68 protein-coding genes, 1 tRNA gene and 2 pseudogenes (2 of these 71 only partly in view) are annotated in these 56,916 nt (G+C 47.4%); 15 read left to right on the top strand and 56 right to left on the bottom strand.

The features are described 5' to 3' along the window. From secY to OXN25_24510, 33 genes and pseudogenes are all read right to left on the bottom strand, one after another. Positions 1–670: the 5' portion of a preprotein translocase subunit SecY gene (gene secY, locus OXN25_24670; protein ID MDE0428061.1), read on the bottom strand. It extends 662 nt beyond the left edge of the window; only the first 670 of its 1,332 coding nucleotides appear in the window; it begins with the start codon at positions 668–670; its stop codon lies beyond the left edge, outside the window. A 30-nt stretch (positions 671–700) separates the two neighbouring features. Continuing rightward, on the bottom strand, positions 701–1,177 hold the full coding sequence (gene rplO / locus OXN25_24665) for a 50S ribosomal protein L15 (GenBank protein MDE0428060.1): 477 nt from the start codon (positions 1,175–1,177) through the stop codon (positions 701–703). 88 nt (positions 1,178–1,265) lie between these two features. Beyond that, positions 1,266–1,778, bottom strand: a complete 513-nt coding sequence (gene rpsE, locus OXN25_24660) for a 30S ribosomal protein S5 (protein MDE0428059.1) — start codon at positions 1,776–1,778, stop codon at positions 1,266–1,268. Positions 1,779–1,871: 93 nt separating this feature from the next. Continuing rightward, complete coding sequence (rplR, locus tag OXN25_24655) at positions 1,872–2,216, bottom strand: 50S ribosomal protein L18 (protein ID MDE0428058.1); 345 nt, start codon at positions 2,214–2,216, stop codon at positions 1,872–1,874. A gap of 106 nt (positions 2,217–2,322) precedes the next feature. After that, a complete protein-coding gene (rplF, locus tag OXN25_24650; protein MDE0428057.1) occupies positions 2,323–2,889 on the bottom strand; it encodes a 50S ribosomal protein L6 in 567 nt (188 codons plus the stop codon). A gap of 36 nt (positions 2,890–2,925) precedes the next feature. Then, on the bottom strand, positions 2,926–3,327 hold the full coding sequence (gene rpsH, locus OXN25_24645) for a 30S ribosomal protein S8 (protein MDE0428056.1): 402 nt from the start codon (positions 3,325–3,327) through the stop codon (positions 2,926–2,928). A gap of 173 nt (positions 3,328–3,500) precedes the next feature. Continuing rightward, positions 3,501–3,686, bottom strand: coding sequence for a type Z 30S ribosomal protein S14 (locus tag OXN25_24640; GenBank protein ID MDE0428055.1), 186 nt, complete (start codon positions 3,684–3,686; stop codon positions 3,501–3,503). Between the two features lie 129 nt (positions 3,687–3,815). Beyond that, a complete protein-coding gene (gene rplE / locus OXN25_24635; GenBank protein MDE0428054.1) occupies positions 3,816–4,352 on the bottom strand; it encodes a 50S ribosomal protein L5 in 537 nt (178 codons plus the stop codon). An 86-nt stretch (positions 4,353–4,438) separates the two neighbouring features. Beyond that, a complete protein-coding gene (locus OXN25_24630; protein ID MDE0428053.1) occupies positions 4,439–4,672 on the bottom strand; it encodes a 50S ribosomal protein L24 in 234 nt (77 codons plus the stop codon). A gap of 10 nt (positions 4,673–4,682) precedes the next feature. Beyond that, positions 4,683–5,051, bottom strand: a complete 369-nt coding sequence (gene rplN, locus OXN25_24625) for a 50S ribosomal protein L14 (GenBank protein ID MDE0428052.1) — start codon at positions 5,049–5,051, stop codon at positions 4,683–4,685. A 150-nt stretch (positions 5,052–5,201) separates the two neighbouring features. Beyond that, the gene (gene rpsQ, locus OXN25_24620; GenBank protein MDE0428051.1) at positions 5,202–5,477 is read right to left on the bottom strand and encodes a 30S ribosomal protein S17; all 276 of its coding nucleotides are present in this window, start codon (positions 5,475–5,477) and stop codon (positions 5,202–5,204) included. A 173-nt stretch (positions 5,478–5,650) separates the two neighbouring features. Continuing rightward, positions 5,651–5,839: a 50S ribosomal protein L29 gene (gene rpmC, locus OXN25_24615; GenBank protein ID MDE0428050.1), complete on the bottom strand. Its 189-nt coding sequence runs from the start codon at positions 5,837–5,839 to the stop codon at positions 5,651–5,653. A gap of 84 nt (positions 5,840–5,923) precedes the next feature. Next, positions 5,924–6,337: a 50S ribosomal protein L16 gene (gene rplP / locus OXN25_24610; protein ID MDE0428049.1), complete on the bottom strand. Its 414-nt coding sequence runs from the start codon at positions 6,335–6,337 to the stop codon at positions 5,924–5,926. 221 nt (positions 6,338–6,558) lie between these two features. Next, a pseudogene (rpsC, locus tag OXN25_24605) lies at positions 6,559–7,179 on the bottom strand (30S ribosomal protein S3). An 81-nt stretch (positions 7,180–7,260) separates the two neighbouring features. After that, positions 7,261–7,614 carry a 50S ribosomal protein L22 gene (rplV, locus tag OXN25_24600; GenBank protein ID MDE0428048.1) on the bottom strand — a complete coding sequence of 118 codons (354 nt, stop codon included), beginning with the start codon at positions 7,612–7,614 and terminating at the stop codon, positions 7,261–7,263. Between the two features lie 124 nt (positions 7,615–7,738). Beyond that, a complete protein-coding gene (rpsS, locus tag OXN25_24595) occupies positions 7,739–8,008 on the bottom strand; it encodes a 30S ribosomal protein S19 (protein ID MDE0428047.1) in 270 nt (89 codons plus the stop codon). Positions 8,009–8,071: 63 nt separating this feature from the next. Continuing rightward, the gene (rplB, locus tag OXN25_24590) at positions 8,072–8,887 is read right to left on the bottom strand and encodes a 50S ribosomal protein L2 (GenBank protein MDE0428046.1); all 816 of its coding nucleotides are present in this window, start codon (positions 8,885–8,887) and stop codon (positions 8,072–8,074) included. Positions 8,888–8,910: 23 nt separating this feature from the next. Continuing rightward, positions 8,911–9,210 carry a 50S ribosomal protein L23 gene (rplW, locus tag OXN25_24585; GenBank protein ID MDE0428045.1) on the bottom strand — a complete coding sequence of 100 codons (300 nt, stop codon included), beginning with the start codon at positions 9,208–9,210 and terminating at the stop codon, positions 8,911–8,913. A gap of 5 nt (positions 9,211–9,215) precedes the next feature. Beyond that, positions 9,216–9,863 (bottom strand): 50S ribosomal protein L4, encoded by a 648-nt coding sequence (rplD, locus tag OXN25_24580; protein ID MDE0428044.1) that lies wholly within the window; start codon positions 9,861–9,863, stop codon positions 9,216–9,218. A 48-nt stretch (positions 9,864–9,911) separates the two neighbouring features. After that, on the bottom strand, positions 9,912–10,553 hold the full coding sequence (rplC, locus tag OXN25_24575) for a 50S ribosomal protein L3 (GenBank protein MDE0428043.1): 642 nt from the start codon (positions 10,551–10,553) through the stop codon (positions 9,912–9,914). A gap of 212 nt (positions 10,554–10,765) precedes the next feature. Then, on the bottom strand, positions 10,766–11,077 hold the full coding sequence (gene rpsJ / locus OXN25_24570; protein ID MDE0428042.1) for a 30S ribosomal protein S10: 312 nt from the start codon (positions 11,075–11,077) through the stop codon (positions 10,766–10,768). 100 nt (positions 11,078–11,177) lie between these two features. Next, positions 11,178–12,386 (bottom strand): elongation factor Tu, encoded by a 1,209-nt coding sequence (gene tuf, locus OXN25_24565; GenBank protein MDE0428041.1) that lies wholly within the window; start codon positions 12,384–12,386, stop codon positions 11,178–11,180. Positions 12,387–12,607: 221 nt separating this feature from the next. Continuing rightward, positions 12,608–14,725 carry an elongation factor G gene (gene fusA, locus OXN25_24560; GenBank protein ID MDE0428040.1) on the bottom strand — a complete coding sequence of 706 codons (2,118 nt, stop codon included), beginning with the start codon at positions 14,723–14,725 and terminating at the stop codon, positions 12,608–12,610. A gap of 61 nt (positions 14,726–14,786) precedes the next feature. Beyond that, complete coding sequence (gene rpsG, locus OXN25_24555; GenBank protein ID MDE0428039.1) at positions 14,787–15,257, bottom strand: 30S ribosomal protein S7; 471 nt, start codon at positions 15,255–15,257, stop codon at positions 14,787–14,789. Between the two features lie 18 nt (positions 15,258–15,275). Next, positions 15,276–15,647 carry a 30S ribosomal protein S12 gene (gene rpsL, locus OXN25_24550; GenBank protein MDE0428038.1) on the bottom strand — a complete coding sequence of 124 codons (372 nt, stop codon included), beginning with the start codon at positions 15,645–15,647 and terminating at the stop codon, positions 15,276–15,278. 246 nt (positions 15,648–15,893) lie between these two features. Next, entirely contained in the window at positions 15,894–17,156 is a 1,263-nt protein-coding gene (locus OXN25_24545) for an amidohydrolase family protein (GenBank protein ID MDE0428037.1), read from the bottom strand. Positions 17,157–17,217: 61 nt separating this feature from the next. Next, a complete protein-coding gene (locus tag OXN25_24540) occupies positions 17,218–17,706 on the bottom strand; it encodes a dihydrofolate reductase (GenBank protein MDE0428036.1) in 489 nt (162 codons plus the stop codon). Continuing rightward, positions 17,707–18,204: a hypothetical protein gene (locus OXN25_24535; protein ID MDE0428035.1), complete on the bottom strand. Its 498-nt coding sequence runs from the start codon at positions 18,202–18,204 to the stop codon at positions 17,707–17,709. It abuts the gene before it with no gap. A 27-nt stretch (positions 18,205–18,231) separates the two neighbouring features. After that, positions 18,232–19,038, bottom strand: a complete 807-nt coding sequence (locus tag OXN25_24530) for a hypothetical protein (GenBank protein MDE0428034.1) — start codon at positions 19,036–19,038, stop codon at positions 18,232–18,234. A 193-nt stretch (positions 19,039–19,231) separates the two neighbouring features. Continuing rightward, complete coding sequence (locus OXN25_24525; GenBank protein MDE0428033.1) at positions 19,232–20,029, bottom strand: thymidylate synthase; 798 nt, start codon at positions 20,027–20,029, stop codon at positions 19,232–19,234. Between the two features lie 2 nt (positions 20,030–20,031). Further along, positions 20,032–20,469, bottom strand: a complete 438-nt coding sequence (gene dut / locus OXN25_24520) for a dUTP diphosphatase (GenBank protein MDE0428032.1) — start codon at positions 20,467–20,469, stop codon at positions 20,032–20,034. Continuing rightward, the gene (locus OXN25_24515) at positions 20,469–21,353 is read right to left on the bottom strand and encodes an SMP-30/gluconolactonase/LRE family protein (protein ID MDE0428031.1); all 885 of its coding nucleotides are present in this window, start codon (positions 21,351–21,353) and stop codon (positions 20,469–20,471) included. Before OXN25_24515 ends, dut begins: the two co-directional genes overlap by 1 nt. A gap of 215 nt (positions 21,354–21,568) precedes the next feature. Further along, positions 21,569–21,642 (bottom strand) — tRNA-Arg (locus OXN25_24510). 130 nt (positions 21,643–21,772) lie between these two features. Between OXN25_24510 and OXN25_24505 the strand changes: the two genes are divergently transcribed. From OXN25_24505 to OXN25_24490, 4 genes are read left to right on the top strand one after another with little or no spacing between them, the layout of a single operon-like run. After that, positions 21,773–22,906 (top strand): hypothetical protein, encoded by a 1,134-nt coding sequence (locus OXN25_24505; protein ID MDE0428030.1) that lies wholly within the window; start codon positions 21,773–21,775, stop codon positions 22,904–22,906. A gap of 8 nt (positions 22,907–22,914) precedes the next feature. Continuing rightward, positions 22,915–23,538, top strand: a complete 624-nt coding sequence (locus tag OXN25_24500) for a hypothetical protein (GenBank protein ID MDE0428029.1) — start codon at positions 22,915–22,917, stop codon at positions 23,536–23,538. Between the two features lie 24 nt (positions 23,539–23,562). Next, positions 23,563–23,901 carry a type II toxin-antitoxin system RelE/ParE family toxin gene (locus OXN25_24495; protein MDE0428028.1) on the top strand — a complete coding sequence of 113 codons (339 nt, stop codon included), beginning with the start codon at positions 23,563–23,565 and terminating at the stop codon, positions 23,899–23,901. Next, positions 23,898–24,269: a hypothetical protein gene (locus OXN25_24490; GenBank protein ID MDE0428027.1), complete on the top strand. Its 372-nt coding sequence runs from the start codon at positions 23,898–23,900 to the stop codon at positions 24,267–24,269. Before OXN25_24495 ends, OXN25_24490 begins: the two co-directional genes overlap by 4 nt. A gap of 45 nt (positions 24,270–24,314) precedes the next feature. Here OXN25_24490 and OXN25_24485 read toward each other — a convergent pair whose 3' ends face one another. The 7 genes and pseudogenes from OXN25_24485 to ffh form a co-directional block, all read right to left on the bottom strand. Beyond that, entirely contained in the window at positions 24,315–24,689 is a 375-nt protein-coding gene (locus OXN25_24485) for a YraN family protein (GenBank protein MDE0428026.1), read from the bottom strand. 102 nt (positions 24,690–24,791) lie between these two features. Further along, entirely contained in the window at positions 24,792–25,403 is a 612-nt protein-coding gene (locus tag OXN25_24480; protein ID MDE0428025.1) for a ribonuclease HII, read from the bottom strand. Positions 25,404–25,413: 10 nt separating this feature from the next. Beyond that, a complete protein-coding gene (gene rplS / locus OXN25_24475; GenBank protein MDE0428024.1) occupies positions 25,414–25,758 on the bottom strand; it encodes a 50S ribosomal protein L19 in 345 nt (114 codons plus the stop codon). A gap of 90 nt (positions 25,759–25,848) precedes the next feature. Then, on the bottom strand, positions 25,849–26,577 hold the full coding sequence (trmD, locus tag OXN25_24470; GenBank protein ID MDE0428023.1) for a tRNA (guanosine(37)-N1)-methyltransferase TrmD: 729 nt from the start codon (positions 26,575–26,577) through the stop codon (positions 25,849–25,851). A gap of 73 nt (positions 26,578–26,650) precedes the next feature. Further along, positions 26,651–26,905 (bottom strand): KH domain-containing protein, encoded by a 255-nt coding sequence (locus OXN25_24465; GenBank protein MDE0428022.1) that lies wholly within the window; start codon positions 26,903–26,905, stop codon positions 26,651–26,653. 252 nt (positions 26,906–27,157) lie between these two features. Further along, positions 27,158–27,406, bottom strand: a pseudogene (rpsP, locus tag OXN25_24460) (30S ribosomal protein S16). A gap of 67 nt (positions 27,407–27,473) precedes the next feature. Continuing rightward, entirely contained in the window at positions 27,474–28,886 is a 1,413-nt protein-coding gene (gene ffh / locus OXN25_24455) for a signal recognition particle protein (protein MDE0428021.1), read from the bottom strand. Positions 28,887–29,109: 223 nt separating this feature from the next. On the opposite strand from ffh, the gene OXN25_24450 reads away from it, so the two are divergent. From OXN25_24450 to OXN25_24440, 3 genes are read left to right on the top strand one after another with little or no spacing between them, the layout of a single operon-like run. Then, positions 29,110–30,231, top strand: coding sequence for a right-handed parallel beta-helix repeat-containing protein (locus OXN25_24450; GenBank protein MDE0428020.1), 1,122 nt, complete (start codon positions 29,110–29,112; stop codon positions 30,229–30,231). A gap of 15 nt (positions 30,232–30,246) precedes the next feature. Continuing rightward, positions 30,247–31,170: a UbiA family prenyltransferase gene (locus OXN25_24445; GenBank protein ID MDE0428019.1), complete on the top strand. Its 924-nt coding sequence runs from the start codon at positions 30,247–30,249 to the stop codon at positions 31,168–31,170. Positions 31,171–31,227: 57 nt separating this feature from the next. Further along, a complete protein-coding gene (locus OXN25_24440; protein ID MDE0428018.1) occupies positions 31,228–32,676 on the top strand; it encodes a sulfatase in 1,449 nt (482 codons plus the stop codon). Positions 32,677–33,428: 752 nt separating this feature from the next. Here OXN25_24440 and OXN25_24435 read toward each other — a convergent pair. The 9 genes from OXN25_24435 to OXN25_24395 form a co-directional block, all read right to left on the bottom strand. Then, positions 33,429–35,825, bottom strand: a complete 2,397-nt coding sequence (locus tag OXN25_24435) for a DEAD/DEAH box helicase family protein (protein MDE0428017.1) — start codon at positions 35,823–35,825, stop codon at positions 33,429–33,431. A 30-nt stretch (positions 35,826–35,855) separates the two neighbouring features. Next, the gene (locus OXN25_24430) at positions 35,856–36,566 is read right to left on the bottom strand and encodes a hypothetical protein (GenBank protein MDE0428016.1); all 711 of its coding nucleotides are present in this window, start codon (positions 36,564–36,566) and stop codon (positions 35,856–35,858) included. Positions 36,567–36,595: 29 nt separating this feature from the next. After that, on the bottom strand, positions 36,596–37,588 hold the full coding sequence (locus OXN25_24425; GenBank protein ID MDE0428015.1) for a hypothetical protein: 993 nt from the start codon (positions 37,586–37,588) through the stop codon (positions 36,596–36,598). 21 nt (positions 37,589–37,609) lie between these two features. Next, positions 37,610–39,199, bottom strand: a complete 1,590-nt coding sequence (locus OXN25_24420; protein ID MDE0428014.1) for a DUF3696 domain-containing protein — start codon at positions 39,197–39,199, stop codon at positions 37,610–37,612. 185 nt (positions 39,200–39,384) lie between these two features. Continuing rightward, complete coding sequence (locus tag OXN25_24415; protein ID MDE0428013.1) at positions 39,385–41,007, bottom strand: site-specific DNA-methyltransferase; 1,623 nt, start codon at positions 41,005–41,007, stop codon at positions 39,385–39,387. Positions 41,008–41,030: 23 nt separating this feature from the next. Next, positions 41,031–41,432: a hypothetical protein gene (locus OXN25_24410; GenBank protein MDE0428012.1), complete on the bottom strand. Its 402-nt coding sequence runs from the start codon at positions 41,430–41,432 to the stop codon at positions 41,031–41,033. Between the two features lie 104 nt (positions 41,433–41,536). Beyond that, positions 41,537–42,823, bottom strand: coding sequence for a DegT/DnrJ/EryC1/StrS family aminotransferase (locus OXN25_24405; protein MDE0428011.1), 1,287 nt, complete (start codon positions 42,821–42,823; stop codon positions 41,537–41,539). A 38-nt stretch (positions 42,824–42,861) separates the two neighbouring features. Further along, positions 42,862–44,340, bottom strand: coding sequence for a glutamate--tRNA ligase (gene gltX / locus OXN25_24400; GenBank protein ID MDE0428010.1), 1,479 nt, complete (start codon positions 44,338–44,340; stop codon positions 42,862–42,864). Next, on the bottom strand, positions 44,337–46,046 hold the full coding sequence (locus OXN25_24395; GenBank protein ID MDE0428009.1) for a glutamine--tRNA ligase/YqeY domain fusion protein: 1,710 nt from the start codon (positions 46,044–46,046) through the stop codon (positions 44,337–44,339). The genes gltX and OXN25_24395 overlap by 4 nt, the downstream gene beginning before the upstream one ends. A 722-nt stretch (positions 46,047–46,768) precedes the next feature. On the opposite strand from OXN25_24395, the gene OXN25_24390 reads away from it, so the two are divergent. Further along, positions 46,769–46,963, top strand: a complete 195-nt coding sequence (locus tag OXN25_24390) for a hypothetical protein (GenBank protein MDE0428008.1) — start codon at positions 46,769–46,771, stop codon at positions 46,961–46,963. A gap of 20 nt (positions 46,964–46,983) precedes the next feature. On the opposite strand, the gene OXN25_24385 is transcribed toward OXN25_24390, so the two are convergent. The 4 genes from OXN25_24385 to OXN25_24370 form a co-directional block, all read right to left on the bottom strand. Then, a complete protein-coding gene (locus OXN25_24385) occupies positions 46,984–48,228 on the bottom strand; it encodes a YvcK family protein (GenBank protein MDE0428007.1) in 1,245 nt (414 codons plus the stop codon). Positions 48,229–48,397: 169 nt separating this feature from the next. Then, complete coding sequence (glmM, locus tag OXN25_24380) at positions 48,398–49,798, bottom strand: phosphoglucosamine mutase (GenBank protein MDE0428006.1); 1,401 nt, start codon at positions 49,796–49,798, stop codon at positions 48,398–48,400. Between the two features lie 24 nt (positions 49,799–49,822). Then, positions 49,823–50,599 carry a hypothetical protein gene (locus OXN25_24375; protein MDE0428005.1) on the bottom strand — a complete coding sequence of 259 codons (777 nt, stop codon included), beginning with the start codon at positions 50,597–50,599 and terminating at the stop codon, positions 49,823–49,825. Between the two features lie 16 nt (positions 50,600–50,615). Further along, positions 50,616–51,269, bottom strand: a complete 654-nt coding sequence (locus OXN25_24370) for a tetratricopeptide repeat protein (GenBank protein ID MDE0428004.1) — start codon at positions 51,267–51,269, stop codon at positions 50,616–50,618. 181 nt (positions 51,270–51,450) lie between these two features. Between OXN25_24370 and OXN25_24365 the strand changes: the two genes are divergently transcribed. From OXN25_24365 to OXN25_24340, 6 genes are all read left to right on the top strand, one after another. Continuing rightward, entirely contained in the window at positions 51,451–52,560 is a 1,110-nt protein-coding gene (locus OXN25_24365) for an alkaline phosphatase family protein (GenBank protein MDE0428003.1), read from the top strand. A 13-nt stretch (positions 52,561–52,573) separates the two neighbouring features. After that, on the top strand, positions 52,574–52,918 hold the full coding sequence (locus OXN25_24360) for a hypothetical protein (protein MDE0428002.1): 345 nt from the start codon (positions 52,574–52,576) through the stop codon (positions 52,916–52,918). A 40-nt stretch (positions 52,919–52,958) separates the two neighbouring features. Beyond that, positions 52,959–53,096, top strand: a complete 138-nt coding sequence (locus OXN25_24355) for a hypothetical protein (protein MDE0428001.1) — start codon at positions 52,959–52,961, stop codon at positions 53,094–53,096. 85 nt (positions 53,097–53,181) lie between these two features. Next, the gene (locus OXN25_24350) at positions 53,182–53,454 is read left to right on the top strand and encodes a hypothetical protein (GenBank protein MDE0428000.1); all 273 of its coding nucleotides are present in this window, start codon (positions 53,182–53,184) and stop codon (positions 53,452–53,454) included. A 272-nt stretch (positions 53,455–53,726) separates the two neighbouring features. Beyond that, the gene (locus tag OXN25_24345) at positions 53,727–54,335 is read left to right on the top strand and encodes a DUF1080 domain-containing protein (GenBank protein ID MDE0427999.1); all 609 of its coding nucleotides are present in this window, start codon (positions 53,727–53,729) and stop codon (positions 54,333–54,335) included. Positions 54,336–54,493: 158 nt separating this feature from the next. After that, a complete protein-coding gene (locus OXN25_24340) occupies positions 54,494–55,036 on the top strand; it encodes a type I restriction enzyme HsdR N-terminal domain-containing protein (protein MDE0427998.1) in 543 nt (180 codons plus the stop codon). A 101-nt stretch (positions 55,037–55,137) separates the two neighbouring features. On the opposite strand, the gene OXN25_24335 is transcribed toward OXN25_24340, so the two are convergent. Genes OXN25_24335 through OXN25_24325 form a run of 3 tightly spaced genes read right to left on the bottom strand, consistent with a single transcriptional unit; the run spans position 55,138 to position 56,041 of the window. Beyond that, complete coding sequence (locus OXN25_24335) at positions 55,138–55,491, bottom strand: hypothetical protein (GenBank protein ID MDE0427997.1); 354 nt, start codon at positions 55,489–55,491, stop codon at positions 55,138–55,140. Beyond that, positions 55,488–55,829, bottom strand: coding sequence for a type II toxin-antitoxin system RelE/ParE family toxin (locus OXN25_24330; protein ID MDE0427996.1), 342 nt, complete (start codon positions 55,827–55,829; stop codon positions 55,488–55,490). The genes OXN25_24335 and OXN25_24330 overlap by 4 nt, the downstream gene beginning before the upstream one ends. An 11-nt stretch (positions 55,830–55,840) precedes the next feature. Next, positions 55,841–56,041 carry a hypothetical protein gene (locus OXN25_24325; GenBank protein MDE0427995.1) on the bottom strand — a complete coding sequence of 67 codons (201 nt, stop codon included), beginning with the start codon at positions 56,039–56,041 and terminating at the stop codon, positions 55,841–55,843. A 282-nt stretch (positions 56,042–56,323) separates the two neighbouring features. On the opposite strand from OXN25_24325, the gene lepA reads away from it, so the two are divergent. After that, positions 56,324–56,916, top strand: the 5' portion of a protein-coding gene (lepA, locus tag OXN25_24320) for a translation elongation factor 4 (protein ID MDE0427994.1). 1,213 nt of this gene lie beyond the right edge of the window; only the first 593 of its 1,806 coding nucleotides appear in the window; its start codon is at positions 56,324–56,326; its stop codon lies beyond the right edge, outside the window.

Raw genomic sequence — 56,916 nt, 5'->3', positions numbered from 1 at the left:
GTGCGAGTTGCAGAATTCCAAACTCTGGTCTTGTCACGAGATTGTTGAAAACGGTCGTAACACCCCCTGGTAACCCGGCGATAATTCCGACAGTAATAATCAACGAAATACCTTGCCCAATACCGCGTTCGGTAATTTGCTCACCGAGCCACATGACAAAAGAGGTCCCGGCTGTAAGTGTCAAAACAACCAGAAAATGCCACCAGAGGTTAGGGTCTCTGACGATCTCCCCCGTTTGACCCGTTATGTTTTCTGGGTTCCGCAGGACAATACTAATTGTTATGCCCTGAATAATACTCAGGATAACCGTTCCATATCGGGTGTATTGGGTAATCTTCTTTCTGCCATCGGGTTCCCTGGAAAGTTTTTCCAAGGAAGGCACGATAACAGCAAGAAGCTGCATAATGATCGAGGCACTAATATAGGGTTGTATGCCGAGTGCGAAGATAGTCATCTGACTAAACGCGCCCCCGGAAAACAGGTCGATGAACCCAATGACATTACCACCGCGCTCCATGAGTTGTTGGAAAAATGCTTCAAGTGCTTGGTCGTCAATCCCTGGAAGTGTAATGTGGGCACCAAGGCGATAAACAACCAAGAGTAACGCTGTAGAAATAATGCGCTTCCGCAATTCGGGAATTTTAAAAGCGTTTTGAAATGCCTTAATCACTTATTTTTCTTCCTCCTTACATGCAAACTGCTAAGCAGCGTCACTGGTGTTTGCATGCAGCCCGAGAACCTCGGCTGTACCGCCTTTGGATTCAATCTTTTCAATTGCGGCTTTTGAGAAGCGATGGGCTTGGACTTTCAACTGTTTTTCGAGTTCACCGTCGCCGAGTATTTTTATCAGCGCATTTTTCCGTTTAATGAGACCAGCTTCGCGAAGCGATTGTGGACTAACAACGGTATCATCCTCAAAAAGGTTGAGCGTTTGAACGTTAATAATATCATATTCAAATCGTTTATGTCCGGTCCGTCGAGGACCTCGCTTAGGGAGCCGTCGTACAAGCGGCATCTGTCCGCCTTCAAACCATGCTGGAATTGAACCGCCGGATCGGGACTTTTGCCCTTTGTGGCCGCGTCCGCAGGTACCCCCATGTCCCGAAGCGTTACCTCTACCCACCCGTTTTCTGGAGCGGGTAGCACCAGGAGCAGGCTTCAATTCGTTGAGTTTCATTAGGGTTTACTCCGTTCGTTATAGATAGCAATTCGTAATTGGCAATTAGCAAAAGGTAATTAGCAACCCCTTAACAATTAACCACCAATTAGCGTTTTTTGAGTAGTTCTTCGACCGACAGGTCCCGTAACCGCGCCACTTCATTAATATCCTTGAGTTGCTTCAACCCTAACATAGTGGCTTCAGCGATATTTTTCATATTCCGAGAAGAGAGGCATTTCGTCAGGGCATCTCGGACCCCTGCGTATTCTAAGATAGCACGCGTCGCGGGTCCCGCAATAATACCAGTTCCAGGACTCGCCGGTTTTAGCAAAACTTTGGCGGATTTGAATTCGCTGATAATCTCATGAGGGAGCGTTCCGTTGACAATCGGCACCCGAACCAGATTTTTTCGGGCATCCGCGAAACTTTTCCGAAGCGCGCCCGGTACTTCGCTCGCGCTGCCAAAGCCGATACCAACGATACCATCGCGATTACCCACAACCGTAAGGGAGTTGAAACTTGGCGTACGCCGCCCCTTACCAACCCGCATAACACGGTTGATCGCAATCATGTGTTCCTCGAATTCAAATTCATCGGGATTGATCTTCTCTTTGAGCAAAAAAAACTCCTATCCGATGTCGGTTCTGTTCACCGTAGGTGCAGAGATAAAACCTGCAGTCCGTGCGGTGTCAGAATCGGGGTTGCGGGGCAGTTAGAACTTCAGTCCCTCTTCCCTCGCGGCTTCCGCGAGAGCTCTTATGCGTCCGTGATAGAGATGCCCGCCCCGGTCAAAGATAGCGACCTCAATCTCCTGTTGCTTGGCTTTCTGCGCAATAAGCGCACCAACCCGCTGTGCTGCTTCAACATTACTGCCATTTGTGACGGTTTCCTTCAATTCAGGGGACAAAGTAGAGGCTTCAGCAAGCGTTACACCAAGCTCATCATCAATGAGTTGCGCATAGATATGTTTTAAGCTTCTGAAAACAGAGAGTCTCGGTCTATCGCCGGTACCGCTAATTTTTTGGCGGACCCGTTTCCGGCGCCGCAAATGGCTCATCCGTTTCTTTTTTATAAGTGTCAAGGGATCTCCTTATCACAATAGGCGCGCTCGTATTTCATAAGACTCTAAGATTCTGTCCTACAGCGCGCAAGGCTCAACAGTATTAAACAGCAGCCTTTCCTTCTTTATCTCGGACGCGCTCACCCTCATAACGGATACCTTTACAAGGCTTATAGGTATCAGGTTTCCTTATTTGACGGATCGAAGCTGCGACCTGACCAACGAGTTGTTTGTCAATACCCGTGACGACGATAGGTGTATGCGCTTGTCCATCAATATTCTCGGAGGGTTCAACACTTAACGTTATTCCGTCAGGTGGTGCGTAGGTAACAGCGTGCGAATAGCCAACGTCAAGAACTAAATTGTTCTCACGATTGACTTCAGCCCGGTACCCTGTTCCCACAACACGCAGCTTCTTCTCAAAACCCTCTGAAACACCGGTAACCATGTTAGCGATAAGACTTCGTGCCAGTCCATGTAAGGCTTTGTAGTGTTTAAGTTCACTTTTTCTTTGGACGGTCAGGACGTTTTCGTCAAGAGCCACATCAATTCCTTCAGGTAGTTGCCAATCGAGGCTGCCTTTAGGTCCCTCCACTTGGACGTTGTTTTCGTCCAAAGCGACCTGTACCTTCTCCGGCAATGGAATCGGTTTAAGTCCAATACGTGACATGCTATCTCTCCCAGTTCACTGAGACGATCAAAAATCTTACCAGACGTAGCAGAGGACTTCGCCTCCGATTTTTTCTCTTCGGCATTCAGGCGTGGTTTTTAGTCCACTGGATGTCGACAAAATAGCGACACCGAGCCCGCCGTAAACACGGGGTAGGCTGTCGGACTTCGCGTAAACGCGTCTGCCTGGTTTGCTGATCCGTCTGAGATTCGTGATGACCTTCTCTTTTCTCGTGCTTCCGTATTTCAAATAGATTCTTAAAATCCCCTGTTTTCCATCTTCAAGTAAGCGATAGTTCCGGATGAAACCTTCTTCTGATAAGATGCGTGCAATCTCAAGTTTAACTTTTGAAGAGGGGATTTCAACGCGTTCATGTCCTGCCATATTGGCATTGCGGATACGAGTCAACATATCTGCAATCGGATCGGTCATCGACATGAAAGATTCTCCTTATTTCATTCTTAGAATGGCTGTCAGCTGTCAGAGCGTTCCGCTGCGTTCTCAGTCGCCAGTAACCCAAATCAACGGTATGAATACTTTAGGGCATTCCCCGTGTGGCAGCAAAACGTTGTTATCCAGCATACGATCTGCTGACGGCTAACTCCTATTTTCTACCAACTCGCCTTTCGGACACCGGGAATTTTACCGGCGCGGGCGAAGAGGCGAAAACAGATACGACACAATTCAAATTTGCGAAGATACCCACGCGACCTGCCACAACTCTTACAGCGGCTGTATTGTCGGGTCCGGAACCGCGGGGTTCTTGCTTGCTTAGCAATCCATGATTTACTTGCCAACCTTGATGCTCCTTTACTGGTATCAGTTGTCAGTTCGGTTTGCTTCGCAAACCTTTCAGTTATCGGTTAAGCGTCCATGTTGTCTTAACTGGTAACCGAAAGGAGACGAAGTCTGCGAACCGAGGACTATTATCGGAATGGCATTCCCAACAATCTTAACAACTCGCGTCCTTCTTCGTCGGTTGGTGCAGTTGTAACAACAGTTATATTCATGCCGCGGATATCGTTAACCCGGTCATAATCAATCTCCGGGAAGATTAACTGTTCCGTGAGTCCAATGGAATAATTACCTCGCCCGTCAAAAGCGTCGGGAGATACACCGCGAAAGTCTCGAATTTGGGGGAGAACAACGTTCACAAGACGGTTGTAGAACTCATACATACGTTCGCGTCTCAGGGTAACTTTACACCCGATCGCCATGCCTTCTCTGACTTTAAAAGCAGAAACAGACTTTTTAGCGTGAGTGATAATAGCGCGTTGTCCTGCGATGAGTGACAATTCTTCGACTGCATCTTCTAATGCGTTCGGATTCTGAATCGCCTCACCGACCCCAATATTGAGTGTGATTTTGTCCAGTTTCGGAATCTGCATCACATTTTCGTAACTAAAATGCTTTAGCAATGCAGGCATGATTTCCGTTTGATAAAATTCTTTGAATGGGCTCATGAGCCTTGTATCCTATAGAAATTATATATTCCCTGCGAGACGCGCTCAAAGCGTGTCTTGTTCAGCGTGCGTGGAAAGTCTGTACCTTAGGCGTCAACCTTTTTGAGATTGGAAATATGAATAGTGCCTTCGCGTTCGACGATCCCACCTTGTCCCATCTGATTCGGTCGGAGGTGGCGCGTAACAATATGAATACCTTCAACGATTGCGCGTTGTTTCTGTGGAAACACCTCCAAAACGACCCCTTGTTTCCCGCGATCCTGCCCACTGAGAACTAAGACCGTATCATCTTTCTTGATATGCAGTTTTCGACGTGCCACAATTGTCCTCCTAAATAACCTCAGGCGCGAGCGAGACGATTCGGGTGAACGCCTTCTCTCTGAGCTCGCGCGCGACGGGTCCGAAGATACGCGTGCCGCGCGGTTGGTTCTGCGGGTCAATAAGCACCGCCGCATTCTGGTCGAATTTGATATAGGAACCATCTGCACGCCGATATTCCTTGGCAGTACGGACAACAACCGCGCGAACAACTTCGCCAGCCTTCACGGATGTATTAGGCACTGCCTCCTTGATGCTTGCAACAATCACATCACCCACGCGCGCATAACGACGACGAGTTCCACCTAACACACTAATGCACATTAATTTCCTCGCGCCAGTATTGTCGGCACAGGTTAATCGAGTATATGATTGAACCATCTTTGTATCCTCCTCCAGCGTTTCAAAAATGTGTGTTTCGGAAACGTCAGAGTCGGGATGAAACCCTTCCTTCTCAAGTACCACTCGTTGCTGGCGCGTCATCTGTTCCATGTACGCGGCAGAAACGACGGACATCTGTTATATCGGTACTTAATCGTCTGCGGGTTGCACCGAGCTCACTATCGTTTGGACCCGCCACCGTTTATGACGGCTCAGTGGACGGGTTTCGACAACCTGTACCACGTCACCGACATTACAACTATTCTGTTCATCGTGAGCCAGAATCTTCTTCGTTTTCCGGACGACCTTCTTGTAAAGGGGGTGTTGATATCGCCGCACAAGCGAGACTGAAACAGTTTTGTCCATACTGTTACTCGTAACAAGGCCTGTCCGAAATTTGCGATGTCTTCGCCTTTCCTCGTTCAACTTTATCCTCCAAACCTACCAAGACCTATTGGTGTTAATAGTTGTCGGTTGTCAGTTATTAGTTAAAAATCGTTTTTGTAACAACCTGCGCGGACTTGGAATACTCTAAGGCGTGGTAAATTGTTACATGAAACCACTTAACCGACAGCCGATGCCTGATAACCAATGACTCTCTATTGTGAACGTCCTTGCAGCACAGTTTTCACACGAGCGATATCCTTGCGAATCTTGCCGATACGTGTCGTGTCCTCTTGTTGTCCTAAGATACTTCGGAACCTCTGGTTAAATAAAGTCTCTTTTAGAGACTGCAATTCACCTTCCAATTCTTCAGTTGTCTTACCGCGTAGTTCATCCGCTTTCATTTTTCTGATTCTCCTTACGTGTTGTCAAAGTTACCGCGCCGTGCTCGCCAGGGGTATTTTCTCCAACCGGAATCGCAGACGAAATTACTCATTCCGTGCAACAAACTTAGTCTTGACTGGTAATTTGTGGGCGGCTCGTTCAAACGCCCCTTTTGCATCCTCAAGCGAAACGCCGCTTAATTCATAAAGGACTCTGCCGGGTTTAACGACAGCGACCCAAAATTCAGGGGGACCTTTTTTTCCACTCCCCATGCGCGTTTCAGCAGGCTTTTTACTAACCGGCTTATGCGGAAAAATTTTGATCCAAAGTTTACCACCACGGCGTACGTAGCGTGTAATCGCAATACGAGCAGACTCGATCTGGTTGCTTGTAATCCAGCCAGCTTCCATTGCTTGTAATCCGTATTCGCCGAAGTTAATTTTTGAACCTCGGACCGGTTTTCCACGGCGTTTTCCGCGATGCACATTTCGATGCATCACGCGTTTGGGCATTAACACCTCAAATGCCTCCTTAAAATGTGTCAGTAGCGTTATGAACGGCTTTGGGAATTGCCACGCCCCCGACGCTGTCGGCGTCGGCCCCTTCCTCTGCCTTGTTCTCCAGATTGTCCGGAACGTCTGTCCCCTTGGCGACGATCTGGACGCTGTGAACCTGTATCTTCACGACGGCCGGGTTGGCGGCGTGCAGAGGGATCGCCTTTTAATTTATCAGGGACACCAATAATTTCGCCCTTGAAAATCCACGTTTTGACGCCTATTTTACCGTATGTTGTATTCGCTTCGGTAAATCCGTAGTCAACATCAGCTCTAAGCGTATGAAGGGGTACCCGTCCCTCAAGACTGGACTCAGATCGGGCGATCTCCTTGCCATCAAGTCTACCACTCACCATAATTTTAACGCCCAATGCCCCAGCTTGAATTGAACTTGTGATATTCCGTCGCATCACCTGTTTAAAACTGGCGCGACGTTCGATTTGGGTCGCGACAGCTTCCGATACAAGTTGTGCATCCAATTCGGGAGTTTTAATCTCCGAGACATTAATCCGGACTGGACATCCAACGTGCTTTTCGAGTAATGCTTGTAATTTCTCAGCTTCTGCTCCACGGCGGCCGATGACAATTCCAGGGCGCGCCGTATGGATATTAATACTACAACGGTCTGCTACCCGTTCGACTTCAACGCGTGAAATCCCAGCGCGCGCAAGTTGCTCTTTGACGAACTCCTGAATCTGAAAATCTTCATGGAGCCACTTTGCGTAATCCCGTTCGCTGTACCATTTTGAATCCCACGTTTCAATGATTCCTAAGCGTAATCCACGCGGGTGAGTTTTCTGTCCCACACAAACCTCCTGTCGGATCTTTCCCATTCGCGACGTGGAGGCTGAGCTGTCTGGGGTGATGCTGTGTAAAGGTACACATCGTTACTCACCATTCTCAGTACTCTCCTCATCAACGACGACGGTGATATGGCTGCTGCGCTTTAGAATCCTATTCGCCATACCTCGCGCCCGGGGCCGAATCCACTTCCGCGTAATCCCCTCGTCAACCCGAATTTCCTTGATGTATAATTCCGCGATATCAACACTCGGGTCTTGATACTGCGCGTTGGCAGCTGCTGATTGAATCAACTTGTAAATTATCGGGGATGCGGCTTTATGTGTAAAGCGCAATTGACTTAATGCATCCTCAACATACTGATTACGGACGAGATCGGCTACTAAGCGTGCTTTCCGAGGTGCAACCGACGCGTTCCGAATCCTGGATCTGGCTTCCATCAGTGTCTCCTAATAAAAGCAATTTTCTAATTTCATCGCTTCCTCAACAGAACTTGCAACCCCATTTCTGAACGAAATAGGGATATGTGAACATCTGCTATCCACGATGAAGGCTATTATCAAACTATCTAACACCGCCACCTGAGTGAGACCGGAAGGTCCGTGTTGGCGAGAATTCACCGAGTTTATGTCCTACCATATTCTCTGTAATATACACTGGAAAAAATTTCTTCCCATTGTAAATCGCCAAGGTATGCCCTACCAACTCAGGGGTTACCATTGAGCGGCGAGACCATGTGCGAATGACCCGTTTGCTACCAGAACGCTCCATAGCGTTTATCTTCTTCACAAGTTTCGGGTCTATGTAAGGTCCCTTTTTGAGAGAACGCGCCATTGTGTTTCTCCTCTACCTTGTAGACACTATGCCCATCAGGCATGAAATCCCCAATGAAAACGACTATTTTCGTTTCCCGAAAATGTAGCGTCCTGATTTCTTCTTCGGGTTCCGCGTCTTATACCCCTTAGTGGGAAAACCCCACGGGGTGACCGGATGTCTACCACCCGAACTTTTTCCTTCACCACCACCATGCGGATGATCGATAGGGTTCATCGCTACGCCTCTAACTTTCGGACGTTTCCCAAGCCATCTCGAACGTCCAGCTTTGCCGATAACAATCTGGCTAACGTTCCCGACTTGCCCAAGCGTCGCCATAGCATTCACCGGAACGAGTCGAATTTCACCAGAAGGCAACTGAATACGTGCGTACTTTCCCTCCCTGTCAACCAAAGAGGCGGCAGCACCGGCACTTCGCACCAATTGCCCACCTTTACCGGGGCGCATCTCTATATTATGGATTGAAGAACCGAGCGGGATTCTTTCAAGCGGTAAGGCGTTTCCAACCCGAATTTCCGCATCCGCGCCTGAGGTGAGTATATCGCCGACCTGTATACCCACTGGCGCGAGAATATATCGTTTCTCTCCATCCCGATAATGGAGGAGGGCTATGTGTGCAGAGCGGTTCGGATCATATTCAATTGCGGCGACTTTGGCAGGTACACCAAACTTGTCGCGTTTGAAATCAATAACCCGATATCGGCGTTTGTGTCCGCCCCCGCGACGCCTCACCGTTAGGCGCCCGTTGGCGTTCCGCCCAGCCATCTTTTTACTGCCTTTGACGAGAGACTTCTCCGGTTTACTCCGGGTAAGCTCTTCAAAGGTATAACCGGTCATAAACCGGCGACTTGGGGTTACAGGTGTATATGTTTTAGGCACTGTGAGTTCCTTATCTGCTTATCCTATATAGACTCAAAAGCTTGGATCGTCGCGCCTTCTCTGAGGGTAATAATGGCTTTTTTCCAATGTGGTCTACGTCCACGCTGGTACCGCAACATTTTACCTTTCGGTTTACCACGAACGCGCATTGTGCGAACTTTGAGAATATCCCCATGAATATCAAACAATTCTTCTGCAGCTCGACGAATCTGAGGCTTCGTTGCGTTTCGATCCACAACGAAAACATACTTATTAGCGTCGCGAAGAATCGTGCTCTTCTCTGTAATCAGCGGTTGTAATATAACCTGATATACATCCTTCATCAGTCTTATCCTTCTGCCTCAGAACCGGTATTAACGAACTTGGATTCCAATTTTTCGACAGCATTCTCGGTGATTATCAATGTGTCATGCCACATAACTTGGTAAACATTGAGCGTATCCCATGTACAGACATTCACTTTAGGGATGTTCCGCACAGATAGATGGATATTCTGATTAGGTTCATCAAGTATGAGCAACACTTTGCCTTCGGCGTTCACAGATTTCAACATGCTAACCATGTCTTTAGTGCGTGGACGCTCAAGCGCGAAGTCTTCAACGAGGATACACTGCTGATTTTGGAACCTATCAGCGAGCGCGCTATGAAGTCCAAGCCGCCGGACGCGTTTGGGCGTATACTGCCGGTAGCTGCGAGGCTTCGGTCCAAACGCTACACCACCGTGGACTCGAATCGGGGATTTAGCATGCCCGACACGGGCTCTACCGGTTCCCTTTTGGCGATAGAGTTTTCTTCCACTCCCCCTCACGTCGCTCCGAGTCTTTGTTGATGCGCTGCCTTGCCGCTGATTAGCAAGATAGGCAACAACACACTGGTGAATGACTGGACCGTTCACCTCAGCATCGGTGAACACATCAGCCAATTCCTTTTCGCGAAGGACATCGCCGGAACTGTTGTGTACGTCTAAAGTTGACATCTTTGTGTGTTTGCTTCCTCTCGGCAACCGTTGAGCCGTCATTGCCGACTATGCATTGCGTGCTTTAGATGCCTTTTTAATTAGGAGAAGTCCGTTGGGTGGTCCCGGTACAGCTCCTTTTACAACCAATAGGTTGCGGTCGGCATCGGCTTGAATCACAGGTAGATTTTGGACAGTATGTCGTTTAGCACCATGACGTCCAGCCATGCGCTTCCCTTTAAAAACGCGAGAGGGTGTCGCACTTGCCCCGATAGAACCCGGTCGGCGAAGGTCTTGTTCACCCCCGTGGCTCTTCTTACCACCAGCGAATCCCCAGCGTTTAACCACACCTGTGAAACCACGTCCTTTTGAGGTGCCTGTTACGTCAACAAACTCACCAGCTGAAAAGAGGCTTGCATCAACGACATTCCCTACGGACACATCCTCAAGACTCTGAACCCGAAATTCACGAAGTACGAATGCTGGGTCTACGCCAGCTTTCGCGAAGTGTCCGCGCTTCGGACTATTCGTACGACTCTCTTTCTGTTCACCGAAACCTAACTGAACTGCCTGATAGCCGTCTTTTTCTTGCGTTTTCAGTTGGACAATCGGACAGGGACCCGCTTGAATAACGGTAACAGGTATCGCTTTGCCTGATTCCTCAAAGACTTGCGTCATGCCGACCTTGCGGCCTATAATTCCATTAATCATTTTTCTAAGAATCCACTACGTTTCACAAACCAGAATCAACGGTATGAAGCCCGTATGGGCTTCACCGGGGTATGAACCGGGGTTTGTGGTTAGGTCCAGCTTCCTCTGGATGCTGATAGATAGCAGATTAAGAATCATACATATCCTCAGTCGCGTCAGAATTCGACGCACACCACCGCGCAACGTAGTGGAGCGGTGACCAGAGCTAATAGTTAGAGAAGCGTAATTTTGACATCAACACCTGCAGGCAGGTCCAACCGCATTAAATCATCAACGGTTTTAGGGGTTGTTTCTGAGATATCCAAAAGCCGTTTATGAATCCGCATCTCAAACTGTTCGCGCGATTTCTTATCTTTAAAAGTCGAACGCTGAACGGTATAGAGATGCTTTTTCGTCGGCAATGGAATTGGACCAGAAACAGCTGCGCCCGTCCGTTTTGCAGTATCTGCTATTTGCTTTGACCACAGATCCAACAACCGATAGTCAAATGCCCTGAGCCGGATCCGAATCTTTTGATTGTCCATCTTTCCGTATCGCCTTCATCAAACAGGGAACGCTTTTTGTAGGAACGAAACCCTCTGTTGATGCCTTAAAAGGGCGGAACTGGTTGTTCCGCCTGCTCTATTACTCAAGAATTCTGGAGACAACACCGGCACCGATAGTCTGTCCACCTTCTCGAATAGCGAATCGGAGTTGCTCCTCCATCGCGATAGGTTTAGACAGTTCAACGGTAATCTGGGCGTTGTCGCCGGGCATAATCATTTCAATGCCTTCAGGCAAGTTCATCTCTCCAGTCACGTCAGTTGTCCGGAAATAGAACTGCGGGCGGTATCCGCTAAAGAAGGGATTGTGGCGTCCACCTTCATCTTTTGTCAGAATGTAAGCTTCGGCTTCAAACTTGGTGTGTGGTTGAACAGTGCCTGGAATTGCCAAGACTTGCCCGCGCTCAACTTCATCGCGGTCAACACCCCGTATCAAGGCACCAATATTATCACCCGCACGTCCCTCGTCAAGGAGTTTACGGAACATTTCAACACCAGTGACAACGGTGGTTTGTGTTTCGCGGAGCCCCACGATTTCAACGGAATCGCCTGTTTTAATGATACCACGCTCAACCCGTCCCGTAACGACCGTACCGCGTCCACTAATGGTAAAGATGTCCTCAATCGGCATCAAGAAGGTTTTTTCAGTGTCGCGGACAGGTTCTGGAATGTAGTCATCAACGGCTTCCATGAGTTCCAAGATGGATGCACATGCTTCGCTATTCGGATCGCCGCCACCGTCCATTTCTTCATAGGCTTGAAGGGCAGATCCGATAACGACCGGAATATCATCACCGGGGAATTCATAGTCGCTTAGCAATTCACGGACTTCGAGTTCAACGAGTTCGAGAAGCTCTTCGTCATCAACCATGTCTGCCTTGTTAAGGTAGACAACGAGGGACGGCACGTTCACCTGTCGAGCGAGTAGGACGTGCTCACGGGTTTGCGGCATAGGACCATCAGCAGCAGACACAACGAGAATAGCCCCGTCCATCTGTGCTGCGCCTGTAATCATGTTCTTGATATAGTCGGCGTGTCCTGGGCAATCAACGTGGGCATAATGCCGATTCTCAGTTTCATACTCCACGTGGGCTGTATTAATCGTAATACCACGCTCTTTTTCTTCCGGTGCCTTGTCGATCTCGTCATATTCCATGACGTAATCTTCGTTGGCAAGGTTCGAGAGCACCATAGTAATCGCCGCCGTAAGCGTTGTCTTACCGTGGTCAACGTGGCCAATTGTTCCAATATTGACGTGTGGCTTAGTCCTTTCAAACGTTTCCTTAGCCATTTTTGTCCGAGCTCCAATAAAATTGTGTTGTTTTGGGTATTGTAGACACCGTTTCAAGTACTGTCAATAGATACATACACTTTATATCTTAAAACCGCGTCCCCCATTTCTATAAGGTAGCCAAACGTCTTAGCGTATGGCAAACCGTTTCATTTACTCAAACACTGTGCCCGCTTATAGGAAGAGATAACACTCCTACAGTTCGGGCACATCCTAAATACTTAACGTTTCGCTGCTGAAATTAAGTCCTCCATTACACTGGTAGGGACTTCGTTATAATGAGAAAATTCCATAGAGTAGTTCGCTCTACCTTGGGTGAGCGACCTAAGGACCTTGACGTATCCAAACATCTCTGAGAGCGGCACATCAGAACGAATGACCTGAATACGAGATTTTCCTTGCACTTCCGTTTGACGTATTTGTGCGCGCCGGGAGTTTAGATCGCCTATCACCTTGCCGAGATACTCGTCAGGGACGATCACCTCAACATCCATAATAGGCTCAAGAAGTGTCGGTGTGGCCCGTTTCATTGCATCTTTGAATGCCATAGATCCGGCTATGGAGAAAGCCATTTCCGAGGAATCAACGGCGTGATGCGATCCATCAACGAGTTTCACCGATACATCCACCACCGGATAGCCCGCCAGAACACCTGTGTTCATGGCATTCTCAATTCCTTTTTGTACCGCTGGAATGTACTCTTGCGGAATAACGCCGCCCTTCGTGTCATCTATGAACTCAAAACCGGTGCCTTTTTCAAGAGGTTCTACTTCAATGACGACGTGCCCGAATTGCCCTCTACCCCCAGATTGGCGCACAAAACGTCCGACAGATCTCACCGAGTCAAGAATTGTTTCCCGATAGGCGACTTCTGGATTCCCGACATTCGCCGAGACATTAAATTCGCGTACAAGCCTATCAACGATGATTTCGAGGTGAAGTTCACCCATTCCAGAGAGCAAAGTCTGTCCTGTTTCCGGGTCTTGATGGACTTTAAAAGTTGGATCCTCTTCGGCAAGTTTCGAGAGCGCGAGGTTCAACTTATCAATATCAGATTGTGTGCGGGGTTCAACAGCAACAGCCATGACGGGAAGTGGGAATACCATCGTTTCCAAAGTAATATGCGCCTTCGGATCACAGAGCGTATCACCCGTTGAAAGGTCTTTTAATCCGATTGCTGCTGCGATGTCACCGGCATAAACGGCATCATGTTCCTCACGTTTGTTGGCATGCATCTGCATCAAACGTCCAATCCGCTCATGTTTACCAGTCTTACTGTTGTAAAGGGTATCACCTTTGTGGAGAACACCAGAATAGACACGGAGATAAGTGAGTTTACCGACGTGCGGATCTGTTGTAATTTTGAATACCAGCGCACAGAAAGGCGCGTTCTCATTGGCTTCTCGTACTTCTTCTTCCTCAGTCTTCGGATGAAAGCCCATTACAGGTGGCACATCCGTCGGTGCTGGCAGGTAAGAAACGATAGCGTCCAAGAGGGGTTGGACTCCCTTGTTCTTCAAAGCCGTTCCGCAAAGGATCGGGACAATTTTGCCCGTGACGACCCCATTACGGAGTCCTGCTTTAATTTCCTCTGGTGAGATCTCAGCACCATCCAAGTACTTAAGAAGGAGTTCTTCATCAGAATCAGCGATAGACTCCAACATCCGCTCGCGATATTCCAATGCCATCTCTTCCATCTCTTCGGGAATATCGGTTTCTTGGATGAGAGTGCCATCGCGTCCAGAGGCAGCAGACATGTTCCAGATCTGCCCTTTCATTGAGATGAGGTCAACGATACCCGTAAACTGTTCAGCCGAACCGATTGGTAGTTGCACAGGGATGGCGTTCGCACCGAGGCGTTCTTCCATCATTTCGACGGTACGAAAGAAATCCGCGCCCGTTCGATCCATTTTATTCACGAAAGCGATGCGCGGTATATCGTATTTATCAGCCTGTCGCCAGACGGTCTCAGATTGGGGTTCAACGCCACCAACCGCACAGAAAACGGCAACCGCGCCATCAAGGACGCGGAGAGAACGTTCAACTTCGACAGTGAAATCAATATGCCCCGGTGTATCAATAATATTAATATGGTGTTTTTTCCATTGGCAGGTTGTCGCGGCAGCAGTGATTGTAATACCGCGCTCCTGCTCTTGCACCATCCAATCCATAGTGGTGGTGCCATCGTCCACATCACCGATCCGATAAACTCTACCGGTATAATACAAAATTCGCTCGGTCACGGTAGTTTTACCGGCATCAATATGCGCCATGATACCAATATTTCGCATGTGGGGCAATTCTAAGCGATGGGAGGTATCCTGTTTTTTGTTCGCCACGGTTGCGTGACTCCTTTTGATTTTTTAGTAAGTTGCGGTCCTTAGGACCGCGCTTACGTTTTTACCATCGATAATGTGCAAAAGCCCGGTTTGCATCAGCCATCCGATGCTGATCCATTTTTCTACGGATTGCCCCGCCTTCGTTCCGCGAAGCCTCCATGATTTCGCCTGCGAGACGTTCAGCCATCCGTCTTTCACCGCGAGAACGCGCCGATTGGATAATCCAGCTGAAAGCCAGTCGTTGTTTCCGTTCCGCCTTTACATCAACCGGGACTTGGTATGTTTGGCTACCGACCCGTCTCGGTCGAATTTCTAACACAGGTTTGACGTTGTTAATCGCTTGCTTAAAAACCGTAAAACCGTCTTCATTTGTCCGCGATTCGATGATCTGAAAACTCTCGTATAAAATGGATTGCGCAGTGCTCTTCTTTCCATCGAGCATGAGACTATTAATAAACTTCGAGACCAATTTGCTATTGTAGGTTGCGTCAGGGTTAACGTCGCGCTTGGTAATGTTTCCACGTCTCGGCATCAGGTATTCCTCCGTTGTTTAACCCGGTTTGCGTGCGCCGTACTTTGAACGCCCTTGGCGGCGGTTGTCAACACCGGCGGTATCCAACTTGCCACGAACGATGTGATAGCGTACATTAGACAGGTCTTTAACGCGTCCACCGCGGACTAAAACAACTGAGTGTTCCTGCAGATTGTGGTCGATCCCCGGAATGTAACAGGTCGCTTCATAACCAGAAGTAAACCGTACACGAGCGACTTTACGCAAAGCCGAATTCGGTTTGTTGGGTGTTACGGTTTTGACCTGTAAACAGATACCGCGACGCTGAGGACACTGCTGTAGCACTGGCGACTTCGTTTTCTTCCGATACCGCTTACGCGGCTTTTTGATTAACTGATTAATTGTTGGCATTTTGCACCTCCGCCACGCCATATCTAAGGGCTTCTGAATTAAAAAAACCCCACGCGGGGCATCACAATTTCAGTAGAACACATTAACGTGGAATGTCAGACACGACGTTAGAATGTTTCCGATAATTGCCCCCGTTTCTATAAAAAGTAGTGAATTAGGGTTCCCAAGATAAATATTATACAATGTGAATAACGATTTGTCAAATTTTTTTCAAAAAAAGTGAAAAAATATAAGAAATTCTGCAAATTACTTCGTTTTTAGCAATTTTCCACGTAGAATAACGTTTTGAACGCTCAAATCTTCATCAACAATAATAACGTCCGCTGTCTTCCCAGTCTCGATTGCGCCGACCGACTGCGCGACCCCTAAATTCTGTGCGGGTGTCAATGTTGCCATCGTTAATGCTTCTTCGAGAGAATAACCCCAGTTAATAACATTGCGAACCCCATCCATAAGCGTAATCGTCGCACCCGCAAGCCGCTCCGTCGGTTTACCAACATCAAGCCACATAGCGTCGTTACGGACGTATTTCTCGGTGCTACCGGCTTCAAAGGCAGTATCCTTTTCAGAAATCATATCATCGCTGAGACGATACGCATCAATCTCAGGAATGTATGTTGCCGATGCCTGCCAGTCTTCAGAAGGCACACCCGCAAGCTCGGTGCAATCTGTAATTAACCCGACAGCGTGAATTCCTTTCTGCCGAATCAAATGGCTGCCCCAGAACGGATGGACATGGTGTTCGTCAACGATGAGTTCAGCATGAATATCTGGGTGAGAGAGGACTGCTTCAATTGCCCCGGGTGCCCGATGGTGCATACCACTCATGCCGTTATAGGTGTGTGTGGCGCGCGTCACACCAGCATCAATCGCCGCCATCGCCTGTTGGTATGTCGCATTTGTGTGCCCCATAGCGATGATGATGTCATTATAGGCATCTGACCCGTAGGCTGCGAGATGTTTGATAAATTGTAGATTTTCATCGTTTTCAGGTGCTATGGAGATGACTTTCAAGGTGCCATCAGAAGCTGCCCACATTGCGTGGAATTCTTCAAAGTTCGGTGGCGTAATGTATTTTGCGTTCTGCGCTCCATTTTTCGCGAGGCTTCCAAACTTTCCTTCAACGTACGAACCTAAGATCTGCGAACCGTCCACCACTGGCTCGTCAGCGACGTGCGCGATAGCCGTTAAGGCACCGTTAATCTGCGCCATACTCCCCGAAGATATACCTAACACCAACGAGGTAACACCATTACGGGCATGCGCACGGGCAATCGTGGCAACATCTTCGACCTCGCCAGTCATACTATCACAGCCACCGCCGCCGTGTACCAATCCGTCAATTAATCCGGGAATGACAAAACAACCAGAAGCATCAAGCGTCTCGCCTGTTGGCTGAAGCGCGTCCGTTGTTATGGTTGAAATTGTGTCACCTTGAATAACAATACTTCCCTGTCCGTAATGCGCTGGGGTATAAATGTCACCGTTTACAATCGTTAGTGTTTCCATTCGCACGTGTCCTTAGGCGAGGTTAGGAAACCTCGCCAGCGAGTCTGCTGCATTCCTATCCCTACTTTCGTTCTAAAAACAGAAAACTGTAAGGATAAGGATTTCGCTCATCGGGTCCGCCGTCAATGCGTTTCACTTCTTCCCACGCAGTGCTGTCAAACTCCGGGAAATAGACATCCCCTTCAAATGTGGCATGAATCTGTGTAAGATAGAGTCGATTGGCGTGCGGCAAAAAGGCTTCATAGATAGGTGCTCCGCCACAGATCATGAGTTCTTCCGCTTCTTTACAAAGTTCAAGAACGTCCCTTACTGAATGTGCGACGTTACAACCTTTAGGGGCTTTATAAGTCGTGTTCCGCGTGAGGATGATATTGTGCCGTTTGCCCAAAGGTCGTTTAAGGGTTTCAAAAGTTTTACGTCCCATAACAACCGGCTTTCCGACCGTCATGTCGCGAAAATGTCGTCGATCAACTGGCATTTGCCACGGAATATTGGGCCCATTGCCGATCAGTCGATTTTTGTCCATCGCTGCAATCATTGAAATTAACATTTAGGATTCCGTTTCCACTTCACGTTGTCCGGCTTCTATCCCACTGATAACGTGCTCAGCAAACAGGGTCACTGTCTCTTTCGACATACGAGGGATGAGTTTAATTTCCCGTTTGCGTTTCCATTCAATATCAAATTCTCTTATCTCCACGAGTTCATCCATTCCGATTAGTACAGTTTCCACATCGGTTTCAAGATGTTCGGCAAGCTCCTTGAGGTTTAAAGGTTCTTCAACCTGAAAGGCGAGTACTTCCACCCAGAGCCACATTCCAAGTCGACGCGCGAAGGTTGAGAGATTCTCATTTGTACCCGCGAGCCGGGTGATCGCCGCGAAGCAGTAAGCGGCGTGATGCGGATAGCTCATTATAATCTCTTCAAATTCCTCAAAGGCGAGTTGAATGAGCAGGGAGGCTTCCTCAGGCGGCGTTAATCCCTCAAGCTCCAGATGGTTCCCATTCTGTTCTGGACTGTCAATGTTAATTCGTGGTTCTTGCGCCATGGTCACCTCAAGTATTTCGTGGTGAAATCAATCGTCAGCAGCATTGGAAGAAACTCGGAAATATGCAATGAAGATCTCGGGTGTCGTCCCGACCCCTATGCACGTTATATTTTCATGAGGTTTTACATCTGCGATGAACAGGCGTTGGATCCAATTATCGGGGAGTCTCAGTCCTTTTTCTGATATCCCACCGCCTATATATCCCCTTTCTGCGTGCGCAAGATTGGACCACTTTGTAGGTTTGCCGGGGCTGTGCCAATACGCCGTAATTCTGTCACCAGATCGAAAAGTTTCTGCCCGTGTGAACCGCCTCGGTTTGTCTCCCAAATTGCGAAAATACTTATATGGTCGAGATGACATATAGACGCATCTAAACGGAACTATCTGGGGTGATTTTCTCCATTCCCCATCAATCCACTTCCACATGATATGCGTCTTAAAGGGCATCTCTGAAGTAGATTCCATCATCGGGTGGACTGCGATATGAAAGATTGCGAGTGCATCCAGTCTGCTCATTCCTTTGAGTTCAAGCAATTCATGGTTTTCTGCAATTGCGGAAGATGTCGACTCTTGCCACGCGCCGATCGGAATACGGAGTTCCTTCTTTTTGAGAATACGGTGTCCATTTTTCTCGGCTATATCCCCCATATCAATTTCCAATTCCAAGACGTTGTCCGTGAACTCAAAATTGGCAATTTCTGAATGCGCTGGCAGCACCCAATAAACTGTTATCATGTCCGCTAAACGCGAAATTGCATATTCGTTTTCGTTAGATTTCCCACAACTTGCGAGGAGCAGTGCAATGCCGATTATCAAAACTATCTGCCGTTTCATGTTCGCCTCCCAGTCAGTATCACATCCCACAACACGCTCTTACAGTGAAGTAGAAAAATACCATAGCACTTTCGAGCACAACGGGCAATGAATTGCCCTACTACGAACACACTTCTGTTAACGGATAGTTGTATAGGTAACCGTAAGTTTACTACAACATTCTTCTGCGTTGACTCGGACATTCTCACAGATTCTAAACAATCATTGGTGCGCGAATAGCATCATGGTGCTGATAATTTCCTAACTGAATGTGTTGCATCTTGAAGGCATCAATTGATGAGACTTTTGGGTCCAATACAAGCCGCGGAAGTGGATAAGGTTCTCGTTTCAATTGGGTCTTGACGGCTTCAAAGTGCTCATGGTAGATGTGTGCGTCCCCCAAGGTATGAACAAATTCGCCGGGCCTTAACCCAGTCACCTGTGCGACCATGTGCAGCAAGAGCGCATACGAGGCAATATTAAAGGGGACTCCGAGGAACATATCGCAGCTCCGCTGATACATCTGCAGGGATAACTTGCCATCCGCCACAAAGAATTGGAAAAACATGTGGCAGGGTTCCAACGCCATCTGATCTAATTCCCCAGGATTCCATGCTGTAACGACGTGTTTACGACTGTGTGGATTCGTTCGGAGTTGTTCAATGACGCTGGCTAATTGGTCGATTGCCCCATCTTCTGTTTGCCATTCTCGCCATTGAACCCCGTATATGCGTCCGAGGGAACCGTTGCGTCCCCAAGCCTCAGCATTGGCGTTCCAGACCTGAACACCGAGTTTCTGAAATTGATCGACATGCGAATACGCGCGTAGAAAACCTAAGAGTTCCGCTTTCACGGCACCGAACGCCAGTTTTTTCGTCGTTACGGCGGGAAATCCCTCTTCGAGATTGTATCGCATTTGCATGCCGAAGAGTGCTCGGGTTACGCCGTTTCTACCCGGTCGGTCAACACCGGTATCTAATATCTGCCGAAGCCCATTTATATACTGTTCCATATCTATTGACCTGTACTACCAAATCCTCCACGAGAGGGTGAGTGCATCTGTTCAACCTCGTTCCATTCCGCCGTCTCCACACGCACAAAAATCGCTTGTGCAATCCGACTGCCTCTTTCAACATTCACCACAGCATCCGTGAAATTGTAAATCTGAATTTGTAACTCATCTTCTTCACCACAATAATCGTTATCGACAATGCCTACACCTTGTGGGACCATTAAGCCGAATTTGCGGGGTGTGCTGCTTCGCGCGCAGACCATTAGCATATAACCTGGAGGTGTTTCAACAATAACATTCGCAGGGATGAGGACGATGGATTTTGGTGGCACTTCTGCTGATTCTCGGCAGATTAAATCGAATCCAACGGAACCTGCTGTCTCATATTTCGGCAACGGGAGGGTTTTGTCTATGCGTTTAATATTAATTTTCATCGACATTATGGTACCGCGACTCCTGCTACCTTGCATTCCACGCGATAAAGGGAGGTGCTCGCTGTGATGAAGAGGCTTGTCCAGTCGTCACCGCCCCAAGCCAAGTTCGCTGCGCGTTCAGGGACGAGGATGATTCCGAGATGCATTCCGTCTGGTGCGAAAACCCAAATCCCATTGGGACCGGTTAGGTAGACATTTCCGTGCGTATCGACCTTCATTCCGTCAGGTTTGCCGGTGTCCCCTTCTTCTTCACCGAAGACGCGACCGTTCGCAATTGTACCGTCGGGTTGCACATCAAACGCGCGGATATGCATGCGTTCGGTGTCGTTGATATAAAGGATAGATTCATCAGGTGAAAAACAGAGACCGTTGGGTCTGTCAAAGTCGTCAACGAGAAGCGTCAATGTGTCCCCGTTGGGTGATAGACGATAGACCCCTTGAAAATCGAGTTCTTTTTCCGACTCGACGCCGTACGATGCGCTCAACCCGTAAGGGGGATCCGTGAAATAGATGCTACCATCAGACTTCACGACGACATCATTAGGGCTATTCAACCGTTTCCCTTCATAATGAGAGGCGATTGTGATAACCTCTCCATCCGCTGTCGTCCGCGAGACCCTTCGGTTCGCGTGTTCACAAGCAATGAGATGTCCGCCTTTATCATAAGTCAAGCCGTTCGATTTTCCAGATGGGTCACGGAAAACAGTCATTCCCGAATCTGAGTCCCACCGGCGCATCTTATTTGCGGGAATATCGCTAAAAAGCAAAAACCGCTCTGTAACGTGCCAGAGAGGTCCTTCAGTGAATTGGCATCCCGTCGCCAGTTGTTCAATAACCGCCTCGGCACCAACCAACTCTAAAAGCCGTTCGTTGCGTACGTCAAGTGCCATATCTTTCCTTTTTTGGTATTCGGTAAAAAAACAGGACTTACGCAAAATTGAGCTGAGACACATATCTTGGGACAGCAAAGATGCTTATCCTTGGGATAGGGGCAGTTAAGAACTGCATCTATCAATCTTTTAGTGCGTAAGTCCTATGTAATTTCGCTTGACTTTTTCCTGACCGTATGGTATCCTAATAACATAGGGATATTTGAAGCCTTAAACGTGCCTGGGGCGACTCGAACGCCCGACCTTTAGCTCCGGAGGCTAACGCTCTATCCAACTGAGCTACAGGCACATAAGTTTAAAAGCGAGGCGGATTCCGTAAACGAAATCAATCCAACTCGCATACATCTTTAGAAGTATTTTAACAAATTCAGCAGCTTTTGTCAAGTTTTTTCGCGAAAAATCCAAGGAGGAAGATCAGGGTGCCACATAAATTTAAAAAACTCTCAGTCCTTGCTGTTCTGGTTGTCTTTCTGTTTAGCTTTGCGCCAGATATTGTAGAGAGCCGCCGCGGTGGGGGCCGGAGTTTCAGTCGCAGCCGGAGTTTCAGCCGCAGCACCAGTCGGCGGAGTTATACACCGAGCCGCTCCTCTACCAGATCTTACAGTCGGTCTTCTACAAGTAGAAGTTCCACAAGTCCACGCACCTCAACATCTCGTACAGCACGTAGTACAGGGAGCAGCTACAGCAGAAGTAGTACATCGAGAAGCACGAGCACACGTGCAAGTACCACAGCACGACAGCGGCAAACCGCTACCAACCGCGCTCGGGTTACACCGAGTAGCACGTCAAATCGAAGCACGACCGCGACACGGAGTGCAACACGCAGTCAACAACGGCAAGCGACAGCACAAAATCGGAAGCAGGTACGGCAACTGAAGGCGGAAAATCGGAGTTTGAAACGCCAAAACCGGGTCGCGAATCGTCAAACTGCCCGCGCCCGTCGGCAGCAGCGACAAGTTATCACTGTCAACAACTTTGGTGGCTACTATCCGATGATGGGATACTCAACGTACAGTCTTGCTGCATCTATGGCGTTTAACAATCTCTTATTCGGTATCTATTTCCACGACTATTACAATCACGCCATTCGCCATAGTTACCTTTGGCACTATCACCATCGAGATTACGACCGGTCACATTGGAGTGCCGAAAAACAGAGGGAATACGAATACTATCGGGATTACTACGAGAGTCAGGGCATTGAACCTAACGCAAATTATGTAGACCCTGGCACGAACGCCGACGAAAATTACACTGCGAGTTATGTAGAAGAAAACCCTGATAAATTTTACGGGGAAAACGCAGAAGTTTTCACTGTCGACGAACTTCCAGACGAGGAGGCACTCAAAGCAGAACTCCTCGCAGCTGCTGAAGACAGACCGACAGTCACTGCATCCGCTTCTACGACCCCCTCAACACGCGCACCGCCAGAAACGCGCACCGTTGTTATCGAAAAGCAAACTTCAGGCGCAACATGGTTCCTCCTTATCTTCGGAGGTATCATCGTTGTTGGCGTTATCATGTTGGTGATGTACAACAAAGGCTATTTTTAGGTGGTCGGATGGCACTATTTGGTAGAAAAGGCGGAAAATCACTGTTCGGCAAGCGGAGAGACGCTGACGCAAAAAAGCCGGAACGGCATGAACTCGTCGACATTCCGATTGATAGCATGATTGAACTCTCCGACATCATCACCTACGAGGAGACGGGAGATACTTCCCACGCCTTCAAACTTGTCACCCGAAAGAAGTATGAAGGCGAGGCACTTCGTCGTTATATGTATCATATCCGGGATTCTGAGGAAGAGGTTGTGGTCGGTGTTGACCACGTGGCAGGAACGAAGGAAGATTACGAGATTTCTCGGTGGATTGTCGATGGTGAATCTGAACTCGGCGATCCCTTGCCAGACGAGATGACCCTTTATTTTCCAGACCCGGATAACGAGCAAGCCGATATCGCTGTGGAATACAGTCGGCAGGACGTTGTACCGGCAACCCTCACGGTTACCGATGCTGAAGGGGAAGCGAAATTTGAGGTCGAACTCCACGAATACATCGCTGGTGAAGATGAATTCATGTCTATTGAACGCTGCGGAGACTGGCTAACCTTCTATGTCGGTACGATGATTAGTCGCGCGGATATAGAAATCTATCCGGCGTATGAACCAAAACCGTCCAATATTTGAAGCTGTGAACCAAGTTCATCAACAATGCATACCGCGCACTTACGAAACATACAAGTCTATCGTACTCCAAACGGTAAAGAACCTTTCAATGAGTGGTTGAAATCAATTCCGGATACAAAGACCAGAGCCCGAGTCAGAGCAGGACTGGAGCAACTCAGACTCGGAAATTTCGGGAATGTCAAAACGGTGGGTGAGGGGGTACTTGAACTGCGTTTCCACTTCGGGGTAGGTTACCGGATTTATTTTAGTGAAATTAGGAATACAATTATCCTTCTCCTTTGTGGTGGTGATAAATCATCACAAACGAGGGACATAGCACGAGCAAAAAGGTATTGGCTAAAATGCAAGGAGGAAAACTTATGAGAGAAATGAGAACCTGGCGAGAGTGTCTCATCGAAGACCTTGCCGACCGGGAGGAGGCAATTCACTACCTCCAAGCTATTCTTGATGACTATTACAGTTTCGGGCACACTGTTATAGTTCAGGAAGCACTCAAAACAATCGTAGAAGCACAAGGCGGGATATCCGAACTCACTCAACACACGGATATTTCGCCACAAACCTTAGCAGCCGCGCTATCCAATAAGGATACACCGCTGATTGACACGCTCGGAACTGTTCTGAAGGCACTTGGGTATCAACTTTCAATCCAACCTTTAGTAGACGAGAACGCAGATCTTGTCCTGACGACAGATAAACCTGACATGACGAATACAACAGTATCCGTGTGAGAAGAGCCAGCGGTCCCACAACAATTGGCAAGTCAGCGGTAACTGCTACCGCCGAAACTCAAATGCACTTTTGATGTGCTCAAGATTCAACAGTTCAGATTGATATGACAAGTGGATGCCAATCACATCAAAACGGCAAGGCGCATCCCAGAGGTTTTTTGCTTGTAGATATCCCAAGGCTATCTTGGAGATCTGTTTCTGTTTTTGTCTCGTTACAGCCTCCTGGGGTAACCCAAATTTAAGACTTCTCCGCGTTTTTACCTCCACAAAGACGATAAATTGTCTGTCTTTAACGATTAGATCGATTTCCCCGCGCCCTACCCGGTAGTTCTGTGCAAGGATTTTACACCCCCGTGCCTTGAAGTGCGCGACTGCCAATGCTTCTCCAATCTTTGCGACATTTAAACGTGATTGGTCCATGTAGGCTCTCCGTTAGTTATGCCCGGTGGGGTTGGGCAACCGCACCTACCGGGGTTTAGGTGAACGGTGCAGTTAATGTGATATAAACTTTTAGAAATGGTATTAGAAAGGTAGTTCGATTCGATCATCGGGTAGGAGTTTAAAGGTGTGTCTATGAACGTCGGACGCACCAAACGCTGCAATTGCTTGTCGGTGTTGTGAGGTCGGGTATCCTTTGTGTTTGAGGAACCCGTAGTTTGGGTAGGTGCGATCCAACTCAATCATGCGTTTATCGCGCGTGGTTTTGGCAATAATGGAGGCTGCGGCGATAGAATCACTTCGGCTATCACCCTTTGGAATCGCTTCACCGGGAATATCTATTTGCGGGAGATATAAACCGTCAACGAGCAGATAATCGGGCTGCAGTGTGAGATTTTCAACGGCTTCCTTCATCGCCAGTAGGGTGGCATTCAGGATATTTAGACGGTCAATCCCCTGATTATCTATAGCACCAACCCCAATTGCTACAGCGACACGATGGATTTCGTCACAGAGTCGATCCCGTTGCTTTGGAGACAACTGTTTTGAATCATTGAGACCGTCAAGGGAGCAAGCAGTCGGTAGGATAACAGCAGCGGCAACGACGGGACCTGCCAACGCCCCTCGGCCCGCCTCGTCAACGCCCGCGATCTGTTTATACCCGCTTTGCTGACAAGCGAGTTCAAAAACATTCATTTTTATCAGGCTACTGTCTGCGTTCTTTGACGCGCGCCGCTCTACCGGTACGATCGCGCAAGTAATATAATTTCGCGCGGCGGACGGCTCCGTATCGAACGACCTGAATACTCTCAATATTCGGTGAATGGAGCGGGAACGTCCTTTCACTTCCGGCACCGAAAGCGACACGTCGGACTGTAAACGTTGCGCGTAATCCACCGTGTGCCCGACGGATAACAGTTCCTTCGTACGTCTGAATACGTTCTTTCTGTCCCTCGCGGATACGGGTGTTTACCTTGACAACATCCCCAGGACCAAACTCAGGAATATCACTTTTCACATATTGGCTTTCAACAGATTCAATTAAGTTCATTGTATTATTCCTCCTTGTATAATATAGATCTCACCACATCCATTGGTTGGCAAATGACCTTCTAAAAAATTAGGCGATTACTGCTTCGATTCAATCCACCAACCCAGCAGTTTTGAGAATAGCGATGTCTTCCTCATTCAACTCGAATTTCTGGAGCAGATCTGGACGGTGCTTTGCAGTGCGTTTGAGTGCCTCCGCGTACCGCCATTTTTCAATATCTTTATGATCTCCACTCAAGAGAACCTCAGGAACATTCATGCCAGCGAACGCTGCAGGTCGTGTATAGTGCGGGTGGTCCAACAAATCATGGCTGAACGAATCAACGTGGGCGGATTCGTAATCACCAAGCGCGCCGGGCAGGACACGACCAATAGCATCAATCAAAACGAGCGCAGCAATTTCCCCGCCACTAAGAACATAGTCCCCGATAGAAAGCTCAGTTGTAACCAGCCGATGTCGCACTCGCTCATCTACGCCTTTGTACCGTCCGCACAAGAGAATAAGGTGCGATTCCAAAGAGAGCGATTCCGCAAGTGCCTGCGTCAACGGTACACCTTGTGGTGTCAGATATACAACGTGCGCCGTTTTCTGCGTGTTCAACGCCGTAATCGCAGCGAAGATAGGTTCCGGCTTAAGAATCATGCCCGCGCCCCCGCCATAAGGATAATCATCAACCGACTTGTGCTTGTCGGTCGCCCACTCGCGAAGATTATGGAGGTTGACGGTGAGTTTATCGGCGTCCTGAACGCGTCTGAGGATACCCGTTTTTAACGCTGGCGCGAGTATCTCTGGAAACAAGGCGAGAACATCAATCTTCATTTTTGATATAGGCTTGCAAGCGACACCCTACATTCTTTGCTGATGCGTCTACCGCGCGTCGTAAACGAAATTCCTATTGCTCCTCTAATCTTGGGTGTTCAATCAACTCAAGAATAACCTTCTTATTCGCTTGCAATCCTGCCGTATAGAGAACACTTCTTATCGCTTTAAGGGTACGTCCATATCTACCAATGATCTTCCCTAAATCTTCTTCCATGACAGTCAACTCTACAATAACCACCGTTTCGCCAATTACTTCCTGGACGACCACCTGATCGGGGTAATCGACGAGAGATTTTACGATGTATTCAATCAAATCTTTGAACATAGTTCACTTTCGCATTTCAGTAGATGTGTCTGTTGCCTGTCTCTTCGGAATCTTTTGAAAGAGACGTTACGCTTCTTCGTCGGATTCAGGTGTCGCCTCATCGGGTGCTGCTTCAGTGAGCAGGCTGCCGGTTTCAGCGTCAGTAGGTTGTGCGTCAGCTGCTTCAGCTTCAGCGGATTGTTCGTCTTCCGTCTCAGGAACCGCTGCGTCGCCAGCAGCCTCTGGCATCGGGCGCCCTAATTTTTCGTATTCAAATTTCATCAAAATCCCACGTTTAGAAAGCAAACGTTTCGCCGTGTCAGTCGGTTGTGCGCCACGCCTTAACCATTTCAAAGCCTTCTCTTCATCGATGAAAACATCTGCCGGATCCGTTAACGGATTGTAATAGCCAAGGCGTTCTAAAAACGCGCCATCCCTTTGTGCCCGCGCATCAGCTGCGACGAGTCGATAAAAAGGACGTTTCTTTCTACCGTGTCGTTGTAATCTAATTCTAACTGCCAAAAAAATACCTCCTGGTGGCATTCACGCCGTGTTTATAGAAAGGCAGAGATTTAAGTCGTACCCATTGTTATCTACGGCGTCTGCGTTTTCGGGGCTTTCTCGCTTTACGTTTCTGACCGGGAAGTGCTCCCATTTTCCGCCCCCTCTTTGCACCTAAACCGGCTCCCATTTGCGGCATTGCCATCGCCGCCTGCTGGTTCAGCATACGATTCATCATCTGTAACTGTGAAATCAGCATGTTCACCTGATTTACTGTTGTTCCACTCCCTTTGGAAATGCGAAGTTTCCGACTTCTGTCCAACAACCGCGGATTCCTCCGTTCCTCACCCGTCATCGATTGAATAATCGCTTTCGCTGTCTGTAGATGGCTCTCATCGGGTGTGAGATTCTTAACCGGCAACTGATTTTTAAAGGGCATGAGATCCATGAGTTGATCCAAGGGTCCCATATTTTTCAGCTGCTCAAGTTGCGTCAGAAAATCGGTAAAGTCTAACCCTTTGTTGGCTGTGAGTTTACGCTCGAGTTCTTTTGCTTGATCTTCACTGAAGACTTCCTCGGCTTTCTCAAGCAAAGTTTGAAAATCGCCTTGCCCCAAGATGCGTGAAGCCATCCGTTCCGGGTGGAATTCTTCTAATGCGGCTGCCTCAATTTTTTCTCCGACCCCAATGAATTTGATCGGTTTGTGTGTAATATGACGAATTGAGAGGGCAGCACCCCCACGGGCATCACCATCCATTTTCGTGAGGATCACGCCATCAATGTCCAAATCGTTGTTGAAGTTTTCGGCAACATTTACAGCATCTTGCCCTGTCATCGCATCAACGATAAGTAGCACTTCAGAAGGGTTCACACGTTCCTTAATCTGCCGAAGCTCACTCATTAACTCATCATTAACGTGTAAACGTCCAGCAGTATCAATAATAACGCAGTTGTGTCCGTGTGCCAAAGCCTCCTTGACCGAAGCTTCGGCGATCTCAACCGGTGAGGGCTCCGTCCCCATCGAAAACACGGGGGTTTCCGTCTGTTCACCGAGGATTTGCAGCTGCTTAATAGCAGCAGGACGATACACATCCGCAGCAACGAGCAGGGGTTTCCGTCCATCTCTGCGAAACCTGAGTGCTAATTTCGCCGCTACCGTTGTTTTACCGGCACCTTGTAACCCAACAAGCATCACGACTGTAGGACCACTCGGCGCAATGTTAATCTTTTCCGCTTTGCTGCCCATCAACTGGGTCAGTTCTTCGCCAATAATTCGGGCAATCTGAAGTTCAGGTGTAAGGCTACCGAGTACCTCTTGACCAAGTGTGCGCGCTTTAATCTGCTCTATAAATTCACGTGTGACTTTATAGTTAACATCTGCTTCCAAGAAGGCACGGCGCACCTCACGCAAGGTATCGGAGATATTGCTCTCTGTGAGCTTCCCTTGTCCTCTGATTTTTTTCAGGGTGCCTTGTAACCTATTTCCTAAACTCTCAAACATTGTCGATGCCTTTTTTTGAAGGAGTACCTGTGTTCAAGTATATAATTATTGGTCTGTTTTTTTACAATGACATCAAAGCGAGTTTATCCATTGCGCGTAACTCTTGACTTCAAAGTAGCGCACGAACTGCACTTCTTAAGTATACAATTATAGCAAATTTAACCCATGATGTCAAACTTTTTTTCATCTTGACAGAAATCGGTATGCATGATAAAAATATATTATGAAAATCACGACTATCACACAACACTACTGGAAACTTGTAATTTACAATCTGAATTTACAAGACGTACCCTGCAAGCCCCTTATCCCCTTTATTTCTATTTTAGCTGCATTGTATTGCGGATGCCAAGGTGAAACGTTTAATTTCGATGTGGGTAGCTCCAGTTCAGAAATCATAGAGAAATCTGGTGAGTTGACAGAAAACGAGATCTGGGATGGACGCATCTATATTACGGACACCGTTGTCGTTCCCGAAGGGGTCACACTGACTATCCGTGCTGGCACTATCGTCGGTTTCGAGCCTATAGATCCACCGACCCAACTTATCGTGTCCGGCGAACTCTATGCCGAGGGGTCACCAGAACGAATGGTCGTTTTTGGCTCCTTAGGAAAACAGCGAGAACCCCGAGAAGAGCCAAACGCAGCGGCAACCCCGTCTACTACAATGGGCATAGAAGAACAATTGCGAGGTGGAGGACTCGGGGGCAGAGAAAGTCAACAGCAAACTATTGCTGCCGATCCACCGAAAGCAGGCGATTGGGCAGGCATTCAGATTGCAGCTGAAAGTCCGAACAGCCGTCTAACATACTGTCGAATCCAACACGCAAGTGTAGGCATCACATGCCTAACAGATGCCGTGCAAATCGAGAGGTGCCTCATCAGTGAAAATAAAACAGGGGTACTCTCTGAAAACACTAGACCTACTATTACGGGCAACGAATTTAATAGAAACGGTATAGGGGCACAATTCCGAGGGAGCTCGTCACCAGATGTAGAATACAACGAATTTACTGCCAACAATTACGGAATTACATGCGAAGACGACTCCCGACCCCGTATCCAATATAACATCCTTCGCGCGAATTACGAGAACGCTATCGTCTGTTATTCCACTGCCTCACCAGAGATAGTCTCCAATAATATCACGATGAATGTTGGTTGGGCAGTCTACGACGGTGGTAGACTCCGAGATAACTTTATTCAGGGGAATAAACAGGTCGGTCCTAACGTAACGGAACTCGGCATCGGAACACAAGGCGAGCAATTTTACGGCGTAGACGAGACATTTGATCCGAGGAACTCACCGGTAACAGAAGCCGGTGTGCCACGAGAAAATTTTTAGTAGGAAATTAACATAATGACTCGGTTCAAAGCCTACCTGGAACTCATTCGCTATCCGCTTTTTGCGATTCCGATTGTCGCCACACTTCCGGGGGCACTCATTGCGAGTGAAGGACACTGGACATGGCGTGTCCCTGTAGTCCTTTTGATTGCGCTCTGCGGCTACTTCGCCGGAATGATAAAGAACGACTACTTTCACCATGAAACCGACAAGCAGACAAATCCAGAGCGTCCGTTACCATCGCAACGTCTCACCCCCCAACAGGCGATTGTACCGGCGAGTGTTATCTACGGGCTATGCGTCATTGGCGGTTTCTATCTGAATATCAAAGCCGGTTTGTTGGTAATGGGGTTGGTCGCAATTTCACATCTCTATAACGCCATTTTCAAAGCGAAAGGCATCTTAGGCAGTCTCACACTGCCTTTGGGTATCGGACTCCTGAGCGTTTTTGGTGCGTTAGCGGTGAGTGGGACTGTGCCACGATTGGTGTGGTACGCCTTTGCTGCCACAACGCTTTACGACTTAGGCACCCATATCACGACGACCTTTAAAGACCTCTCACGTGACAAAGAACTTGGCATCCTAACAACACCGCTCCAGATTGGCATCCGCCCAGCCCTCCTGCTCTCAGCGATTGCAACGATTCTGGCGTTTACGATTGCTTTCTTGCCCTACTGGCTGGAACCCGATATTCAGAAGCCTTATATCGTTTGGGTAATATTAGGCATCATTGCTACAGTTGGCACCCGGATTTCACTTTACCTGCAACCGAATGAAAAAAACGGTTACTTTGCATTGAAGGGCTCGATGATAGGCTCAATTTTCTTTTTTCCGTGTCTCATCGGGGCGCAGGTCTCTATCGTTGTCTCTGCTGCTATCATTGTGCCGTTGTTGTTAGTGACACTATTTCTGCTAAAAACGACGCGCCAAGAGGTTTAAGGCGCGGTAACCGATGATTGCCCAACCGGCGATCGCAACGAGGTTGACTATCAAAATATGAAAAATATTGTTTTACTGATTACCGATACCTTTCGGTACGACAATTTAGGCGAACGGGCAAAACGTCCGATTCGTACACCGATGCTCGACAAGTTCGAGGCGGAGCGCGCAACCGCTATCGATAAATTCTATATGAGCAGTTTCCCGACGGTGCCACACCGGACAGATATTATGACTGCAACAGTCGGGTGGCCCCACTATCCGTGGCAGCCAATTGATCTGAGCGGACGGAGCATCATCGCGCAACTCCTGAGCGAGCAAGGGTACGCCACGCAGCTGATATGTGACACCCCGCACTTGTTCAACGTCCGGTTCCAACACTGTTTCCATGCTGCTTTCCAGCATCGCGGGCAAGAAGGAGACAAACCGCTCCTTCACCTCAACGACGAAATAAGAATCGTTATGCCGAATGAGAAGACGCGACCGCACCCCTCATATCGCGGGCATACCTTGCCGAACACGCACCGCTGGACGAACCGCTATTATCAATACGAATCAGAGACGTTCTCTGGCAGGACCTCCGAAACGACGATTCGGTGGTTGGAGGAGAATCACCGTTCGGGTCCTTTCTTCCTTTGGGTAGATTTCTTCGATCCACACGAACCGTGGGATCCACCGGAATATCTTGTTAAACGCTACGATCCGGACTATACGGGCCCGCCGATGCTACACCCGAACTACGGTCTATCCTCTCTCTTTACGGATGCCGAGCTCCACAACCTCTGGGCACACTACGCCGGTGAGGCGGAACTCATTGACAGGCATATCGGACGGGTTCTGCAGAAGGTGGAAGATTTGGAGTTGTGGGACGATACCCTCGTTGTTGTACTATCCGATCACGGGATGTCCATAGGTGAACATAGTCGGACAGGCAAATCTAACATCGATCCACAAGATTCACGCTACTGGCCGACGTATCCAGAGATTAACCACGAAGTGTTCCTGATTGCTGGTGGAGATGTACCGTCCGGGCAACGCCTTGATCTCATCGCGCAACCGATGGATATTATGCCGACGCTCTGTGAATTGGCGGGTGTGAGTTTGGATCCACCGAAACCGTTTGAAGGACGCTCCTTCGCGGACGCGCTCCTTAAAGGCGGCAGACAGCATCGGGACTATGCGGTAACGGGGTGTCATATCGCTGCCCGGGACGAGAGTGTGCCACGTCAAGCAACGACACCGTTCCTCGTTACGGAACGCTGGGGATATGCCCCTGTCGGTGAATACGGCAGACCGGAACTCTTTGACTTACCGGCTGATCCGTTAGCGGAGAACAACATCGCTGCGGATAATATGGAAATTGTCAAGGAGCTTCATGACATGTTTATGTCACACCTTACGGAGCATAACGCTCCTGAGAAGTTCCTTGATCTCTGGAAAGAAGAGCCTTCCGGGGATGGTCGGGGTAAATGGTCGATTGACTATCCTGATGAGTCAAAGGAATAGGAAATTCAAAGGTCGAAAATAAAAAAGAGGCTTTAGGGCATAGTACCCTAAGGTCTCTTTCTATGTACGAAAGCGGATTTGCAGGATAATACTATCGTGAACATGGCTTTAACTTAACGGTATGTTTTTCAGCAATTCGCGTTAAAAATGTTACACTGGTGTAACATTTTGTGTGTGGTGCGTAACTTGAGAGAACCCAGTCACCGTAAGGGTTTGTTGGTGTTTAATTTTCTGTTGTAAAAAAAATAATTTGGCGAAAAGTGTAACATTTTTGAGTTAGCGGTCAGCAGAGAAGTTACCAGTCGCCAGTGACCAGTAATCAGTAAAAGAGACGTTCTTGTAAGGATAATCTCTTAACTGAAAACTGGTCACTGATAATAGCAGTTCATAAGAAACTTGTGTAGTCCGCTGAAAATGTTTGTGTCGGTTTTTGCGCCAGCCTTTTGTTGTTTGATACAATATTAACCTCTTTGAAAAGTCTTATGATATATTATACTCTATTTGCTAACGGATGTCAAGTTAAAATGTCTTATAGATTAGGGATGTTTAGTTTTAAGAGTTAAGTTTTCCTATGTGAAGCATTCCCGTTTCCGGAAGCCCGAATTTATTCGGGATAGCACACTTTTCCCGAACAAGAATGTAATACAAGGAATGGATTTAGTCTATTCCCAGACTAAATCCGGGCTTCCGGACGTAAATTATTGGAAAACTGAATGACCCTGGGTTATAGATTCATAGATAGGCGTTGGTAATCAGTCGGAGAGTTTTGTGCGTATCACGTTAAAATTAGTTCCTTTGGGCATAATAAACAGACACTTCCCACCACTCCGCTGCTCCCACAATTCCCCGATTTCGCGCTTTTCTTTCGCATCGTCAGCACTCCAAAGATGCTCACCTTTAGACTCGACAACGAGATAACGTCCATCAATTAGTAGGCATACAAAATCAGGATAAAACTTATCTGTTGAAGTCTGCAGCCAGAAAGAAAACATCGGTTGGCGTTCAAGATTCCGCACCCAGAATTTAACTCCGGGCAAGGTGTCAATGAACTGCGCGCATCGAAATTCTTCACCATCCGACTTCAGATCACCAACATACTGATAGTAGTGTTTCTGGAATTGATAGGCACCCGTATAACGCTTATTATAAGGGTAACGGCGTGGGTCAAATGAAAAACAGTGGTCCGGCGAGACAACAACGGGTGTTTCGCATTCGGGTAAAAGAAGATTTTGATATGCCCCGCGGTGTGCGTTTTGACGGTGGCTATCAATTTTCGCTGCAGCGGCATCTTTGAGGGCATACTTGTTACGGATGAGAACCTCTATTGGAATATCACGTGCCTCAATAAGGTGCTCGACTAACCGCTGCAGAAAAGGAAGCGATTCGCTACGTAAGATGTCCCAATGTTTAATGCTCCTATCAAGCCAGTCAGCAAGTCGTTTCGCATCCCAACCCTTATCGGGTGCAAGTAGCGTCATCTGTTGATGGAGTGTTCCTAAGAATTCCGTCACGACTCGCCCTTCACGCGAAAGCCCGATTTCGCCACGTGCCCCGGTTTCAAACGTTGAAGGAAATTCTTCTTCAGAAAGTTCGGCACTACATTCGGATAATTGCCACGGAGTTTCTGAAAATCGGGATGCCTCAAAATCAAGATGCCTTTGCGTACCTTGGACCATCAACTTTGGCACGTTAAAAACCTCACCACACTGGGCAGGAGCAGGTTCGGTACTTGATGGAGTTTGATTTCCAAAAAGCGGTAGGTCCCGTTGATCCTCATCTGTAGGGCGGATGAGCGCAGCGGCATCCTGCTTCTCAAATCCATTCTGAATGAGCCCATCGGCTAACGCCGATGCAGTATCATGGAAATTCTGAGAGGCAACGAAAGCGTAAGCACTATTTAACGACTCCTGTTTCTTGCGCTTTGCTTTTGGGAGACGCATCACCCTACCCAATATTTGCTCAACCGCAGTAGAAGATCTCATCTCAGCGACAGAGCAGAGAACGTAAGCAAACGGACAGTCCCACCCTTCCCGCAACGCCTGCACGGTAATCACATAGCGAATTTGACATTCCGGATCGTTGAGGTCAACATTATCAAGCCCTCTATCCTCGCCTGTGGCACGTGCGATCTGGTCTTCAGGGGTGTTGTGTTCCTCAAGTAGGCACTGCTCAACAACTTCGACAGTCAGCGTTTCTTGATTTCTACGTCTTGGCTGCGCCTGAATGAGCATAATAGGACGGATGTATTCGCCTGTTTCTTGCTGCTCTTTCTTTCCCTCGATTTCAAGGGCATTGCGCTGTGCCATAGCAGAGGAAAGCAGGCGTTTCCAATCCGGTTCAACTTCCAATTGAATCGGCATTTTAATCATATCTTCGGCTTGGAGTTCAGCAGCGGAAACGGTATAGAGAACGTTGGAAGGATTATTGGTGGTATCTGGCGTAGCGGTGAATTCAATGATTGCGGATGGGTTGAAACGGGCAAGCGTTTCAAAAGAGAGCTCGGTTCGGGCATTATGCGCCTCATCAACGATAACAAGCGGACGCTTAACGCATAAAAGGTTTGCAAGCGAATAGACAGGTTTGCCGCTTTCGTCACGTTCAACCTCGGCGAGGATCTCCTCTGAGAGGTGTGTGAAATGTCCCATCAGCGCGCCTGAAGGTTCATAAACCTTGCGACCATCGGTATCTTCAACGCGGAACGCTTGCATCGTAGAAACGATAATTGTAGTTTTTGTGTTGAGAATATGCGGAGACAGATAGAGTGCCTCGTTAATGGTGAGAATTTCAACGTTGCGTCTTGCGGACTCAAGCGCGTCTCTATACGGATGCGATCGATTTTTAAGGGCGTTGAGCGTCTGATCGCGAATGGCATTTGAAGGGACAAGCCAGAGGACAATTGGACTCTCGGTTTTCAAAAGTTCAGATGCTGTGATACTCACAGCATGGCACGCCACAAAGGTTTTACCGCCCCCTGTAGGGAGTCTGAGGCAGACATAGGGCATACCGGGTAAGCCTTCAACGGAAGCGTACGGTCGTTGGGTTAAATCGTAGAATGCGGTGTTGGCGTTTTGTAGACGCAAACAATTTTGGTAGTATTCTGTTAATGTTTCGAGGGTGCGTTCTTGGTATTCTTTGAGGGGTAGGTGCATTTTTCTTTTTGGTGTTAGAGTATATTGGATTTATTCACAAACAGATGAACGATTCAGTAAGATTCCTAACCTCGCGGCAACTTCATCAAGTGTATACATTTTACCACCAGACCGGATATACTCCTCTTCATGTTTAAGTGATTCAATGAATTCTGGACGTAGTTCCAATCCTTCATCTGGATCGTAATCGTAATTCTCAAGAAACAGTTCCAATTCCAAGTAACAAACGAAAAATTCGTAGAATTCAGCACGCAGACGATCCGATACCTCAATACGGTTATCCGTTTCCATTAACTTAACAAGACGTTCCCGCGATACAAAAAGTCGCCAATTTGCAAGCGTATGAACGAACTCCCGGAATCCATCAGGAGACAAGGCAGCAACCTTTATCTGTGGTACAGGATCAGTATCTAAGGATAACCCCAGTCGCCGCGCTTCACGCCCCAAAGGTGAACTTTTCCGCTGTGCCTCAACCGCTTCGACTCGATGATGCAGGTGTGCAAATGCATCGTTCTGCCTTATAACTCTAAGTATAACTTCTTCGTACTCCTCCAAATCCAAGGCAAGCACGTAATAACCGTTGAAGAATTCACGGAACTCTTCTTCAAGCTCCTCGTGTGGACTATCCCCTGCCAGAAGCGCGATCAACTGTTCACGTGATCGGAATATCTCTACGTCGACAATAGGCAAAAGCCAGTCAAGCAACTGTTGAGAGGTCATATCTGTAATATTGGATGTCATTGCATTTTGCCTCTATTTAAACTTCAATGTTAATCCGCTTTCGGTAAATCACGACATTCTCTCAAATGAGAACTCTCCGCCATATTTAGCGTAAAGAAATTCCTCCGAAACTCATTGTTTTGATCAAAGAGATCAAAGCCACGATCAATTCGGATAATAGCGTGCTGCGTTTCCAAATATCTCGCGTGGAAAATGCCGTTGGTATCCTCCTTCACAGACAACTTTACCTGCCACCAAGAGGGGAACCGTTCCCTTAATTGCCCCATGAGCTCCCGATTAATTTTTCGATTCACATCATCAATATCATCATCTGGAATATGTTCATCTCTACAAGTAAATATTTCCACATTCCCCCCAATTCCCTGCTGAGATGCAAAAAAACCGTGTTCCTTCCAGAGAGACAGAATATAGGCAATACCCCTCCGGAAATTGCTTGTATTGTTTCCAGTCCCAATCTGTTTGTCATAAAACCGCAACCATTTGGTAAAACGGATTGAACGGATAACAATCTCATCGACTTCCGATCTGGGGAGCATATCTATTGGTCCGAATCCGTCGCAATACCGCTGCCGCTCTCTCTCAAAATCGCTATCTCGGTATTCAGATAAAGGAACAACGCCATGCCTATGTTCTGGGTCAAATCTTAGTTTTTCAAAGTTTTCGCTTCCTACAATCAAGCCATCGGTTCCGGTCTCTGTTTTTAGATCAGACGCTATCTCTAAAAGACTGTCCGATGATGTAGAATTTGGAGCAGCAGCGCACTCAACAATCCGCCTTTTCCTATTCTTCAGCAGCTCTTCGACTAAACTTTGTAACCGTTTCCGATACGCTATCGGGAGTGCTGGAGACTTAACCTGGTCCCGAAGAGCATTTTGCAGTCTTCTTCCGGAATCAACGGAATCAACAATCAGGAGTCCATTTTTTTGGATACCCTTTAACAAATCTTCCGTATGAATTGCATAAAGATCGTCGAAACAATCCGCCTCAAACGCAGAAGGGTCAAGCACTGCACTGACTAACACTTAGGCAACTCCCGTCTGTTATCAAAGTTCGCGAAGTCGCTCTGAGAAAAACCCGTTGGGCCAATCATCAATAAAATCCCCATCTTCATCAAGATGCAAACGTTCTGCCTTTGCCCCTTCAGGTCTACGACTGACATAGATAACCGAGACATCCTCTGGCTCAAGGAGCTTGTTACGGATCAAGCGTTGCAGACGTAAGATCAAATGCTCACTATGGGTCTCAACGATGAATTGGTTCGGGTGATCTTTTTTAATCGATGCAGCTAAGAGCTCCCCGAGATCCGCTTGCAATTTTGGATGTACGTGAACTTCGGGTTGTTCAATAGAAATAATCCATCCTTCTGAAACAAGACTTTGAACAATGAAAGGGAGGAGTTGGCTAATACCGAAACCGACATCTGGCAGTGCTACACTTACGCGGTCATTTCGACGTGTATCTATCAGTCTTACTTCAAAAAGATCACCTGAATTGCCCCCCACTGGTTTCACTTCTAACTCATAACCCATGTCAAGTCGTTTGAGCCATCCATTTGCTTCCTCAACCAATTCGGGTCGACGGAGAAGTAAATCTGGGAGCAGATCCCCCTGGTATCCGACATCCTGAGGAGTCGTACCTGTAAAGATATACCATCTCTCCGGTGGTATCCGAGAAGGTCCCATTGGGAAAAGATAATCCAAAGTTTGTTCCAATGCCCCACCTGCTGCTATTGCCAACCCAGCAACATCAAATACTGTATTATCAGATCTCCTATGTGATAAAGAGCGGGATACTGTTACGCGAGTATCCCCTAGAATTCGCGCTGGAAAGAAACCATACGCCCCTATAACTTGGTTCATTTTTTCCCGGCGCATCTTGGAAATGTAGGTTTTCAGATCAAAATCTGATGAGAAAAATTCAATGTAGTCATTTAAGAACTCTCGATCTTCTCGAAGCTTTTTACCACTTTCCTTATGCTCGTCTGTAGCATGTTGTATATCAGCCAATCTTTCCTTGAGCCTGCCATATATTTCTTCCCTATTGTCTTTGTCCCACTCAAACTCCGGTTTCCAGTACTCTGGTTCTGCTGTTAACCAAACGCACTTCATCGCGGTTAATTTTGAAGGTAGAGGACCAAGTGGATCACGGAAAAAGCGCATGCCCATTGAAAATTTTTCAGGACTTTCGATCATATTCAACGGCTGAAACTTAGCGATGCACTTAGCGGATTTCCCGTCGTAAATGCCGATTTGATCTAAGAGGACTTCTTCCTCAAGGGACGGTCTCCTGAAACGAAGTTCAATAGATATTGTGTTTCCTCCATATGATGATAGTAAAGATAAATCAGTTTCAAACATTGTACTTTCAACACGAATTGAGAGCGTCCGTTTCAGGTCGTGGTCAAATAGCATTTCCTGAAAACTGCCGAGATCAACAATCCCATTCTCATCTCGAGGAAGCAGCAAAGCCCCCGTCTCTCTGCTTTCCAGCGTTTGTTTGAGCAGATTGAGTGCCTGCAAGATCGTGCTCTTTCCAGCACTATTTTCACCGAAAATGAGTGTTATCGGGGCAAAGGGGATGCGCGCACGTTTCCCGAATGCTTTGAAATTTTCTAATTCTATTGCGTGAAGCATCAGAATTCTCCTAATCGGAAACCTTTGTGTAGATGCACAAACTAAAAGTTTATGCTACAAGGAAACTGCCGCCGTAATCGGAGGAACAGGTTATAGAATAGTATACGATGTCTAAATGAATTTGTCAAAAGGAGTTACATTTGGATACGTGACGGCACACGGAGTGTGCCTACTACTATAAGCCTCTACACAAGATTGTAAGGCATTTGGCGGAAGGTGATACCCAGCTGCTTCAAAGTGGCTTCGGTGAGTTGGGTTTTACCACAATGGATAATCTTACTGCCATCATGTCGCGGTAAGCGGTTTATGAGTTCCTCGGTAAGAACATCGTCGATGTTGAGCAGATAAACACCAACCCCGTCCGCACTGCCCAAAAAGGAGCGTTTGTATCTTTCAGTAGCATTACAAGTACCATACGAAGGTCTATCCCCTTCCACAAGGGACAACACAGTGTCTACTGCCATCGGGGTGCCTGTTTCCTTGAAAAAGAGTAGCTGTGCCATCTCACTAAAGGCAATTTCCTGTTGCTCCGAAAAGGTTTCGCCGACGTGGTAATAGGAAAAAGTTCCACCGGTGCCAAATACATGCTGGAGTTTGCCTTTTTGTTCATAGGTATAACCTTCACTGACGCGCTCAAGACGAACAGATGTAATTTTACGGGCTATCTTGGGTTCCACTTCAACCAAAATGAACTGTCGATTACCGCCATCCTCACGGTTTTGTTCCAGAACCGCATGAGCCGTTGTCCCACTGCCAGCGAAGGAGTCAAGGATAATGGCATCTTTACTGCGTAACAATTCCAGCAAAAACTTAATAAATTTTACCGGCTTGGGTTGGGGAAAAACACCCCCTTTACCAAATATATCACGAAGTTCACTTGTTCCTTCTTTATTGAACCCTACGATTTCTGGTGAGAGGAATACGTCTGGTGGTTGTCCTTCTTGTACCTCAGAGAGATAGCGTTTTGCCCGCGGTTCGTTCCCAGAAAAATCAATGCGACCTTCGCGTTCCATGCTACGTAGTGTATCTTGTGAATAGCGCGGATAACTTCCTGAAGGAGGTGACCATTCAACGCCATTTTCAAAAGTGAATGTGTACGGCTCGTAATAGTTTCGCGCACTGAGTGGGTCAAGTTTATACTTACCTTTACCATCATTGTCGTCATGAGGATATTTCGTTGATTTATCAGTAATGTAACGAATATACCGACTTTTGTCTTCACCAAACCAAGATTTCTCTTTGGCATAAACCAAGGTGTAGTCAGCATTGTGATTAAAATCTTTACTGGAGTTACGCACGGTGTGCATTGCTCTTCTTGTGAGAATTGCCAAAAAGTTATTTTCTCCGAAAATCTCATCCATTAGCATTCGTAAATGATGCACTTCATTATCATCAATTGAGATAAAGATCACACCGTCCTCTCGAAGGAGTTGATGAAGGAGGCAGAGGCGGGGGTACATCATACAGAGCCATTTATCATGTCGAGAGAGATCTTCAGAGAGTTTGCCAACAGTTTTTCCGAGCCATTTCCGGATGGTTGGGTTGTTGACATTATCGTTGTAAATCCAATTTTCGTTACCTGTATTATAAGGCGGGTCAATGTAAATGCATTTGACTTTACCAGCATAATAAGGTAGGAGTGCTTTGAGGGCGAGGAGGTTATCGCCTTCTATGAGGAGATTTCCTGTGCCGAGGGGTTCATTTTCCGTTCCAAAGGATCGGTCGCGGTCGTGTGTCAGGGTGTGTATTGGCACTTCGTCGTGGTGATTGATGACGGCTTCTTTTCCGATCCAGTTGAGTGTTGGCATATATGCGGTTTCCTGGTTATCTGTTAGGACGGACGCAGAGATTCGCTAAAACAGTTGAAGAGTTCGTCGCCTTCTTCAGGAGAAATATCCGCGGGTTCTTCGTTTCTTGAAAAAACAGATTCAAAATCTTCTTCCGCTAACAAATTGTCGATCGTTTGACAGATAGTCTTTTCAGTAAGTTTGTCAACGATCATCATGTCAGATGTCCAAAAGTACATCCCGGCAGCGCATTTACCCGTTTTTTTGTACTGCTTCATCAAAGCCTCTATGTTTTGAAGGGTAAAAAAGACTGCAGAGAAACTCTCTCCATTAGGAAAGGTAACGTAAACATCAACATTATCATTGTCTGGATTAAGCGGGACGATTCCATTATAAATCGTCAATTTATAGTTTTTGCGCTGAACAACTATATAAGGCTTGTCCATTACCAGAGATTCCTAAAATTTCAATTCGCTCCTGTGATGGGGCTGTCCTCAAAGTCGCAGAACAGACTTACAATTCACGCGGATTGAGAGGACAGCCAGACGCTTTAAGCAGCAGGCACCTCAAGCGCAGCATCCAGCTGATCCATAACTTTGTGGAACGCTTCAACGTAATAGGACATCAACTCGAAATCGTTGGGTGGATTAACATCGAAGATATAGCAGTGGGAGTCGATGAACGCAACGGCTCGGGGATAGTCCTCAGTCTTATATTCAACCGTCGAGTTATTGCACCGCCACGGACATCCTGTGCCGTAGCCGATTTGGTTCTGGAAAATCTCCTGAGATGGCACGGGAAGTCGTTGCCACTGTCCCGTTGGGACTCCCTCGGCGCGTAGTGCTGCTTGCACCTTCTCACGCATCGTGCGAGCGGAGATGTCCAATCCCAACGCTGTCGGATCAAAACCGATGACGTAGTTGTAATACACAGGCTCACACCCCTCTGGGGTAATAGGGGTTTCGATACCGTCAATTCCGCTTAGATGCATTGTGAGATACTCACAATTTTCGACGCGCAGCGCGTTATTGGCATCCAATCGTTTCAGTTGGCTACGGATGAATGCCTGGCTGAACATATCCCCACGATACATCCACCCAAGTCCGTAGGCATTGTATTCCTGCTCTTCCCTTTCCCTCCCCGGTACGACGATTTCTCCGAAATACTGTAACAACGCTGCACGTTCGTGAATTTGTCCATCATTCGTTGTAAACAGACCGCCTTGGCATCCGCTGCTCAACGTCTTTGAGGCTTGTGTGCTATAACCCGCGGCATCGCCAAACGCACCACACAGTTTGCCTTTATAGCGCGCACCATGCGCCTGTGCAACGTCTTCAATGACTTTCAGGTTGTGCTTTTTGGCAATCTCCAGAATCGGGTCCATATCCGCGGGCATACCGTGAATATGAACCGGCACAATCGCACGGGTTCTTTCGGTAATTTTCGCTTCAATCGCGTTGGGGTCAATACAATAGGTTATTGGGTCAATATCAACAAAGACGGGGATAGCATTGTGATGCAGGACGGCTGCCGCGGTTGCCCAGAAAGTGAAGGCGGGAATGATAACCTCGTCACCCGGCTCAATGCCGACACCTGCGACACAGAGATGTAACGCAGCCGTGCCGCTGTTGACGGGGATGCAATACTCGACCCCCATGTATTCCGCCCACTCTTTTGTGAGCCCTTCGGATTGAACGCGTTGCTGGTCGGTAATCTTTTCAGAGGCGATCACCTCGGCAATCGCGTCTTTGTCGGATTGGGTAACTTGTGGCCACGGTTGAATTAATCCATCGGGGACAGTTCTTTTGCCACCAGATATAGCGAGTTTTGCTGCCATGATTGACCCCCTTATAGAGGCTTATCTACGTTGTAGTGCTATAGATGCGCTATTGCCTTTGGGATCCGCTTTAAAACTTCGTCTTTACCCAACAAGACAACAATATCAAAGAGACTTGGTCCGAACGATGTTCCTGTTAGTGCGATTCGCAGTGCTTGCATCGCTGCGACGCGTTTGATGTCGTGCTCATCCGTGTATTTCCAAATCGCCGCTTCAACTGTTTCTATGTCAAAAGTAGACGTTTCTTCCAAAATTTGTGAGATACTGGTGAGTATCTGGCGCGTTTTCTCTTTCTTCTCGACGGAACCACCCCACCACTTCTTGACGGCTTTCGGGTCGTATTCAAATTCGTCATTAAAGAAATAACGGGTCTGTGGAAGGATGTCCTGTAGGGTTGTGAGGCGTTCACCCACCGCTTCCACAATACTTTCCAGCCAGCTGCGATCTTCTGTCGAATTGAGCAATCCGTCTTTCTGCCAAAACGGGATCACGGCGTCCGTCCGCGCTGCGACATCAAGTTGATTAATATAATGGGAATTGAGCCATTCCAGTTTCTTAATATCAAAGACACTGCCACTTTTTCCAATCCGCGCAAGGTCGAATTTCTCTATGAGTTCTTGAACCGAGAAAATCTCCTGTTTGTCGTCATAAGACCAACCGAGTCGGACGACGAAATTCAGCATCGCTTCAGGGAGGTACCCCTGTTCACGGTAACGGTTAACAGCCACCAGATCGCCGTGATGCCGTTTACTCATCTTCCTGCCACCACTATCCAACACGAGCGGAATATGTGCAAACTGGGGCACCTTTAAACCGAGTGCATTCGCAATCGCAATCTGCTTCGGGGTGTTGTTGAGATGCTCCGTCCCCCGAATGACATGGGTTATCCGCATCTCGGCATCGTCAATAATTGAGGTGAGATTGTAGTTCGGCATCCCGTTTGAACGGACAATCACCTCATCTTCTAAGGTAGCGGGATCGATATTCCGTGAACCGAGAACGATGTCGTCAACACGAATAGGTCTATCAGGCATCTTTATACGTACGGTCGGTTTCCTGCCTTCGGCGACAAAACGTTGGACGGCTTCCGATGTCAGATGTTGGCATCTGCCGTCGTAGGAACGCGCTTGCTTATCGGCACGCGCCTGTGTACGGATCGCCTCCAGTTCTTCAGGTGTGCAGTAACAATGGTATGCATTGCCGCTCTCAAGTAGACGTTGGACATAACCGTCATAGACACTTCTCCGCTCTGATTGGACATAGTGCTCGTCCCAACCGATACCCAACCACTTTAACGCCTCGTAAATCTCGTGCATAGATTCATCAGTGGAACGCGCTGCGTCTGTATCGTCAATACGGAGGATAAACGTGCCGTTGTGATGTTTAGCAAACAACCAATTGAATAGAGCCGTTCGTGCCCCGCCGATGTGTAAGTAGCCGGTGGGTGACGGCGCCATCCGAACCCGGATCTGATCATTTACAGCGGAAACCGTTGTCCCGCTTGGTGTGTCGTTCATTTCTGTCCCCTTTGAATTTTCGCCCAGCTATCCCTTAGCGGTACCGTGCGATTGAATACCAATTTCTCTGACGTTGTATCTGGATCCACGCAAAAATAACCCATTCGTAGAAACTGATACCGGCTTTCCGGTGACGCATCAACGAGACTCGGTTCAACTTTGCAGTTGTGCAAAACCTCCAAAGAATTCGGATTCAGGAATTGTATCCAGTCAGCATCTCCTGCTGCACTTTCGGGTTCACGCTCCGTAAAGAGTGAATCGTAGAGACGCACCTCCGCATCCACAGCATGTTCAGCAGAAACCCAATGCAATGTCCCTCGGACTCGGCGTCCATCCTCGGACCAGCCACCACGTGTTTCTGGATCATAAGTACAGTGAATTTCAACGATTTCACCCGTGTTTTCATCTTTGACGACCCGTTCACACTGGATATAATAAGCGTGTTTAAGCCGGACTTCCCGTCCCGGTGCTAACCTGAAGAATTTTCGAGGCGGATCCTCCATAAAATCTTCCCGTTCAATGTAAATCTCCCGTGAGAAGGGAATTTCCCGTGTCCCAGCACTCTCATCTTCGGGGTTATTCTCAGCGTCAAGCATTTCGACCTGCCCCTCTGGGTAGTTATCAATAATCACCTTAACCGGATTGAGAACAGCCATGACGCGTGGGGCGCGCTGATTCAGGTCGTTCCGAATGGAATACTCAAGCTGCGATATCTCAATGAGATTATCGGCTTTTGAAACACCGATGCGACTACAAAAATCTCGGATAGATTCAGGCGTATACCCACGACGGCGCATCCCAGAGAGTGTAGGCAATCTCGGATCGTCCCACCCACTGACGTGTTCCTCTTCAACGAGAACTCTGAGTTTCCGCTTGCCTAACACGGTATACGTCAGGTTTAGCCGTGCAAACTCAATCTGTCGAGGCTGATAAATCTCCAAGGATTCCAAAAACCAGTCGTAGAGCGGACGATGGTCCTCAAACTGGACGTCACACAACGAATGCGTTATACCTTCAATCGAATCAGACTGCCCATGCGTGAAATCGTAGGTCGGATAGATACACCACTTGTTACCACGTCGATGGTGATGCGCCCGAAGGATACGATACATCACAGGATCACGCATATTCAGGTTAGGACTCGTCATATCAATCTTTGCCCGAAGTGTGCAGAAACCATCAGGGAACTCTCCGTCCTGCATCTTACGGAACAAGTCTAAATTTTCCGCAACCGATCGGTTGCGGTAGGGACTATCTTTGCCGGGTTTGACTAAGGTACCACGATAGGCGCGCGTCTCGTCTGGTGTCAAATCGCAGACGTAAGCCTTTCCTTTTTCTATGAGTTTGACGGCATACTCATAGAGCGTTTCAAAATAGTCTGAAGCGTGATACTCTCGGTCTTTCCAATCAAATCCGAGCCAGTGTACATCCCGTTTAATCGCGTCTACGTATTCGCTCTCTTCAGTGATTGGATTGCTGTCATCAAACCGCAAATTGTAAAGTCCGTCGTAATCTTCGGCAATACCAAAACTGATACAGATAGCCTTGGCGTGTCCGATATGAAGGTAGCCGCTCGGTTCTGGCGGGAATCGGGTATGGACCCGACCGTCATATCTGTTTGTTTTGAGGTCCTTGTCAACCTCTTGACGAATAAAGTCGGACGGTCTGTTAGGGTCTTCTTTTAAATCCGCATCTGAATGTTTCATATCTCAATATGTCCTGTGTTGGGTGTATTACAGAGACCGCCGCTCCGATGAAGCGGTAGTCTATAGAGGGTGGAACATCTTTCTAAATAATTATACCCTCAAAATACGATAAAGTCAAGATTTTCAGTTCCCGTAGGAGGCAACTCTGATTCCCAACTCTTGCTGACCACTGACTGCTATAATCCTACAAATCCTTGAATCCTATAAATCCTGATTCAGACAATTTTCCGTCCTACCGACTGCTGATTGCCAACCACCAACTATCATTTAAAAAATTATGCAACCTTTTTGCCTTCTAATTGTATCTAATAGGCAGAAAGCATTTTCTTTTTCTGCCAAAGTTACGTTTTCCATATAGCCCAACAAAGGCGCGGTTTCTATCTGGAACTACCGAACACAAGAAAACATCTGGGGAACAATGTCGTAAAAACAGACCGCGATCGCGTAAAAAATAGGCAGATATGTCTGCTATTTAATGTTTCGCCGTCTGCAGCACCTATTGTGGCACTATTGTGAATATGGCACGATTTTTGCGTTAGAAAATAAAAAAGAACCTTATGATAAGGTTCCGAAAGAGGCACTGCCCACGTGATTACGAAATTAAAATTGCCTTGTTTTAAAAAAATGTAACCTTTCCGACGACTCTTCGTTTAAACGTTACGTTCGTTGGAATTTATATCTATTTTTAGATAATTTACCATTCTTTAGAAAGGGATAAAGCTATGAAATCCACTGATGCTCGTAAGAAAAATCATCTATCTTTATACGAAACGGCACTATGTCTGGCAATAGCAAAAGCACGCCAAGATGAATTACGCTGGGAACTTTTCATTGACAATTTATCCCAGATTTGTGATACATTCGCCTTACAGATTGCTGCCGAAGACCCTACCGTTTCTAAGCGTCAACAACGCTAAATTGAAGGTTACGAATTTTCTCAGACCGCCTCTTGGAGTTTTGGGTGACTCCTAAAGATCTTAACAAGTGAGCGGACCAATTTTTCGGGATCGTGACGGATAACGTTCATCTGAACACCACCGAGCCATGTCCCAAACTCAGTAACAACCATGTCCCGAATGAGGTCCGCTTCAATCACACTGATTCCTTCCTCTTCAAGACTCTCCTGCTCACGATTATAAGAAACCTGTACTTTTGAAGCGTCGGCGAGCTGTATCGTTTCCACGGATAACGACGAGATATCCTTCGCTAAGTTTAGGACCTCCATAAGATGTTGGGCATCTTCATAGAGCATCGAAAGCCCTTCCTCAGCAATCGATCGAATTCGCGTCAACTGCGACACCAATTCTTTGCGGACATACTCTTGCATGATCTCCGTTGGTGCTGGTTGATTGTTAACCACAACATAGTTTATCGGAATTTTTGCGTGGTCCCAAATAGCATTAACATGATCCGTAACGGCGTAGCCGTCGGTTTCGCCGGGCTGCGTCATGACGTTACAAACGTAGATTTTAATAGCGTCTGAGCGTTGAATCGTTTCAACGACTCCTTTAATAACCAGATTTGGCATAATGCTGGTGTAAAGGCTACCGGGCCCGATGAGAATCACGTCAGCGTTAATCAGTGCCTCTATAGCACCTTCATGCGCCTGACACTCATAGATTTCATCCGGGGCATGATGTATCTTTCCATTCTCGCGCGGTTCAAAAAAAACGCGTTTGATCGGTTCACGATTTTCTCTGATAGGTATCGTGGATTCACCACGGACAACCTCTCCATCCGCAAGTTCAGCGCACAAAACCGTATAATCCAATGTAACAGGGATAATCTGTCCACGAACGGCGAGGAGCCTTGATGCCGCTTGAATCGCCTTCGGAAAATTACCCTCAAATTTCTCTGTTAACGCCGTTAGCAAGAGATTTCCGACGGTATGTCCACCGAGTTCGCCATTGCTCGAAAAGCGATATTCAAAAAGTCCTGCGAGTTCATCGGCATCGGATAAGGTAAAGAGAAGCCTACGAATATCGCCCGGGGGTAGCATGTCAAACTCTTCAACGAGTCGCCCTGAGCTCCCACCATCATCAGAGACGGTAACGATTGCCGCTAAACTATCCAAATCAATAATACTATCTTTACCTTTCTCAAGATCGGCATAGTGTTTAATGCCACTCAGCAAGGCGGATAAACCGCTGCCCCCCCCGATGCAGGCAAGTTTCAAAGCCATAATTTCTCCAAAATTTTTAAACTATTAAACCCAACCATTTCTATAGACATATCACCCCGAATCAACGCTGAATGCGCGTGTGGCATTCAACGGGGGTGAAGAAACGTGCTGAAACAGGTTTTTCAAAAGCGTAGAATCCGTTAGTAGCAAGTTAGGTTAAATAACGCAGTTAAGACGAAATTTGTTTCATTAACACCTTCAGGGTTTCAAGCGTTTCGTCGCACAATTGCTCCGCCGCCGCTAAGGTCGGTGCCTCGCTGAAAACCCGAATCACAGGTTCTGTGCCAGACGGACGGATGTTCACCCACCGATCCTCCCAGACGCGTTTGACGCCATCTGTGAGATCAAGAAGCGGACTCTTTTTTGTAGAAACTTCCGCTTTATAAACCTTCACGGCGCGTTCGATGAGGCGTGCTGCGACTTCTTGTGACGGAATCTCCAATTTCTTTCGACACATTTGATATTGCGGCATGTTTTCGACGAGCTGCGTAACGGTGCCACCAGACTCGGCGAGGTATTGTGTGATTGCGGCAATAGAGGCGATACCGTCCGTTGTATAGTGAATATCAGGATAAATCACACCGCCGGTGCCTTCACCACCGATAGCTGCATTAACCTCGTGCATCTTCCCGACCACCCAACCCACGCCAACTTTTGTACGGTGAAGCCTGACACCGTGCTTTTCGGCAATATCGTCTAACATTCGACTCGTAGATACGGTAGCCACTACATCACTTTTGGTTTTACCGAGAATGAAATCGACGACAAAAGCAAGTGTCCACTCACCATTGAGTGGAATCCCCTTATCTGTAACAAGCACAAGCCGATCGGCATCGCCGTCATGCGCAAAGCCGATATCTGCTTTAGAAATACGGACTACTTCGCAGAGTTCATCCAACGCCTCAGGTGTAGGTTCAGCCGGACGACGAAAGTGCCCATCTGCAACACAATTAAGTTCAACAACCCGACAACCCAGTTTTCTTAATAAGGACGGACTGATGACGCTTCCGGCACCATTACCACAATCCAGTACGACCTTTAGACCGGCTTTCCGAATCGAATCTGGTGCGAGCCACTGAGCATGCAGAACCCGCTCCAGATGATACGCTATTGCCTCGCCATAAGTCTCAAGTGTTCCCTGTTCGTTCCAAGGGGCGAGTGCAAAATCCTCTGTTTCATAAATTCGCATCAATTCAGCCCGTTCCGCTTGTGTCAAGAGATTCCCTGATGCGGCGGCAAATTCAATTCCGTTCCAAGCGACCGGATTGTGGCTGGCTGTGACGGTAATACTCCCCTGCGCACGCAGCGCATTTGCGATTAAGAGTATCGTCGGTGTCGGACAGACACCGACATCTATGACGTGGCATCCGGTGGCAAAAAGTCCAGCAAGGACGGCATGTCGGACTGTTGGACTGGAGGTCCGAGAATCACGCCCAACAACCACTGTCCTACCACTCACAAAAGTTCCAAAAGCCATCGCGAAGCGCGTAATGACTCTGACATCAAGTGAAACACCTACCTCACCTCGGACACCTGAAACACTAATAATTGGTTTTTCTGCTATAGCCATGAAATCCTCTCGGCAGGAAACATATTACAAAACACGCTTATACGGACTGGATATTCGCCACGCCCCGAAAAAACAGCAAATACCTATTAGAAGTTGCCAGAAACCCACAACATACCAAGGCGTATACGGGACATGATACGACCCGACGGGTGTCAGTTTATAGATGAACGGGGATCTAAAAGGATCTATCTCAAAGATATAGCAGACAGCAATAAGCGGATTGATATGAAGCACGGGTGAAATCACAGGTTGAATATTGTTCACATAACGATCCAGCGGTGCTAATAAAAACACGCCACCTATTAACACACACCATAAAAGATAGGCACATTCCGTCCCAAAAAGCGCATCTCTGAAAACCCGTGCACCCCACATTCCAACTGCCCCTGCTGACAGACTATAAACCACCAATATTGTGAACATCTGTAACATCTTTACAAAAGGGGTATTTGTAAGAAAGAAAGCAATAGCAGTGGATAAAAATATCCAGCATAACAGAGACATCTGACTTATGAGCAGCATTCGTAATAACTGCCATATAGAAGAAATGGGACTGAGTCTGAGTAGCGATGCAGTAGAACTCATAGACGGCGATCCAAAATACCCTCCCAGAAAACGGCTGGCAGCAAGGTAAGGCGCAATCAAAAACACGACACATGCTTGTGCCATGAAGAAGCAATCCACTGGTAAAGCGAGTTTCGCCTGCACCAATAACCGATAGATTGCCCATAGCAAAAAACTTGCCGTCGCAATGCAAACTAAAAGCGGTTTTAGGAGGCGATTTCGATCTGATATAGCCATATCTATTAAATCAATTTTATTCCTTTTCAAGCTGACGGTGGAGCCGTAAAACTGCTTCAGCAATAGAAATCAGATTCGGATTAATAATTAATGCCTGCTTATACGCCTCGATCGCCTCTTCAAGCTTACCGAGCCTCACGTAAACGTGTCCCATTCCAGCGAACGCACCGAAGTGGTGCGGATTAAGGGTAATCGTTTGCTTGCAATCGCGGATCGCCTTGCTCCACTCTTCAAGCATGAAATAAGCGATTGCGCGTTGGTTATAGCCTTCAGCGAAACTCGGAGCCGCCTCAATTATTGTCGTGAAAAGCGCGACCGCCTGTTGATACGCTTCATTTTTCAGTAAATCTTTTCCATCAGCGAGCATCGCGTCAACAGAATCATCGCCGGAGTGTGACCAAATTTCCCAGAGCGCGTATTCAGCATTGTAGCGCGTACCGCGATCATCGTTTTTAAGTGCGTCTACCAAGGCGGGAATCACTTCGGACGTGCCGATTAACCGAAGGGCAAACCCAGCAGCACGTCCAAGCAACGGGTCATCGCTATGAAGATAGGTGGTCAGATCGGCTTCCGAGTAGGTATCCGTCAGAAGCTGTCTCAGTTTTTCATCGTCTCCGAAATTCTTGAACATTAGTTTCGCTAATTCGGAAGAGCCGTTTCTCCTATACATAACCAGACCTCGCTATTGCCGGATTTTAAGTTTATTATAACAGATTTCCGCTGGAATAACAATTCAAATCCCGAAGGAAAAGAAAACTTTTGCAATTTGAGTGAAGTGCTGCTACAATTTCCTTCACAGATAGGCAGGTTTTAAAGTACGACAACACTCACCATGGAGCAACACACAAGGCGTGAAAAGACGCAAAGTTCTCATCCTCTGTATCGACGCGGGCAGTCATGACTACCTCGCTGCAAGCGACATCCCGAATATGCGGAAATTGGCGGAAGCCGGTTTCTATGAACACGTCAACGCCGTTATCCCGTCCGTGACAAATGTCAACAATGTGAGTATTGCGACGGGAACATTCCCGGAAACGCACGGCATCACGACGAATTATCACGTGGATAGAACAACCGGCGTTGGGGAATTTATTGAGGATAACCGTTTCCTGCTCTCGCCAACACTTTTTGAGGTGGCAAAAGCCTCTAAATTCGCTGATAAAACCGCCTTGTTTGTGACAAAGAAGAAGCTGCTACGGATGTTAGAAGCCGGCACTGATATCGCAGTTGCCGCTGAAGACCCGCCCCCCGAATACATTCAAACCGCAGGACCTGTTGAGCCGATCTATTCGGTCGAAATTAACTGGTGGCTCCTTCGCGCCGTACGGGAGACCCTGCGTATACACGATCCAGAACTTCTTTACTGTTCAACGACAGACTGGGTTCAACACAAATACGCACCTGATGCGGACCTGTCTCAACAACATCTCACAGAATTAGACAGGATCATCGGTAATATTATTGATGACGAACCAGAACGCGAGATTTATATCACAGCGGATCACGGGATGTTAGAGAAAAACACTGCGCTTGATCCGGGACGTGTGCTGACAGAACACGGCATCCCAGCGAGTTCCATCCCGATTATTAAGGATCGCTACATCGCACACCACGGCAATTTGGGCGGTGCTGCTTATGTGTTTCTCAAAAACCGCGCTGACACCGACAAAGCAATTCAGACGTTTCTAAACACATCCGGTGTTGAAGAGGTTTATGAAGCGGAAGAGGCTGCAACCATATTCAAACTCCATCGTGAACGGATTGGGGACATCTTTGTGTTAGCCGACGAGACAACTGTCTTCGGTGAATTAGCAGCACCCGTAGAGCCGACTGCAGTGCGTTCACACGGTTCGCGCCACGAAAGTTATGTGCCGATTATTGGGTATAACAGTCCGTGGGCGGCAACAGACTTTAAATACAACCTTGATGTCGGAAGACTCTTTTTAGAGAGTCTGCACTAACGGAGATTCTGACGTGCCAATCAAACGTGTACCTATTATAGTCTTTTCGGTGCTGTTCAGTCTTTTGTTTCCCAACTTTGTCTACGCACAACAGAATCAACCTAAAGTTGTGTCCATACCCGATGCAAATTTGGCAGCGGCAGTGAAGGAAATCATTGGCGATTCCATTACGACACACACGCTGCTGGATCTTACAAGTCTTACGGCTTCAGAGCGCGGGATAGAAAATCTCACCGGTCTCGAACATGCAAGCAACCTCAGGAACCTGAACCTTCAGCGGAATGCAATATCAGATATTTCTCCCTTATCGGGGTTGACACAACTGACCGTGTTACTCCTTGGGTCGAGTGAAGGGTGATTTGGTGCGGACTTTGGTATTGGGACATCAGCGAGCGGGCATGTATCATAGCAAAAACCGGGCAGCGTATTGGGATGGCAGAAATGTACAAGGCGAAAAAGTGGCAAGTGGACTCTATTTTTTTACACTCTTAGCGGGCGATTTCACCGCAACGCGGAAGATGCTCATAAGGAAATAGTATCATTTGACATATTTCCCAAAAATGTGATATAATATTTTTAGCATACGTGAGTAACTTAGGTGAATAATAAAGGAAATAGGGCGTGAAGTCAGAAAGGGGAAAGGCAGTGAACGACAACCAACTGACGACAAAAGATATGTTTGAGATATTGCGATCTGATATTTCGGAAGTCAAAGCACAGATTTCAGAGGTCCGATCGGACATACACGCTTTAGACGATCGGCTTCGAAGAGTTGAAGAGACTGTCGCTGGGACAAAAGCTGTCGCTACGTATCAGAGACAGCTGGTCGACTGGCTATTCCGGATCGCCGCGGTGATAGGTGTCGGCGGGGCACTCAAGGCGTTCCTTTCCTAATCTAATACTGTTTCACGTTTAGGGTAGATATTAGCATTAATTTAGACATTTTTGCGTAGATCCTATGCAAATCAAACATCCAACCTATACCTGATACCCTATCTGTAGGTCAGCCATTCTAAAATCTATAGGACTTACGCAATGAATTGCGCCACTACAAACCGATACGCTTTTGAGGCACCCCTTATTTAAAAGAGGTCTGCGTTCGTAGTGAGGTGATTTATCACCTCTCTGCGTAAATCTTAATCTACTACAAAAGGAAAAAATGAAATATGTTAACAGAAAAAGAAAAATCTGAAGGTTGGATATCCCTTTTCGACGGCGAAACGCTCAACGGTTGGGGTGCCACTGGAAGTGCTGAAGGTTGGATAATTGATGACGGTAGTATTCTCTGCACCGTTCAAGGCGGAAAATATCTCTATACCGAACAACATTACGATAACTTCGTGTTGTCTCTTGAATACAAAACCGAGCCGAAAGTCAATAGCGGTATTTTCGTCCGATGGGCAGACCTTGAAGATGCCGTTCAGAGTGGACTTGAAATCCAAATTTTGGATACGCACGGTAAAGAACCTACCACTAACCACGATTGCGGGGCACTCTACGATGCCTTGGGACCGACTCGAAACACCTGTAAACCTGCGGGTGAGTGGAATGAGATGATCATCACGTGCGATGGAAGCATTATCGCTGTGACGCTCAATGGTGAAGAGATTGTTCGGGCGGATTTAGACGAATGGGATACACCCCACCAGAATCCCGACGGCAGCCGGAATAAGTTCGGTATTGCGCTCAAAGATTTCCCGCGAAGTGGACATATCGGTATTCAGGACCACGGTGGGAAGATCTGGTGTCGAAACATTAAAGTCAAACCGTTATAGAAAGTCCATAACTATTGCTTTATCCAGTTTCAAATTAAAGGTAAACCCAGTTCGTAGTAGGGCAATTCATTGCCCGTTTTTGACCCGCGAACGTGCGATAAATCGCACTACTACGAACCAACCCTAAAATCCAAAATGGATAAAGGACTATTGCGTCCATGCGTAGTTCCCATACCTCCCAATTGGACGCAGTAAAAAGAAAGGAATCCATGACGCAATCCGACATCATCCAAACCATCCTCAAAGACAGCAATTATCACCTTGACTTGTTCGACGAATCCGAAATTCAAGCGTTGCGGGAATCAATTCTTATCCAAACGGTTAGAGGTAAAAAGACCGCATTTATCCGCTGTCCCATTCGCAGAAAAGCAATTCAACTAAAACCTGAAGAACTCATCCGCCAACTTTACGCCGCACGACTTCTGAAGCAGTACCGCTATTCAACAGAACGCGTGAGATTTGAACATCTCGTGAATTTTGGCAGAGAAAGGAAACGTGCCGATATTGTCATCGTCGATAAGGACCAACCCGATACCCCCTACATCATCGTTGAGTTAAAGAAGCCGAAACTCCAAGACGGTAAGGATCAACTCAAATCCTACTGCAACGCGACCGGTGCGCCCATAGCGGTATGGACAAACGGACAGGATATCTCACACTACCACCGAAAAGATCCGAATTATTTTGAAGAGATTACGTAGTGTTCTGTCACGTCTAAGCTGATAGGTTAGATTGGGTGGCTATGTTGGGTTTCACTACGTTCAACCCAACCTACGGGAAGCTTCAATTTTTATTTTCAAACTCACGTTATAAAGGATTTCCGTTCGGGTTTAACGCTAAAGTTTGCATCTGCCTTATGTTGAAGCGGCAACCGACACTCAAAGGTATTTAGTATAGTGTTGAGTATGTCTAACCGCCGGGCATCCTCGTTAGAGAGAGCATCCAAGAGAATTTCAGGTTCAATATCAGTTCGTTTGCAAATTTCAGCAATCCCGCCCTGTGATTCTATAAAAGTTCGGAGTCCCTTCAGAAAGAAAGGTAGATCACCGTCAGCAAGGTATTCCTCCACTGTTAATTGGAGATAGTCAATTGCTGCTTCTGGATCATTAGCAAGCCTCTCCCTTTGGTACTCACGCCAATTTCCCATTTCTCTCATGGGTGTGCCTCCTTATATTCTCGCCAATAGGTTTTTGCGCGTTCAATATCCCGCACTTGTGATGCCTTGTCTCCACCACAAAGTAGAAGAACAAGTGTATTGTCAATTCTGCCAAAATAGATACGATATCCCGGACCGAAGCGGAGACGCAATTCAAAAACACCGTCTCCAACAGATTTGAAATCGCCAAAATTGCCATCTTCCAACCGCTCAAGCCGTTTGTCAATTTTGTTTTGTGTGCTTTTGTCTCGGATAGATTCAAGCCATTCCGTGAAAGGATTTTTGCCGTCTGGGGCACGGTAATATTGTATTTCTTGCACAGGTGCGTTGTTCCGCATTGATGGCATCTCTATAGTTTGGCGATCACCTTTCCGCCTTGTGCCTCTACCACATCACGCAGTGCCATCCAGAGCGACTCTGTGTTGTCATCCTCCTTATAGTCTGCTAATGCTGCCTCCAAATAATACATTGCAAACTCTGTATCTGTGAGGTCTTTTAAGAGGTCATCCCTGAAACAGGTAGTCTTCTCAAGTATAGCTTCCGTGTTCATGGTCTCTGTCCCTTACGTTTTACAACCACCGAATTTTCCCTCTTGTAGACGTGCAATTCGTCTCTGAATGTTTGCGCGTGTTCTTTTCTCTCGGAGTTGTGTCAACCACTGACGAAACGGGTTACGTCCTTCTGGCGTGATACAGTTTCTGACCTCTCGGGCAATGATTTGCATATTTTTAAGTATAACGCATTTGCACAATATTTTCAAATTATGCGTCTTGAAAGTGAAAATAAGATTTTATGGACAATTCAACAGGCGTTGTGATACACTATCTATATTATGCCAACGAAGCTTGAAAATATACGGAATTTCTGCATCTTAGGACACATCGACCACGGGAAAAGCACGCTCAGCGACAGGCTCCTTGAGCACACCAATACACTCGCTGATCGTGAAATGCGTGACCAGGTACTTGACTTGATGGATCTGGAACGTGAACGCGGTATTACGATTAAGGCGACCGCTGTCAAACTCCACTATCCCGCCCCCGATGGAAACCGCTACGAACTCAACTTAATCGATACGCCCGGTCATGTCGATTTTACCTATGAGGTCTCGCGGAGTCTCGCGGCGTGCGAAGGTGCGATCTTAATTGTCGATGCCGCACAAGGTGTCGAAGCACAAACCCTCGCCAACGCTTACCTCGCCATTGACAACGATCTTGAGATTATTCCTGTCATCAATAAAATTGATTTGCCAATGGCACAACCCGATGAAGCCAAACGACAGATAGAAGAAGTCATTGGTATTCCAGCAGACGATGCCCTCCTCGTGAGTGCCAAGATGGGAATCGGCATTCCCGCAATATTGGAAGCAATCGTCAATCGAATCCCTGCTCCCGTCGGCGAAATTGACGCGCCATTGAAGGCACT

Source organism: Candidatus Poribacteria bacterium, from assembly GCA_028820845.1.
Taxonomy (GTDB): domain Bacteria; phylum Poribacteria; class WGA-4E; order WGA-4E; family WGA-3G; genus WGA-3G.
This window is presented reverse-complemented; position numbering and strand designations above follow the sequence as displayed.

Bases quoted from the DNA above. Each gene is read 5' to 3' on its own strand.
- rplO (MDE0428060.1), bottom strand. From the start codon at position 1,177: ATGAAACTCAACGAATTGAAGCCTGCTCCTGGTGCTACCCGCTCCAGA.
- rplR (MDE0428058.1), bottom strand. From the start codon at position 2,216: ATGAGCCATTTGCGGCGCCGGAAACGGGTCCGCCAAAAAATTAGCGGT.
- rplF (MDE0428057.1), bottom strand. From the start codon at position 2,889: ATGTCACGTATTGGACTTAAACCGATTCCATTGCCGGAGAAGGTACAG.
- rpsH (MDE0428056.1), bottom strand. From the start codon at position 3,327: ATGTCGATGACCGATCCGATTGCAGATATGTTGACTCGTATCCGCAAT.
- rplE (MDE0428054.1), bottom strand. From the start codon at position 4,352: ATGAGCCCATTCAAAGAATTTTATCAAACGGAAATCATGCCTGCATTG.
- rplN (MDE0428052.1), bottom strand. From the start codon at position 5,051: ATGGTTCAATCATATACTCGATTAACCTGTGCCGACAATACTGGCGCG.
- rpmC (MDE0428050.1), bottom strand. From the start codon at position 5,839: ATGAAAGCGGATGAACTACGCGGTAAGACAACTGAAGAATTGGAAGGT.
- rplV (MDE0428048.1), bottom strand. From the start codon at position 7,614: ATGGAAGCCAGATCCAGGATTCGGAACGCGTCGGTTGCACCTCGGAAA.
- rpsS (MDE0428047.1), bottom strand. From the start codon at position 8,008: ATGGCGCGTTCTCTCAAAAAGGGACCTTACATAGACCCGAAACTTGTG.
- rplW (MDE0428045.1), bottom strand. From the start codon at position 9,210: ATGAAGGATGTATATCAGGTTATATTACAACCGCTGATTACAGAGAAG.
- rplD (MDE0428044.1), bottom strand. From the start codon at position 9,863: ATGTCAACTTTAGACGTACACAACAGTTCCGGCGATGTCCTTCGCGAA.
- rplC (MDE0428043.1), bottom strand. From the start codon at position 10,553: ATGATTAATGGAATTATAGGCCGCAAGGTCGGCATGACGCAAGTCTTT.
- rpsJ (MDE0428042.1), bottom strand. From the start codon at position 11,077: ATGGACAATCAAAAGATTCGGATCCGGCTCAGGGCATTTGACTATCGG.
- tuf (MDE0428041.1), bottom strand. From the start codon at position 12,386: ATGGCTAAGGAAACGTTTGAAAGGACTAAGCCACACGTCAATATTGGA.
- rpsG (MDE0428039.1), bottom strand. From the start codon at position 15,257: ATGCCGAGACGTGGAAACATTACCAAGCGCGACGTTAACCCTGACGCA.
- rpsL (MDE0428038.1), bottom strand. From the start codon at position 15,647: ATGCCAACAATTAATCAGTTAATCAAAAAGCCGCGTAAGCGGTATCGG.
- OXN25_24545 (MDE0428037.1), bottom strand. From the start codon at position 17,156: ATGGAAACACTAACGATTGTAAACGGTGACATTTATACCCCAGCGCAT.
- OXN25_24540 (MDE0428036.1), bottom strand. From the start codon at position 17,706: ATGTTAATTTCAATGATTGCAGCGATGGACAAAAATCGACTGATCGGC.
- OXN25_24535 (MDE0428035.1), bottom strand. From the start codon at position 18,204: ATGGCGCAAGAACCACGAATTAACATTGACAGTCCAGAACAGAATGGG.
- OXN25_24530 (MDE0428034.1), bottom strand. From the start codon at position 19,038: ATGAAACGGCAGATAGTTTTGATAATCGGCATTGCACTGCTCCTCGCA.
- OXN25_24525 (MDE0428033.1), bottom strand. From the start codon at position 20,029: ATGGAACAGTATATAAATGGGCTTCGGCAGATATTAGATACCGGTGTT.
- dut (MDE0428032.1), bottom strand. From the start codon at position 20,469: ATGTCGATGAAAATTAATATTAAACGCATAGACAAAACCCTCCCGTTG.
- OXN25_24515 (MDE0428031.1), bottom strand. From the start codon at position 21,353: ATGGCACTTGACGTACGCAACGAACGGCTTTTAGAGTTGGTTGGTGCC.
- OXN25_24500 (MDE0428029.1), top strand. From the start codon at position 22,915: ATGGCACTATTTGGTAGAAAAGGCGGAAAATCACTGTTCGGCAAGCGG.
- OXN25_24495 (MDE0428028.1), top strand. From the start codon at position 23,563: ATGCATACCGCGCACTTACGAAACATACAAGTCTATCGTACTCCAAAC.
- OXN25_24490 (MDE0428027.1), top strand. From the start codon at position 23,898: ATGAGAGAAATGAGAACCTGGCGAGAGTGTCTCATCGAAGACCTTGCC.
- OXN25_24485 (MDE0428026.1), bottom strand. From the start codon at position 24,689: ATGGACCAATCACGTTTAAATGTCGCAAAGATTGGAGAAGCATTGGCA.
- OXN25_24480 (MDE0428025.1), bottom strand. From the start codon at position 25,403: ATGAATGTTTTTGAACTCGCTTGTCAGCAAAGCGGGTATAAACAGATC.
- rplS (MDE0428024.1), bottom strand. From the start codon at position 25,758: ATGAACTTAATTGAATCTGTTGAAAGCCAATATGTGAAAAGTGATATT.
- trmD (MDE0428023.1), bottom strand. From the start codon at position 26,577: ATGAAGATTGATGTTCTCGCCTTGTTTCCAGAGATACTCGCGCCAGCG.
- OXN25_24465 (MDE0428022.1), bottom strand. From the start codon at position 26,905: ATGTTCAAAGATTTGATTGAATACATCGTAAAATCTCTCGTCGATTAC.
- ffh (MDE0428021.1), bottom strand. From the start codon at position 28,886: ATGTTTGAGAGTTTAGGAAATAGGTTACAAGGCACCCTGAAAAAAATC.
- OXN25_24450 (MDE0428020.1), top strand. From the start codon at position 29,110: ATGAAAATCACGACTATCACACAACACTACTGGAAACTTGTAATTTAC.
- OXN25_24445 (MDE0428019.1), top strand. From the start codon at position 30,247: ATGACTCGGTTCAAAGCCTACCTGGAACTCATTCGCTATCCGCTTTTT.
- OXN25_24440 (MDE0428018.1), top strand. From the start codon at position 31,228: ATGAAAAATATTGTTTTACTGATTACCGATACCTTTCGGTACGACAAT.
- OXN25_24435 (MDE0428017.1), bottom strand. From the start codon at position 35,825: ATGCACCTACCCCTCAAAGAATACCAAGAACGCACCCTCGAAACATTA.
- OXN25_24430 (MDE0428016.1), bottom strand. From the start codon at position 36,566: ATGACATCCAATATTACAGATATGACCTCTCAACAGTTGCTTGACTGG.
- OXN25_24420 (MDE0428014.1), bottom strand. From the start codon at position 39,199: ATGCTTCACGCAATAGAATTAGAAAATTTCAAAGCATTCGGGAAACGT.
- OXN25_24415 (MDE0428013.1), bottom strand. From the start codon at position 41,007: ATGCCAACACTCAACTGGATCGGAAAAGAAGCCGTCATCAATCACCAC.
- OXN25_24410 (MDE0428012.1), bottom strand. From the start codon at position 41,432: ATGGACAAGCCTTATATAGTTGTTCAGCGCAAAAACTATAAATTGACG.
- OXN25_24405 (MDE0428011.1), bottom strand. From the start codon at position 42,823: ATGGCAGCAAAACTCGCTATATCTGGTGGCAAAAGAACTGTCCCCGAT.
- gltX (MDE0428010.1), bottom strand. From the start codon at position 44,340: ATGAACGACACACCAAGCGGGACAACGGTTTCCGCTGTAAATGATCAG.
- OXN25_24395 (MDE0428009.1), bottom strand. From the start codon at position 46,046: ATGAAACATTCAGATGCGGATTTAAAAGAAGACCCTAACAGACCGTCC.
- OXN25_24390 (MDE0428008.1), top strand. From the start codon at position 46,769: ATGAAATCCACTGATGCTCGTAAGAAAAATCATCTATCTTTATACGAA.
- OXN25_24385 (MDE0428007.1), bottom strand. From the start codon at position 48,228: ATGGCTTTGAAACTTGCCTGCATCGGGGGGGGCAGCGGTTTATCCGCC.
- glmM (MDE0428006.1), bottom strand. From the start codon at position 49,798: ATGGCTATAGCAGAAAAACCAATTATTAGTGTTTCAGGTGTCCGAGGT.
- OXN25_24375 (MDE0428005.1), bottom strand. From the start codon at position 50,599: ATGGCTATATCAGATCGAAATCGCCTCCTAAAACCGCTTTTAGTTTGC.
- OXN25_24370 (MDE0428004.1), bottom strand. From the start codon at position 51,269: ATGTATAGGAGAAACGGCTCTTCCGAATTAGCGAAACTAATGTTCAAG.
- OXN25_24355 (MDE0428001.1), top strand. From the start codon at position 52,959: ATGTATCATAGCAAAAACCGGGCAGCGTATTGGGATGGCAGAAATGTA.
- OXN25_24345 (MDE0427999.1), top strand. From the start codon at position 53,727: ATGTTAACAGAAAAAGAAAAATCTGAAGGTTGGATATCCCTTTTCGAC.
- OXN25_24340 (MDE0427998.1), top strand. From the start codon at position 54,494: ATGCGTAGTTCCCATACCTCCCAATTGGACGCAGTAAAAAGAAAGGAA.
- OXN25_24335 (MDE0427997.1), bottom strand. From the start codon at position 55,491: ATGAGAGAAATGGGAAATTGGCGTGAGTACCAAAGGGAGAGGCTTGCT.
- OXN25_24330 (MDE0427996.1), bottom strand. From the start codon at position 55,829: ATGCGGAACAACGCACCTGTGCAAGAAATACAATATTACCGTGCCCCA.
- OXN25_24325 (MDE0427995.1), bottom strand. From the start codon at position 56,041: ATGAACACGGAAGCTATACTTGAGAAGACTACCTGTTTCAGGGATGAC.